Annotated in this window: 45 protein-coding genes, 1 tRNA gene and 1 pseudogene (1 of these 47 cut by a window edge); 26 read left to right on the forward strand and 21 right to left on the reverse strand. The window is 74.7% G+C overall.

All coding sequences use genetic code 11. The annotated features are described in order from the left end of the window. Positions 1-234: 234 nt before the first annotated feature. Entirely contained in the window at positions 235-1,575 is a 1,341-nt protein-coding gene (locus tag M0638_RS11940; protein ID WP_248667219.1) for a D-alanyl-D-alanine carboxypeptidase family protein, read from the reverse strand. 328 nt (positions 1,576-1,903) lie between these two features. On the opposite strand from M0638_RS11940, the gene M0638_RS11945 reads away from it, so the two are divergent. The 3 genes from M0638_RS11945 to clpA all read left to right on the forward strand — a co-directional run bounded on the left by M0638_RS11945 (position 1,904) and on the right by clpA (position 5,735). Further along, positions 1,904-2,455 (forward strand): phasin family protein, encoded by a 552-nt coding sequence (locus M0638_RS11945; protein ID WP_248667220.1) that lies wholly within the window; start codon positions 1,904-1,906, stop codon positions 2,453-2,455. 245 nt (positions 2,456-2,700) lie between these two features. Further along, the gene (gene clpS, locus M0638_RS11950) at positions 2,701-3,057 is read left to right on the forward strand and encodes an ATP-dependent Clp protease adapter ClpS (RefSeq protein ID WP_408903445.1); all 357 of its coding nucleotides are present in this window, start codon (positions 2,701-2,703) and stop codon (positions 3,055-3,057) included. A gap of 320 nt (positions 3,058-3,377) precedes the next feature. Further along, a complete protein-coding gene (gene clpA, locus M0638_RS11955; protein ID WP_248667221.1) occupies positions 3,378-5,735 on the forward strand; it encodes an ATP-dependent Clp protease ATP-binding subunit ClpA in 2,358 nt (785 codons plus the stop codon). 120 nt (positions 5,736-5,855) lie between these two features. Here the strand turns inward: clpA and M0638_RS11960 are convergent, their stop codons facing one another. The 3 genes from M0638_RS11960 to M0638_RS11970 form a co-directional block, all read right to left on the reverse strand. Beyond that, the gene (locus M0638_RS11960; RefSeq protein WP_248667222.1) at positions 5,856-6,380 is read right to left on the reverse strand and encodes a chromate transporter; all 525 of its coding nucleotides are present in this window, start codon (positions 6,378-6,380) and stop codon (positions 5,856-5,858) included. Continuing rightward, the gene (locus M0638_RS11965) at positions 6,380-6,952 is read right to left on the reverse strand and encodes a chromate transporter (protein WP_248667223.1); all 573 of its coding nucleotides are present in this window, start codon (positions 6,950-6,952) and stop codon (positions 6,380-6,382) included. Before M0638_RS11965 ends, M0638_RS11960 begins: the two co-directional genes overlap by 1 nt. Positions 6,953-7,103: 151 nt before the next feature. Further along, on the reverse strand, positions 7,104-7,814 hold the full coding sequence (locus M0638_RS11970; protein WP_248667224.1) for a metallophosphoesterase: 711 nt from the start codon (positions 7,812-7,814) through the stop codon (positions 7,104-7,106). 606 nt (positions 7,815-8,420) lie between these two features. Here M0638_RS11970 and M0638_RS11975 point away from each other — a divergent pair. Further along, positions 8,421-9,014, forward strand: coding sequence for a fasciclin domain-containing protein (locus tag M0638_RS11975; protein WP_248667225.1), 594 nt, complete (start codon positions 8,421-8,423; stop codon positions 9,012-9,014). 404 nt (positions 9,015-9,418) lie between these two features. Here M0638_RS11975 and pdeM read toward each other — a convergent pair whose 3' ends face one another. The 6 genes from pdeM to M0638_RS12005 all read right to left on the reverse strand — a co-directional run bounded on the left by pdeM (position 9,419) and on the right by M0638_RS12005 (position 16,488). Continuing rightward, positions 9,419-10,204 (reverse strand): ligase-associated DNA damage response endonuclease PdeM, encoded by a 786-nt coding sequence (gene pdeM, locus M0638_RS11980; RefSeq protein WP_248667226.1) that lies wholly within the window; start codon positions 10,202-10,204, stop codon positions 9,419-9,421. 67 nt (positions 10,205-10,271) lie between these two features. After that, a complete protein-coding gene (locus M0638_RS11985) occupies positions 10,272-12,839 on the reverse strand; it encodes a ligase-associated DNA damage response DEXH box helicase (protein WP_248667227.1) in 2,568 nt (855 codons plus the stop codon). Between the two features lie 92 nt (positions 12,840-12,931). Beyond that, a complete protein-coding gene (locus tag M0638_RS11990; protein WP_248667228.1) occupies positions 12,932-13,195 on the reverse strand; it encodes a hypothetical protein in 264 nt (87 codons plus the stop codon). Between the two features lie 217 nt (positions 13,196-13,412). Next, positions 13,413-14,402 carry a DNA/RNA non-specific endonuclease gene (locus M0638_RS11995; RefSeq protein WP_248667229.1) on the reverse strand — a complete coding sequence of 330 codons (990 nt, stop codon included), beginning with the start codon at positions 14,400-14,402 and terminating at the stop codon, positions 13,413-13,415. 438 nt (positions 14,403-14,840) lie between these two features. After that, entirely contained in the window at positions 14,841-15,344 is a 504-nt protein-coding gene (locus M0638_RS12000) for a hypothetical protein (RefSeq protein ID WP_248667230.1), read from the reverse strand. A gap of 517 nt (positions 15,345-15,861) precedes the next feature. Further along, complete coding sequence (locus M0638_RS12005) at positions 15,862-16,488, reverse strand: Tat pathway signal protein (RefSeq protein WP_248667231.1); 627 nt, start codon at positions 16,486-16,488, stop codon at positions 15,862-15,864. 271 nt (positions 16,489-16,759) lie between these two features. On the opposite strand from M0638_RS12005, the gene M0638_RS12010 reads away from it, so the two are divergent. The 10 genes from M0638_RS12010 (at position 16,760) to M0638_RS12055 (ending at position 29,182) form a co-directional block, all read left to right on the forward strand. Continuing rightward, positions 16,760-18,547, forward strand: coding sequence for a tetratricopeptide repeat protein (locus M0638_RS12010; protein WP_248667232.1), 1,788 nt, complete (start codon positions 16,760-16,762; stop codon positions 18,545-18,547). A gap of 92 nt (positions 18,548-18,639) precedes the next feature. Further along, the gene (locus tag M0638_RS12015) at positions 18,640-19,623 is read left to right on the forward strand and encodes a 4-(cytidine 5'-diphospho)-2-C-methyl-D-erythritol kinase (protein ID WP_408903451.1); all 984 of its coding nucleotides are present in this window, start codon (positions 18,640-18,642) and stop codon (positions 19,621-19,623) included. Between the two features lie 43 nt (positions 19,624-19,666). After that, positions 19,667-19,741: transfer RNA gene (locus M0638_RS12020), tRNA-Gln, on the forward strand. A gap of 468 nt (positions 19,742-20,209) precedes the next feature. Continuing rightward, on the forward strand, positions 20,210-21,427 hold the full coding sequence (gene phaZ / locus M0638_RS12025) for a polyhydroxyalkanoate depolymerase (protein WP_248667233.1): 1,218 nt from the start codon (positions 20,210-20,212) through the stop codon (positions 21,425-21,427). A 382-nt stretch (positions 21,428-21,809) separates the two neighbouring features. Then, positions 21,810-24,719: an isoleucine--tRNA ligase gene (gene ileS, locus M0638_RS12030; RefSeq protein WP_248667234.1), complete on the forward strand. Its 2,910-nt coding sequence runs from the start codon at positions 21,810-21,812 to the stop codon at positions 24,717-24,719. Then, positions 24,719-25,246: a signal peptidase II gene (gene lspA, locus M0638_RS12035; RefSeq protein WP_248667235.1), complete on the forward strand. Its 528-nt coding sequence runs from the start codon at positions 24,719-24,721 to the stop codon at positions 25,244-25,246. The genes ileS and lspA overlap by 1 nt, the downstream gene beginning before the upstream one ends. Beyond that, positions 25,243-25,839 carry a DUF3035 domain-containing protein gene (locus tag M0638_RS12040; protein ID WP_248667236.1) on the forward strand — a complete coding sequence of 199 codons (597 nt, stop codon included), beginning with the start codon at positions 25,243-25,245 and terminating at the stop codon, positions 25,837-25,839. Before lspA ends, M0638_RS12040 begins: the two co-directional genes overlap by 4 nt. A 59-nt stretch (positions 25,840-25,898) precedes the next feature. Beyond that, entirely contained in the window at positions 25,899-26,666 is a 768-nt protein-coding gene (locus tag M0638_RS12045; RefSeq protein ID WP_248667237.1) for a phosphoribosyltransferase, read from the forward strand. Between the two features lie 262 nt (positions 26,667-26,928). After that, positions 26,929-28,347: an FAD-dependent oxidoreductase gene (locus tag M0638_RS12050; protein WP_408903455.1), complete on the forward strand. Its 1,419-nt coding sequence runs from the start codon at positions 26,929-26,931 to the stop codon at positions 28,345-28,347. Positions 28,348-28,357: 10 nt separating this feature from the next. Further along, positions 28,358-29,182, forward strand: a complete 825-nt coding sequence (locus M0638_RS12055; RefSeq protein WP_248667238.1) for a YdcF family protein — start codon at positions 28,358-28,360, stop codon at positions 29,180-29,182. 101 nt (positions 29,183-29,283) lie between these two features. Here the strand turns inward: M0638_RS12055 and dxs are convergent, their stop codons facing one another. From dxs to M0638_RS12085, 6 genes and pseudogenes are all read right to left on the reverse strand, one after another. After that, positions 29,284-31,302, reverse strand: coding sequence for a 1-deoxy-D-xylulose-5-phosphate synthase (gene dxs / locus M0638_RS12060; RefSeq protein WP_248667239.1), 2,019 nt, complete (start codon positions 31,300-31,302; stop codon positions 29,284-29,286). After that, positions 31,302-32,228: a polyprenyl synthetase family protein gene (locus M0638_RS12065; RefSeq protein WP_248667240.1), complete on the reverse strand. Its 927-nt coding sequence runs from the start codon at positions 32,226-32,228 to the stop codon at positions 31,302-31,304. Before M0638_RS12065 ends, dxs begins: the two co-directional genes overlap by 1 nt. Positions 32,229-32,248: 20 nt before the next feature. Next, positions 32,249-32,479: pseudogene (locus tag M0638_RS12070) on the reverse strand (exodeoxyribonuclease VII small subunit); the annotation flags it as partial. 298 nt (positions 32,480-32,777) lie between these two features. Further along, a complete protein-coding gene (locus M0638_RS12075) occupies positions 32,778-33,713 on the reverse strand; it encodes a GAF domain-containing protein (protein WP_248667241.1) in 936 nt (311 codons plus the stop codon). A 212-nt stretch (positions 33,714-33,925) separates the two neighbouring features. Beyond that, positions 33,926-34,858, reverse strand: a complete 933-nt coding sequence (locus M0638_RS12080) for a histone deacetylase family protein (RefSeq protein ID WP_248667242.1) — start codon at positions 34,856-34,858, stop codon at positions 33,926-33,928. Further along, the gene (locus M0638_RS12085; protein WP_248667243.1) at positions 34,855-35,133 is read right to left on the reverse strand and encodes a sulfurtransferase TusA family protein; all 279 of its coding nucleotides are present in this window, start codon (positions 35,131-35,133) and stop codon (positions 34,855-34,857) included. The genes M0638_RS12080 and M0638_RS12085 overlap by 4 nt, the downstream gene beginning before the upstream one ends. A gap of 127 nt (positions 35,134-35,260) precedes the next feature. Here M0638_RS12085 and M0638_RS12090 point away from each other — a divergent pair, with 127 nt between their 5' ends. Then, on the forward strand, positions 35,261-36,151 hold the full coding sequence (locus M0638_RS12090) for an ROK family protein (RefSeq protein WP_248667244.1): 891 nt from the start codon (positions 35,261-35,263) through the stop codon (positions 36,149-36,151). Positions 36,152-36,452: 301 nt separating this feature from the next. On the opposite strand, the gene feoB is transcribed toward M0638_RS12090, so the two are convergent. Both feoB and M0638_RS12100 read right to left on the reverse strand, forming a co-directional pair. Next, positions 36,453-38,372, reverse strand: a complete 1,920-nt coding sequence (gene feoB / locus M0638_RS12095) for a ferrous iron transport protein B (protein ID WP_456316034.1) — start codon at positions 38,370-38,372, stop codon at positions 36,453-36,455. 67 nt (positions 38,373-38,439) lie between these two features. Further along, on the reverse strand, positions 38,440-38,925 hold the full coding sequence (locus M0638_RS12100) for a FeoA family protein (protein WP_248667246.1): 486 nt from the start codon (positions 38,923-38,925) through the stop codon (positions 38,440-38,442). A 178-nt stretch (positions 38,926-39,103) separates the two neighbouring features. Between M0638_RS12100 and cysE the strand changes: the two genes are divergently transcribed. Further along, complete coding sequence (gene cysE / locus M0638_RS12105) at positions 39,104-39,940, forward strand: serine O-acetyltransferase (protein ID WP_248667247.1); 837 nt, start codon at positions 39,104-39,106, stop codon at positions 39,938-39,940. Between the two features lie 203 nt (positions 39,941-40,143). Continuing rightward, on the forward strand, positions 40,144-40,503 hold the full coding sequence (locus tag M0638_RS12110) for a response regulator (protein WP_248667248.1): 360 nt from the start codon (positions 40,144-40,146) through the stop codon (positions 40,501-40,503). 172 nt (positions 40,504-40,675) lie between these two features. Here the strand turns inward: M0638_RS12110 and M0638_RS12115 are convergent, their stop codons facing one another. Next, entirely contained in the window at positions 40,676-41,023 is a 348-nt protein-coding gene (locus tag M0638_RS12115; protein ID WP_248667249.1) for a cupin domain-containing protein, read from the reverse strand. A 239-nt stretch (positions 41,024-41,262) separates the two neighbouring features. On the opposite strand from M0638_RS12115, the gene M0638_RS12120 reads away from it, so the two are divergent. From M0638_RS12120 to M0638_RS12160, 9 genes are all read left to right on the forward strand, one after another. After that, positions 41,263-43,227, forward strand: coding sequence for a type VI secretion system Vgr family protein (locus M0638_RS12120; protein WP_248667250.1), 1,965 nt, complete (start codon positions 41,263-41,265; stop codon positions 43,225-43,227). A 40-nt stretch (positions 43,228-43,267) separates the two neighbouring features. Further along, positions 43,268-43,894: a DUF6931 family protein gene (locus M0638_RS12125; protein ID WP_248667251.1), complete on the forward strand. Its 627-nt coding sequence runs from the start codon at positions 43,268-43,270 to the stop codon at positions 43,892-43,894. A 230-nt stretch (positions 43,895-44,124) separates the two neighbouring features. Beyond that, on the forward strand, positions 44,125-44,427 hold the full coding sequence (locus M0638_RS12130) for a PAAR domain-containing protein (RefSeq protein ID WP_248667252.1): 303 nt from the start codon (positions 44,125-44,127) through the stop codon (positions 44,425-44,427). Positions 44,428-44,435: 8 nt separating this feature from the next. Further along, positions 44,436-46,661, forward strand: a complete 2,226-nt coding sequence (tagH, locus tag M0638_RS12135) for a type VI secretion system-associated FHA domain protein TagH (protein WP_248667253.1) — start codon at positions 44,436-44,438, stop codon at positions 46,659-46,661. Between the two features lie 429 nt (positions 46,662-47,090). Next, positions 47,091-48,440 carry a type VI secretion system baseplate subunit TssK gene (gene tssK / locus M0638_RS12140; protein WP_248667254.1) on the forward strand — a complete coding sequence of 450 codons (1,350 nt, stop codon included), beginning with the start codon at positions 47,091-47,093 and terminating at the stop codon, positions 48,438-48,440. Then, positions 48,437-49,999: a type VI secretion system protein TssL, long form gene (gene tssL, locus M0638_RS12145; RefSeq protein ID WP_248667255.1), complete on the forward strand. Its 1,563-nt coding sequence runs from the start codon at positions 48,437-48,439 to the stop codon at positions 49,997-49,999. Before tssK ends, tssL begins: the two co-directional genes overlap by 4 nt. Next, complete coding sequence (tssM, locus tag M0638_RS12150; protein WP_248667256.1) at positions 49,999-53,532, forward strand: type VI secretion system membrane subunit TssM; 3,534 nt, start codon at positions 49,999-50,001, stop codon at positions 53,530-53,532. Before tssL ends, tssM begins: the two co-directional genes overlap by 1 nt. A 10-nt stretch (positions 53,533-53,542) precedes the next feature. Continuing rightward, positions 53,543-54,694 (forward strand): type VI secretion system-associated protein TagF, encoded by a 1,152-nt coding sequence (gene tagF, locus M0638_RS12155; protein WP_248667257.1) that lies wholly within the window; start codon positions 53,543-53,545, stop codon positions 54,692-54,694. Beyond that, positions 54,694-55,473, forward strand: a complete 780-nt coding sequence (locus M0638_RS12160) for a PP2C family protein-serine/threonine phosphatase (RefSeq protein ID WP_248667258.1) — start codon at positions 54,694-54,696, stop codon at positions 55,471-55,473. Before tagF ends, M0638_RS12160 begins: the two co-directional genes overlap by 1 nt. Before the next feature lie 285 nt (positions 55,474-55,758). Here M0638_RS12160 and M0638_RS12165 read toward each other — a convergent pair whose 3' ends face one another. Both M0638_RS12165 and tssH read right to left on the reverse strand, forming a co-directional pair. Further along, positions 55,759-56,238 (reverse strand): Hcp family type VI secretion system effector, encoded by a 480-nt coding sequence (locus M0638_RS12165; RefSeq protein ID WP_248667259.1) that lies wholly within the window; start codon positions 56,236-56,238, stop codon positions 55,759-55,761. A gap of 112 nt (positions 56,239-56,350) precedes the next feature. After that, positions 56,351-57,166, reverse strand: the final stretch of a protein-coding gene (gene tssH / locus M0638_RS12170) for a type VI secretion system ATPase TssH (protein ID WP_248667260.1). It continues 1,890 nt past the right edge of the window; 816 of the gene's 2,706 nt are visible here — the last part of the coding sequence; its start codon lies off the right edge, out of view; its stop codon occupies positions 56,351-56,353.

A 57,166-nucleotide genomic window follows, 5' to 3' on the forward strand; every position in this document is an offset into this window, starting at 1 on the left:
GGGGCATGCCCCAGCGGCCGGTGCCGAGGAGGAGAGCGACGCCCCGCGTGGTGACGCCGGCCCGGCGCCTGTCCGGGTGGCCGGCGGCGGCGGGACGGCGCGGGATCCTGCGTGCCGGGAGGGAAAGGCCGCCGGCGCGACGCGGCGCATCGTGCCAGGACCCCGATGCTCTCCGCCGCGCCCCTCGGACGAGGGCGGGGGACCTGCCCGCGCGGGCCGCGCCGGAGCGGGTGCTCAGCCGTTGGTGCGGCCGCGCGCGGGGCGGACGACCGGGGCCGGGGTGGCGGCGACCGGCCGCAGCACGGCACCGCGCGGCGCCACGGTGGCCCGTACCGGCACGGCGGCGGGCGCGGGGGCCGGCGCGCCGCGGCGGGCGGCGGGGGCGCTGCGCGGCTCGGGCGCCTCGGCCAGCTCGCGCCGGGCAAGCCGACCCTGCGGCGCCAGCCGGGCCTGCACCGTGCGCGTCTCCGGCCGCGAGGCGGCGCGGCCGCCGGTGGGGCGGTCCGTGTCCCCCTGCTCGATGCGGGCGAGCCGGCCGGCCTGGCGCCCGCGCGCCGCCGCCTGGCGGGCGTTCCTGGCGGCGAGGTGCGACGGTGCCGCCTCCTCGGCGGCGGCCGGGACCGGTCGCGCCTCGGCACGGGCCATGAACCGGGGCGCCGCCGCGCCGCGGCCGTAGCGCAGGCCGCGCGGCAGCGTCCCGGCCTGGGCGGCGGCCATGATCGAGGGAACCGGCGCGCGGGGCGCCACGCCCATGCGGTCGAAGCCCTGGTCGAGCAGCGCCATCATGTGCCGGTCGCGCTCGCGGCCGGTGGCGCCGCCGAACACCACCCCGATCAGCCGCACGCCGTCGCGCGCCGCCGAGGCGACGAGGTTGAAGCCGCTGTCGTTGACGAAGCCGGTCTTGAGGCCGTCCGCGCCCTCGTACTCCTGGAGCAGGCGGTTGTGGTTGAAGATGGTGCGGCCGCGCCAGCTGAAGCTGGCGACCGAGAAGTAGCCGTAGCGCTCCGGGAAGTCCGACAGCAGGCGGCGGGCGAGCACGGCCATGTCGCGCGCGGTGGAGACCTGCTCGTCGTCCGGCAGGCCGGAGGCGTTGCGGAACACGGTGCGGTTCATGCCGAGCGTGCGGGCGCGCAGCGTCATCATCTGGGCGAAGCGCGCCTCGGAGCCGCCGAGGCGCTCGCCCAGCGCCGCGGCGGCGTCGTTGGCGGACTTGGTGACCAGGGCGAGGATGGCCTCCTCGACGGAGATGGTCATGCCCGGCTGCAGGCCGAGCCGGGAGGGCGGCATCTCGGCCGCCTCCGCCGAGACCAGCAGCGGCGTCGAGAGGGTCAGGCGGCCGTCGCGCAGCGCCTCGAACGCCATGTAGAGCGTCATCATCTTGGTGAGCGAGGCGGGGTGGCGCAGCTCGTCCGGGCTGGTGGCCAGCAGGACGCTGCCGCTCTGCGCCTCGACCATGATGGATGCGTAGCGGTCGCTGCCGATCTGCGCCCGTGCGGGCGCCGCGGCGGCGAGGCCGAAGGCGAGCGTGACGAGCACGGCAAGGCCGTGCCGGCAGGCGGCTCTGATGTCGCTCATGCTAGGTCCCCCTGCGCCGCCCCCCAGCGGCACGCCGCAGGGTAGTGCGCGCGAGGTCGACCTGTCCACTGCAAGTGGCCGAACACCCCGCATTAACAGGGACTTAATGGCCATTTCTTGCTTCCGGCGAAAAGGTTCATGCTCTGTTCATGGCGGGGCGGGCCGTTTCCGCTGCCCGAACTGTCTCACGATTGGGTCATGCTGCGCTGCAAAAATTGCTTGCGCGCCCGGCTCGTCCCCCCTAGATCACCCTACATGCTGCGCCGCAGCAAAAAGGGGCATCGGGCACCTGGAACGGTGCGGGGCAGAGTGTGAGGAAATAAACGCTATGGCCATTCAGCCGGTTGAAGCCAAGAAGACCGCCGAGGACATCCGCGCCGCCGCCAGCGCCGCCGTGAACAATGCCAGCGCGACGGCCGCCGCCGGCCAGGAGTCGGTCCGCAAGTTCTTCAGCGAGTCGCAGAACCAGGCGCGCGTCGCCATGGAGAAGGGCAGCGCCCAGGCGAGCAAGGCCGCCGAGAAGATGTTCAGCGCCTATGGCGAGGTCGTCGAGTTCGGCCGCGGCAACGTCGAGGCGATGACGAAGTCGGCCCAGACCCTGGCCACCGGCATGCAGGACCTCGGCAAGCAGTACTTCGCCCTGGCCCAGAGCCTGACCGACCAGGGCGTCGAGAGCGCCAAGACCCTGGCCACCGTGCGCAGCCTCAAGGAGGCCGCCGACATCCAGAGCACCTACGCGCGCACCGCGATCGAGAAGGTCGTCTCCGAGTCCGCGAAGCTGCAGGAGAGCGCGTTCAAGCTGGCCGAGGCGGTCGCCGCCCCGCTGGCGCAGCGCGTGACGCTGGCCTTCGAGAAGATGTCCCGCCCGATGGCGGCCTGAGCCACACCGGCTCCGGACAGCGGCAGCGGCCGACCGGCCGCTGCCTGCGCCGCCGTGCGGCCGCTTTCCCGCACGGCATCGGCGCCGCGACGTGCCCGGCCCGCCGTGGCGGTTTTTTCCGCGACTCAGGGGCGTCCCCGGCGTGCCAACCCCTTTCCGTCGGGCCTCCGTGTCCGATATCCTGTCGATGAATGCCGGGGCGGCGCATCCTCGCGCCGCCGGACCCGCAGCCTCCAGGATACGATGTGAGCGAGCAGGACAAGAACCCCCCCGTGGGGCCGACGGACGGCAACGGCAAGGATGGCGGGCCCGCGACCGGCGTCGTGGTCAAGGCGCGGCCGCGCACCAAGAAGCCGGCCATGTACAAGGTCCTGATGCTGAACGACGACTACACGCCGATGGAATTCGTCGTCCACGTGCTGGAACGCTTCTTCCAGAAGTCGCGGGAGGAGGCGACGCGCATCATGCTGCACGTCCACCGCCGCGGCGTCGGCGTGTGCGGCGTCTACACCTACGAGGTCGCCGAGACCAAGGTGACGCAGGTGATGGACCTCGCGCGGCAGAACCAGCACCCGCTGCAGTGCACGATCGAGAAGGAATGACGGCGGCGGTGGTGCCGGGCCCTGCCGGGGCGGCGGGCGCCACGCCGCGCCTCGCCGCCCTGGGGGTGACGGAGGGGGTGACGGGCCTGGCCCGTCCCATCCGGAGGGCGGCGATGCCGGCCCCGGCCCACCGGCGAACGGTCGGGGCATGACGGCAGTCCCGGCCTCCGCCCGGCCCGGTTCCCCGCCCAGGCGGGAAACCGCCGGTTGCGTCGCCGGGGGGATCGCATCGCGGGGGAAGCGCCACCACATCGGTCATCATGACTGTCCCGCCGCGCCAGCCCGGCGCGCCCGGATCTCGAAGGGGAGCGTCACCGACCATGCTGTCCCGTAATCTCGAGCAGACGCTCCACCGCGCCCTCGGCCTCGCCAACGACCGCCGGCATGAGTACGCGACCCTGGAGCACCTCCTCCTCGCCCTCGCCGAGGATGCCGACGCCACCACCGTGCTGAAGGCGTGCGGCGTCGATCTCGACAAGCTCAAGCGCGACCTCGGGGAGTTCCTCGACAAGGACCTCGCGGGCCTCGTCACCGAGCGCGCCGGCGATCCCAAGCCCACCGCCGGCTTCCAGCGCGTGGTGCAGCGCGCCGCCATCCACGTCCAGTCCTCCGGCCGCGACGAGGTGTCCGGCGCCAACGTGCTCGTGGCGCTGTTCTCCGAGCGCGAGAGCCACGCCGTCTACTTCCTCCAGCTCCAGGACATGACCCGCCTCGACGCGGTGAACTTCATCAGCCACGGCATCGCCAAGGCCCCCGGCCGCTCCACCTCCCGCCCGGTCGCCGGCCAGCCGCCGAGCGGCGGCGGCGAGGAGCCGGAGAAGGAGGAGAAGCCGCGCGGCGGCCGCTCGCAGGACGCGCTCTCCAACTACTGCGTCAACCTCAACAAGAAGGCGCAGCAGGGCAAGATCGACCCGCTGATCGGGCGCGACCAGGAGATCGAGCGCACCATCCAGATCCTCTGCCGCCGCACCAAGAACAACCCGCTCTACGTGGGCGACCCGGGCGTCGGCAAGACCGCCATCGCCGAGGGGCTGGCCAAGCGCATCATCGAGGGCGACGTGCCCGAGGTGCTGCTCAAGTCCACCATCTTCGCCCTCGACATGGGCGCGCTGCTCGCCGGCACCCGCTACCGCGGCGACTTCGAGGAGCGCCTCAAGGCCGTCGTGACCGAGCTCGAGAACCACCCGGGCTCGATCCTGTTCATCGACGAGATCCACACGGTGATCGGCGCCGGCGCCACCTCGGGCGGGGCGATGGACGCCTCCAACCTGCTCAAGCCGGCGCTGGCCCAGGGCACGCTGCGCTGCATCGGCTCGACCACCTACAAGGAATACCGCAACTACTTCGAGAAGGACCGGGCGCTGGTCCGGCGCTTCCAGAAGATCGACGTCAACGAGCCCTCGATCGACGACGCGGTGAAGATCCTCACCGGGCTCAAGGCGAACTACGAGAAGCACCACAAGGTCCGGTACACGCCGGAGGCGATCAAGGCGGCGGTGGAGCTTTCCGCCAAGTACATCCACGACCGCAAGCTGCCGGACAAGGCGATCGACGTGATCGACGAGGTCGGCGCCTCCCGCATGCTGCTGCCCGAGGGCAAGCGGCGCAAGACGGTGACGCTGAAGGACGTGGAGGACATCGTCGCCAAGATCGCGCGCATCCCGCCAAAGTCGGTCTCGACCGACGACAAGGAGACGCTGCGCAACCTCGAGCGCGACCTCAAGGCCATGGTGTTCGGCCAGGACCGCGCCATCGAGGCGCTCTCGGCCGCGATCAAGCTCTCCCGCGCCGGCCTGCGCGACCCGGAGAAGCCGATCGGCAACTACCTGTTCTCGGGCCCGACCGGCGTCGGCAAGACCGAAGTGGCCAAGCAGCTCGCCAAGACGCTGGGCATCGAGCTGACCCGCTTCGACATGTCCGAGTACATGGAGCGGCACTCGGTCTCCCGCCTGATCGGCGCGCCGCCGGGCTATGTCGGCTTCGACCAGGGCGGCCTGCTGACCGACGCGATCGACCAGCACCCGCACACCGTGCTGCTGCTCGACGAGATCGAGAAGGCGCACCAGGACCTGTTCAACATCCTGCTGCAGGTGATGGACCACGGGAAGCTGACCGACCACAACGGCAAGACGGTGGATTTCCGCAACGTCATCCTCATCATGACGACCAATGCGGGTGCCGCCGACATGGCCAAGCCGACCATCGGCTTCGAGCGGCCGACGCGGGTGGGCGAGGACGAGGACGCGGTGAAGCGCCTGTTCACGCCGGAATTCCGCAACCGGCTCGACGCGGTGGTGCCCTTCGCCGGGCTGACGCAGGAGATCGTCGGCCAGGTGGTCGAGAAGTTCGTCATGCAGCTCGAGGCGCAGCTCGCCGACCGCAACGTGACGATCGAGCTCTCCTCGGCGGCCAAGGAATGGCTGGCCGAGAAGGGCTACGACCCGCTCTACGGCGCGCGGCCGCTGGCCCGCGTGATCCAGGAGCACATCAAGCGCCCGCTCGCCGAGGAGCTGCTGTTCGGCAAGCTGTCCAAGGGCGGCTCGGTGAAGGTCGGCCTCAAGGACGGGGCGCTGACCTTCGACATGGTCGAGGCGCCGGCGCCGGCGCTGCCCAGGCCCGAGGACGGGCCGGGCGACGATGGCGGCGAGAGCGAGCGCGAGCCGGAGGTCGCCGGCTGAGTGCCGGCGCCCGGCGGCGGGAACGCCGCCGGGCGTCCGGTCCATGTCGGATCCCATGCCGGAAGGGCCTCGCGGGGACATCCCGCGGGGCCCTTTCCCTGCCGGCCCCGCCGTGCCGCGTCAGCCGCCGATCCCGGCCAGGCCGAGCAGCGCGCCGGTGCCGAGCAGCCAGAGCGGGTGCAGCCGCGTCAGCGTCGCCACCGCCGCCACGGCGAGGGTGACGGCGGCGAGGCCGGGCGCGGAGTCGACCGAGGCCGCGATCAGCAGCGCGCTGGCCGCGACCAGACCCACCGTCACCGGTACCAGCCCGCGCTGCAGGGCGCGCCGCCAGGGGGCGGCGCGGAAGCGTTCCCACAGACCCGTCGCGATCCCGGTCAGGACCGCGCCCGGCAGGAAGATCCCGGCCGTCGCCATCAGCGCGCCGCCGAGCCCCGCGACACGCCAGCCGATCAGGGTGCAGACCATCATGTTCGGCCCCGGCGCCGCCTGGGCCAGGGCGAACAGCGCGGCGAACTCGCCGGCCGACATCCAGCCATGCACCTCGACCACGCGCCGCTGCATCTCGGGCAGGATGGTGTTGCCGCCGCCGAAGGCGAGCAGCGACAGCTCCCCGAACAGCAGCAGCAGGGTGAGCAGCGTGCCCATCACGCCTCCCGCCGCAGTACGAGGACGCTGAGCGGCACCAGCACCAGCAGCGTGGGCAGCAGCGGCAGGCGCAGCAGGGCGATCGCGAGGAAGCACAGCACCGCCAGCCCGGCCGAGCGGAGGTCGGTGCGCAGCGGCGCGGCGAGGCGCAGGGCCAGCGCCACCAGCAGCCCGGCGGCGGCGGCGGCGAGGCCGGCGAAGAGGTGGCGGACATGGGGGTCGCCGCCATAGCGGTCGTAGATGCCGCCCAGCAGCACCACGATGATGCAGGGGGCCGTGATCAGGCCGAGCAGCGCGGCGGCGGCGCCGGGCAGGCCGGCGAAGCGCGTGCCGAGGGCCACCGAGAGGTTGATCACGTTGCCGCCCGGCAGGAACTGGCAGAGGCCGAGCAGCTCGGTGAATTCCGTGTTGGTCATCCAGCGGCGGCGCTCGACGATCATGTCGCGCGCCAGCGGCAGCACGCCGCCGAAGCCCATCAGGCCGAGGAGGAAGAAGGCCCCGAACAGTCCGGCGATGCCGGGCGCGGCCGCCACGGTCGCGGTGGCGCCGGCGCGGCCGGCATCGTCGTGCATGGATCGCCCTCCCGATTCCCGCCGCCCCGTTCGGGACGCGGCGCGCCAAGGCAAGCGCGGTCGGGGGGTGGGTGTCCATCGGCGGCGCGGGGCCGGCCGCCGGCGCGCCGCCCGCCCGGCCCTGCGGCAAGGGGGGTACCGGCGGCCGGCATCAGGCGGGCAGGTCGATCCAGGACAGGTGCCCGCCCTTGCCGGCGCCGGTGTCGAGGAACATGGCCGTGCCGCCCTGCGCCCCCTGCTGCACGTAGGGGCGGCCGTCGTAGGAACGCTGGTCGTGGCCGCAGTAGACGGTGACGCCCTCCGGCACCGTGTCCACCCAGTCGAGCAGCCGCTCCGGGTAGCCGTCCTCCTGCATGCGCCGCGTCACCTGGCCGTAGAGGGCGCGGGTCACCAGCCCGTCCGGCTTGCGGGCGCCGGCATCGTCGGGCGCGGCGCGGTGCAGCATGGCGGGATGGAAGCCCCCGTGCACGAAGACCCGGTGGCGCTCCGCCAGCCAGGCCGGTGCGCGGGCGATCTCGGCCAGCGCCCGCGCCCGCAGCGCCTCCCCGTCCGGCGCCGCCTCGAGCTGCGAAAGGGTGCGCCCGAGCCCCGCCGCCGACACCGCCACGCGCTGCCCGCTGAGCACGCGGCGCAGCTTGTGGTCGTGGTTGCCCAGCAGGAAGCGCCCGTGGCCATCGTCGATCAGGCCGAACATCAGCCGCAGCACCGCGGGTGAATCGGGGCCGGAATCGGTCAGGTCGCCGAGCTGCAGCAGGAACAGCCGCGCCGCGCGCGCCCCGGCCACGGCGGCGGCGAAGCCGCGCGCATCGCCGTGCACGTCGGCCACCACCCGCAATCCTTCGAAGCCGGGCGGGACGATCATCCGGGCGGCCATCCGGTCTGCGCGACGGGACACGGGGCCGGCGGGCGGCGGGGCTGCGGCACCTGCCGGAACGTCGCTCCCCTGGTCGACGGCGCCATCGCCTGCCTTCCGGGATGGCCGGTCGCGTCCCGCGCGCGCTCGGCAGGGCGCCCCGCGGTCCGGCCTGGAGCGGATCGCCGTTGGGCGGGGACGTCCGGCGACATGGCTCCGCTCCGAAAGCGAGGCCCCGCGGCGGATGGCGGCCCCGGCCGGACCGCGGCTTGCCGTCGCGCGGGTACGGCGCATGCAGCGCCCGGACCCTGGCCCCGGTTCCGCCGGGGACCGGCGGCACGCCGTGCCCGGCGCAGGAAGATCCCGTGGGCGGGCCGCGGCCGCCAGCGCCGCCCGGCGAGTCGTGAGGGGCTCATACCGGTAATCTAGGAGCGGCCGCCGTCCCGGCGAGACCCCATGCGGGGTCCCGATCCGGCGAGCCGCCCGTCCGTCGGCACGGAAGCTCGGCTCGAAGCCGAACCGGAACCCGGATCCCGCGTTCGGAGCCGCACCCTGCATCGCCAAGGCCGACCGGTGCGGCGCGGCAAGCGCGGAAGCGGGACACAGGAGAAGTTCATGGCCATCACCCACCGGCAGAAGCTGCACCTGATGCTGGCCGGCGCGGCGCTGCTCGGCGTCGCCGGCATCGGCACCCCGGCGCAGGCGCAGATCCGCAACGTGATCGACACGCTGGCCGCCGACGGCCGCTTCGACCGTTTCATCGAGATCGTGCAGCGCGCCGGCTTCACCGACCAGTTGCGCGGCGTCGGCCCCATCACGCTGCTCGCGCCGACCAACACGGCCTTCAACACCGCGCCCTCCGGCGTGATCAGCGCGATGATGGAGCAGGGCTCGGGCGGCGTCGGCGGCGGCAGCCTGTCGGGCGGCAGCCCCGACCAGATCCGGCTGCGCGCCTTCGTGCAGTACTTCATGGTGCCCGCCGTGATGCCGGTGGGCGAGGGCACCACGCGCGTGCGCACCCTGAACGGCGCCGACATCGCCGTGACGCGCATGGGCGAGGTCGTCACCGTGGTGAACCCGGCGCCGGGCCAGCAGGTCTCGGGCTTCAGCGCCGCCGGCATCAACGCTACCGCGCCGGCCACGGTGGTGCAGACCATCCCGGCCAGCAACGGCGTGGTGGCGGTGATCGACCGCGTGATCTTCCCGTGAGCTGACGGGCGGACGGGGCTGCCCGTCCGTCCGGCGCTCCTCCCGCCGGCGGCACGGCGCCGCGCCGCCGGCCCCGACGCCCGGCAAGGGCCGTGCTTCCCTGCCGGGAGCGGCGGACAGGATCCGTCCTGGCGCAAGGCGCGTCCCGACCGGGGCGCGCCTTGTGCCACGGCGAAGCGCGGTCCGGCCGGGGCTGCGGTTCGCCGTGGCCCGTCTTCTTCGCCGTGGCCCGTCTTCTTCAGCGAGGCTGCACGCCGCCGGGCGTGTCCGCCGGCCGGCGATCCGCCACGGCGCATTTCCAGGCCGGGCGCACGCGCTCGGCGGCTCGGAAAACGCGCCGCATCAGGAAGCTGGAGCCGTTCCTGCCTGATGCCGTCAGGCAGGAAGGGCTGGCAGGAACGGCTCTATGGGCGCCGCGACGCCGCCGTGGCCCGGACCGCGGCCGGCAATCCGGCGGCGGCCGGCGGGCCGCCGGCGCCACCGAATTGCTGGAGCGGCACGGAATCCGGCACCAGGGCGCGCGGGCGCGGCAGCGCCGCCAGCGGCACGCTGTGCAGCCGCTCCCGCCCCAGCAGGAACAGCCGCGCGCCGCGCGGGAACAGCGCGGCGATGGCGGCGTCGCGCGCGTCCAGCCCGCCGGTCAGGCTGCCGAAGGCGGGCAGCAGCACGCGCTGCGGGCTGGCGACGAAGCAGGGGCGGCAGACCGGGCCGCCGCGCGTCGGTACCGTCGCCTTCGGGTGGAAATGCCCGGAAAGCTCGTGCCCGTCGCCGCCGCCCTGGTGGCGGAACACCAGCGGGCCCTCGGCGAAGTTCTCCGTGGCGGTGCCGGGCAGGTCGGGCGGCACGGGGTCGTGGTTGCCGAGCACCCAGACCGTCTCCATCCCGTCCAGCAGGCGCAGCAGCAGGGCGCGGTCGGGGCCGGGCAGGCGGGCATGGCCGTCGCGATCGTGGAAGCTGTCGCCGAGGGCGACCAGCCGCGCGGGCCGGTAGCGACGCAGGATCGGCGCGAGCCGCTCCAACGTGTCACGCGTGTCGTAGGGCGGCAGGAGCTGGCCGCGCGCAGCGTAGGCGCTGGCCTTTTCCAAATGCAGGTCGGCGACGACCAGCGTGCGCCGCGCCGGCCAGAACAGCGCCCCGGCGGGGTCGAGCATCAGCCGCTCGCCGCCGAGGTGGAAGGGGGCGGCGATCATGCGGGGCGCCTGGCGATTTTCATGCCGTCTCCCCCGGCGATATTCATGCTGTCTCCCCCGGCGATGCTCATGCGGGCCGCCTCGCGGCGAGGCCGCGCGGCACGGGGCGGGAGGTGCGGTCGCGGCGCGGGCGGCGGCGGGGCCGGTCCACCACGCCAGGGTTGATGCGCACGCCTTCCGTCACCTCCGCCAGCGTCTCGGAGAAGCGCTCCTCGCCATCCGTCACCTCGTCGATCATCGCGGCCGCCTCGGCCAGCAGCGCATCCTCGGCGCCGCCCGCGACCCAGGTGCGGCCCTCCTCGATCAGCGCCGGCACGGCGAGCGGCGAGACGCGGTCCAGGCGCCGGTGCCGGAGGCGCCCGCGCGCGCGGGCGAGCAGCGCCGCGATGCGGCGGACATCGGTGAGCCCGCCCGCCGCCTCGGCCCGCGTCGCGCGCAGCAGGATGTGGTCGGGCTCGTGGCGGCGCAGCACGTCGTAGATCAGGTCGGAATTGACGGTCATCTGGCGTCCGGATTTCTGCCCGGATCCCCCTTGGCCCGGGTGGTTCTTCTCGATCAGCCCGGCGATGGTGGCGATGTTGCGGAAGGTCCGGCGCAGCATGGAGGATTCCGCGATCCACTCCTCCAGCTCCTCGCCCAGCAGGTCCTCCTCGAACAGGTGGGCGACGTCGGTCGGCTCGAAGGCGGACCAGGCGGCGAGCACGTAGTCCGTGGCGAGGTAGCCGAGCGGGCCGAGCCCGTCGCGCTCCATGCGCCTGGTCACCAGCATCCCCAGCGTCTGGTGCGCGAGGCGGCCCTCGAAGCAGTAGGCGACGAGGAACCAGCGCCCGTCGCGCGGGAAGGTCTCGACCAGCAGCCCGTCCTTCTCCGGCAGGGCGGACTGGCGGCGTTGCAGGCGCAGCCACTCGCCGACCGGCGCCGGCAGGGCGCGCCACGCCTTCGGGTCCTGGATGATGGCGCGCACCCGCTCGGAAAGCCCGGTGGAGAGCGGCAGGCGGGAGCCGGCATAGGTCGGCACGCGCATCCCCGCATCGTCGCCGCGCCCGACCACGCAGGTCACGGCGTCGAGCGCCTCGAAGCGCAGCGCCTGGCCGCCGAACAGGAAATTGTCGCCCGGGTTCAGGGTGGAGACGAACCACTCCTCCACCTCGCCCAGCACCGGCCCGCCGCGCAGCCGCACCTTGATCATCGGGCTGTCCACGATGGTGCCGAGGTTCATCCGCGCCTGCCGTGCGGCGCGCGCGTCGCGGATGTGCATCATCCCCTCGGAATCGCGGAACAGCTTGCGGTAGCGCTCGTAGCTGCGCAGCGCGTAGCCGCCATCCTCGGCGAAGCGCAGCACGTCGTCGAAGTCGCGGCGGGAGAGATCGGCATAGGGCGCGGCGCGGCGCACCTCGTCGTACATCGCGTCCGGGTGGAAGGGGGCGTGGCAGGCCATGGCGAGCAGGTGCTGCGCCAGCACGTCGAGCCCGCCCGGGCGCGGCGGGTCGCCGTCCAGCTCGTGGTGCGCGACGGCCTGGATGGCGGCGGCGCACTCGATCACCTCGAAGCGGTTGGCCGGCACCAGCACGGCGCGGGAGGGCTCGTCCATGCGGTGGTTGGCGCGGCCGACCCGTTGCAGCAGCCGCGCGACGCCCTTCGGCGCACCGACCTGGATCACCTGGTCCACCGCGCCCCAGTCGATGCCGAGGTCGAGCGAGGCGGTGGCGACCACGGCGCGCAGCTTCCCGGCGGCCATCGCCGCCTCCACCTTGCGCCGCTGGGCGATCTCCAGGCTGCCATGGTGCATGGCGATGGGCAGCGCATCCTCGTTCAGCCGCCACAGCGCCTGGAAGCACAGCTCCGCCTGGGCGCGGGTGTTGACGAAGACGATGGTGGTGCGCGCCCCGGCGATGCGCCGGTACACCTCGGGCATCGAGGCGAGGCCCATATGGCCGCCCCAGGGCAGGTGGCCCTCCGGCAGTTGCAGGTCCAGCTCGGGCGGCGCGCCGGGCGGCGCCTCCACCAGCCGCACGTCGCCGGAATCGGCCCGCCCCTCGGCGGAGAGGTAGGCGAGCAGCGGCGCGCGGTGCGCGACGGTGGCGGAGAGACCGACGCGACGGGCGGCGGGCGCGAGGCGCGAGAGCCGCGCGAGGCCGAGGGCAAGCTGGTCGCCGCGCTTGGTACCGGCCAGGGCGTGGATCTCGTCCACCACGACGCGGCCGAGCCCGGCGAACAGCGTGTGCGCGTCGGCCGAGGCGAGCAGCACCTCCAGGCTCTCCGGCGTGGTGAGCAGGATCTGCGGCGGCGTCTCGCGCTGGCGGGCGCGGCGGTTCTGCGGCGTGTCGCCGGTGCGGGTCTCGATCCGCAGGCCGAGGCCCATCTCCTCCGAGGGGATGGTGAGGTTGCGCGCGATGTCCACCGCCAGCGCCTTGAGCGGCGAGACGTAGAGGGTGTGCAGCGTGTCGGCCGGGCGCTCGTGCAGGGCGATCAGGCTGGGCAGGAAGCCGGCCAGGGTCTTGCCGCCGCCGGTGGGCGCGATCAGCAGCGCCGACTGCCCCTCCCGCGCGGCGTCGAGCAGCGCGAGCTGGTGCGGGCGCGGCCGCCAGCCGCGCGCGGCGAACCAGCCGGCGAAAGGTTCCGGCAATGTTCCCATCGGTGGGGACTATATGGCCGGGGCGGCGCGGTTCGGGAAGCGGGGAAATACCCCGGCAGGAAGCCGGCGGCCGGCGATGCGGGCTCCGGACCCTACCCGAACGGGTTCGCCGTCCGGTCCTCCTTCGCCGCCTCCGCCGGCGGCGCCGGCACCGTCTCGGGCAAGTCCCTGGCCGCCTCCAGCGCCTTGACCACGGCCTCCAGCGCCCTAGCGAGGTCGCGCGCCGCCTGCAGCCCGGCCTTGTCGCGGGTCAGGTCCAGCGAACCGAACACCGAGACCCGGTCGGCATGGTTCTCCAGGCTCAGCCCGCCGATCGTGAGGGCGGACTGCTCGTCCTCGTAGGGCTTGAAGGTCATCCGCTCCTCCTGTTCCTCGACCCGCCGTCCGGCCGGGACCGCGTTCCGCTCCATCCCGTCGTCTTCCGAGCGGATTCACGCCGCCGGGCGTCGCCGCCCTCCGGCGATCCGCTCTAGAGCATTTTCAAGCTGAGCGTCCTCGCTCAGCGGCTCGGAAAATGCGAAAAATCAAAAGGCTAGAGCCGTTCCGGCCTGATCCAGTCAGGCTGGATCGGCTCTAGCGTCGCCCCAGGGCACGCAGCAGCAGCAGGATCGCCACCACGGCGAAGAGGGCCGCGACGATCAGCGTCAGGGTGGAGGTCTGCACCCGGGCCGGCGCGGGTCGCGCGGCGGGCGGGGCCGGCGCCGGGGTGGCGCGCGGGCGGGCCTCGGGCTGGCTGCTGGCGGTGGTGACGGCGCGCTCGCAGGCGCCCTCGATGTTGTGCGGGCGCGGCTCGGGCAGGGCGATCGCGGCGGCCTGCGCGGAATCCGGCAGCGACGGAAAGGCGGCGATGCCGGCGAGGTCGCGCAGCTCGGCCAGGGAGACGGCGCGCCAGTCGCGGCTGGCATCGTTGGGCGCGACATAGGCGGCGGCGCCGCGCCCTGGCAGGTAGACCGCCTTGAACAGATGGGTCGGCACCAGCACGCGGCCGTTCAGGCGACGCAGCGTGTCGCCGAGGAAGATCGGGCCGGTGACGACGAAGGCCTCGCCCTCGCGCATGACGAGGTCGCGCACCGCGCTCTCGATGCCCTCCCAGAGGCAGCGGTTGCTGGCCGGCGCCTGGGGAACCATGTTGGCCAGCGAGAAGCTCTCGGCCTGGGAGTCCCGGCTCGGCATGTCGCCGGCGGGGGCCAGGTGGCCGCGGTCGAAGCCGGAGCGGGCATAGTCCGAGAGTCGCGCGCGCTGGTCCGCCGGCAGCCGGTCCTCCTCGCGGAAGGCGTTCTCGCGCGAGACGCGCCGCGCCGCCTGGAGGCGGTCCCGCGTCAGGTGCTCGGCGGCGGCGAGGCCGGTGCGCGAGACGCCGCTGTGCAGCACCGCATAGGCCTCGAAGCACAGCTCTACCACGTCCCGCGCGAGCTGCGGCCGCACGATCCGCGGCGGCTCGCCGTCGGCGTAGTGCTCCGGGCAGGCGGTGGCGGCGGCGGCCGGCAGGGCGAGGAGCAGCGGGGCGAGGAGCAGCGGGGCGAGCAGGGCCGCGAGGCGCAGCAAGGCGCGAGGCAGGCGCATCGGCCGCCGCCCGCCGCCATGGTCGCCGTCCCCGCTCCGGCGGCTGTGCGGACCGTTCGGCTGGCCGTGATGCAAGCGTGGCTCCCTGCTCCTCCCGGCGGCGGTGCACCGGTCCGCCGCGGCGGACCGGCGATTCCGGCCGGCGGCGCAGGCTAGAGCAGATCCCGGCCGGGTGGAATCACCTGACCGGGTGAAGATGTTCGAAAAAACAAGGAGCTAGAGCATTTTCAAGCTGGGTGTACTCACCCGGCGGCCCGGAAAATGCGAAAAGCCGGAAGGCTGGCGCCGTTCCGGCCCGATACAGCCAGACCGGAACGGCGCCAGAGCGGCTCCGCAAGCCGTGGCGAACGGGATCCGCTCCGGCGCGGAACGGCCGCGCCGTGGGAGGACGAGGCCTGCGCGGGAGGGTCCCGCGTCGGCCGCACCCGTGCCGCGCCCTCAGCGCGGCTTCATCGGCAGGCCGCCACCCGGCTGCTGACCGTAGGAAGGCTGCTGGTACGGCGCCTGAGGCTGCGGCTGGTAGGAAGGCTGCTGCGGCTGGGCCGGCAGGGCGGTCGGGCTCGCGCGGCCGGCGCCGAGCGAGGCGTTGAGCCGGTTCAGGATGGGGTCCAGCTCCTCGCCGTTCACGCTGTGCTGGAACACCTGTACCATCTGGCGGCTGGTGATGCAGCGCACCAGCACGATGTCGCCGTTGCGGCCGGCGAACACCGCGTCCTCGTCGGGCGCGATCGGGTCGTTGATGTAGCCCATCTGGCGCATCGTGTCGGCGGCGATGGCGACGCAGCGGTCGCGCGGGAGGGAGGTGTTGAACCAGCCGGTGCCGGCGCTGCCCTGGTAGCCGCGCTGCTGTCCGTACTGCTGCCCCTGGGCCGCGGCCGGCACGATGCCGGCACCGGCGAGGGCGGCGGACAGGGCGGCGGCGAGGGCGAAGGAACGCGGCATGGCGGTTTCTCCGAAGCACCGGCGGGAAAGGCGGCCCGATGCCGCCCGCTCGATGAGCCTACACTGCGGCGCGCGCGGCCGGCCGGCGCTGAAGCGCTTCAGCGAGCGTTCGTGTTCCGGCGCAGGGGCGGATGGCGGCCGGCCAGGGCGGCACGGCGGCCATGGACCGGGCCCGGCCGCCGACCGCCGGGTGCCATCCTCGGGGAGCGGCCCCGATCGGGGACGGACGGGAGGCCGTTCCGGCGGGAGCGGCTCAACGGCGGGCGGCCCGATGGCAGGCGGCCCAATGGCGGAAGATCCGGCGGATGGCGGCCCGTCGCCGCCGGCCGGCAGGCGGGCATGGCCGGGCCCGCGGGCCCGGGCCAGGCGGGGGTGCGCGGGACTACAACACGGTGGGGCGGGCGGGCGCGCCCCCCCCCCCCCCGGGGGGGGGGGGGGCGCGCCCGCCCGCCCCACCGTGTTGTAGTCCCGCGCACCCCCGCCTGGCCCGGGCCCGCGGGCCCGGCCATGCCGGGGTTCAGCGGAAGTACATCACGTTGCGGCTGCAGGTCTCGACGCCACGCCGCTCGGTGGAGGCGCCGTTGGCGAACACCACGCGGATATCGGCGGTGCAGACCGGGCCGGTGGGCAGCGACACGGGGAAGGAGGTGCCGGGCGGCAGCGTGCTCGATCCCAGCCGGTCGGGACCCCAGTTCCGGTCCGAGGTGAGCGAGACGTAGAGCTCGCGGATCTCCTGCCCGGTGTTGTTGACGAACTGGAAGCTCGGGTTGCCGCCGCGCGCCACCGGGGGCGGGGCGTAGCCGCCGCCGGCGCCGTTCCAGACGATGCGGCTGAGGGTGCAGGTGTTGATCTGCCACTGCACCTCCTCGCGCCCGGTCTGGTACTGCACCTTGATGTCGAGGATGCAATCGCTGGTGTAGGGCACGAGCCAGATCTGGCCGCCCGGCGGCAGCACGCTCTGGCCGAGCATGTCCGGCCCCCAGCGGTTGCTGCGGGAAGGCGAGACATAGGCGCGCAGGATCGTCTCGCCGGTGTTGTTGACGAGATAGAAGCGGTTCTGCGCCTTCGCCTCCGGCGCCGAGAGCAGCGCCGCGACCAGCGCCAGGACCACGGCGAGGCCGCTCCTGATCGCCCATCTCCGCATGACGAGGTTCCTCCAGAATCGGACGCGTTACGGTACGGCCATGCAACAGCATGGACGCGGGCTGCGACAAGCCTTCCCCCCGCCCGCCGACGGGGCCGGCATCCGGCGGCGAGGCCCGGGGGCGGGTCGACCCCGCGCCGTGACGCGCCACGCGGCCGGATGCCGCTCCGCCTGGCCGGCATCCGACGTCACGGATAGACGACAATGCTTTCATGCGGATTGCCGCGCCGTCACGCCGCGCGGCGCCGGGAAATGCTCTAGGCTCGCCGCCATGATGCCCCTGCCGCCTTCCGTGTCGTCCCGGCCGCGCCGCCCGCGGGCGGCATCCTGCCGACCCGCCGCCCGTCCGCCGCGCCGCCTGGCCGCGCTCGCGGCGGCGCTGCTCTCGGTCGGCGCGGCGTGCGGCGCCCCGCCCGCGCGGGGCGAGGGGACGGTCCAGGGGAAGGAGCAGCCGGACGAGGTGGTGCTGGGCAGCGCCTTCGGCTCCTATCTCGCCGGTCGCTTCGCCGCGACCGAGACGGACACGCGCTACGCCGCCGACGCGCTGCTGGCGGCGCTGCGCGACGATCCGGAGCAGCCGGAGCTGCTGCAGCGCGCCTTCATGGCGACGGTGCTGGACGGCCGCCCGGAGGCGCAGACCCTGGCGCGGCGGCTGCCCGACAACCCCATCGCCATCCTGGTGCTCGGCGCCGGCGACGCCGAGGCCGGCCGCTGGGACCGCGCCGAGGCGCGCTTCCGCACCCTGCCGCGCCAGGGCGTGCTGCCGGTGCTCAACCCGCTGCTGATCGCCTGGTCGCAGCAGGGGCGCGGGCTGCCGGACCAGGCGCTGGCGACGCTGCGGCCGCAGGTCGAGGCGGGGCAGCTCCGGCCGCTCTACGCGCTGCACGCGGCGATGATCGCCGACCTCGCCGACCGGCCGCAGGAGGCGGCGCGGCTGATCCGCATCGCGGTCGGCGACGCGCGGCAGCCGCAGAACCTGCGCCTGGCGCAGATCGCGGCCGGCATCCTCGCCCGTGCCGGGCAGGCGGCGGAGGGGCAGGGCCTGCTCGACCGGCTCGGCGGTACCAGCGAGGAGCTGGCGCTGGCGGTGACCGGCGCGGGCGGCCGCGCCGCCCTGTCGGAACGCGCCGTCGGCAACGCCGCCCAGGGCATCGCCGAGGCGGAGCTGGCGCTGGCGGCGGCGCTGCGCGGGCAGGGCTCGCCGGACTTCGCGCTGGTGCTGACGCGGCTCGCGCTGCGCCTGCGCCCGGACTTCCCCGCGGCGCGGCTGCTGGCCGCCGAGATCCAGGCCGATGGCCGGCACGACGACGCCGCGCTGGCGCTGCTGGCCGAGGTGCCGGCCACGGACCCGCTGGCGCCGGTGGTGACGCTGCGCCGCGCCGTGCTGCTCGACCGGCTGGGGCGCGAGGACGAGGCGGTGGCGCTGCTGCGCCGCCTGGCGGAGGCGCGGCCCGAGGCGGTGCAGCCCTGGTCGCGCCTGGGCGACCTGCAGCGCAGCCACAGCCGCTGGCCGGAGGCCGTCGCCGCCTATGACGAGGCGCTGAAGCGGATCCCGACGCTGGGCGCCGGGGACTGGCCGCTGCTCTATGCCCGCGGCATCTCGCTGGAGCGCGCCGGGCAGTGGCCGCGCGCCGAGGCGGACCTGCAGCGGGCGCTGCAGCTCGCCCCGGAGCAGCCCTACCTGCTCAACTACCTCGGCTACACCTGGGTGGAGCAGGGCCGCAACCTGACCCAGGCCCGCGCCATGCTGCAGCGGGCGGTGGAGCTGCGGCCGCAGGACGGCAACATCGCCGACAGCCTCGGCTGGGCGCTGTTCCGCCTGGGCGACATCCCGGGCGCCATCACCTGGATGGAGAAGGCGGTGGAGCTGGAGCCGCGCAACAGCACCGTCAACGACCATCTGGGCGACGTGTACTGGGCCGCCGGCCGCCAGCGCGAGGCGCAGTTCCAGTGGCGCCGCGCCCTGACCCTGGACCCCGAGCCCGGCGAGGCACCGAAGATCGAGGCCAAGCTGCGCGACGGCCTGCCGAGCGGCCCGGCTTCCGCCGCGCTGCGCTGAGGCCGGCCGCCATGGAAGGGAAGGGGAGCCCGGCCGCGGGGCGGCCGGGCGGGGCGGCGCCCGGCCCAGCGGTGGATCGGGCGGCGGATCGCGTGGCGGATCGGGCACCGGGGCGGGTGTCGGAGCGGGCGCCGGCCAAGCTGAACCTGTTCCTGCACGTCACCGGCCGCCGCGCCGACGGCTACCACCTGCTCGACAGCCTCGCCGTGTTCGCCGGCGCCGCGGACCGGGTGGAGGCGGCGGCGGCGGACGGGCTGACGCTGTCGCTGGACGGGCCGGGGGCCGGGGCGCTGATGGCCGAGCCGGACAACCTCGTGCTGCGTGCCGCCCGCGCCCTGGCGGCGGCGGCGGGCGTGGCGCCGCGCGCGGCGCTGCGGCTGGAGAAGCACCTGCCGGTGGCCTCCGGCATCGGCGGCGGCTCGGCCGACGCGGCGGCGGCGCTGCGGGCGCTGAACCGGCTCTGGGGGCTGGGCTGGCCGGCCGTGCGGCTGCGCGAGGTGGCGGCCGGCCTCGGCGCCGATGTGCCGGTCTGCGTCGACTCCGTGCCGGTGCGGATGGGTGGCATCGGCGAGAAGCTGTCGGCCGCGCCCGCGCTGCCGGAATTCGGGCTGCTGCTGGTCAACCCGGGCGTGCCGCTGGCGACGCCCGCCGTGTTCCGGGCGCGTGGCGGCGGCTTCTCGCCCGAGCCGGCGCTGCCGGCGGCCTGGCCGGACGCGGCGACGATGGCGCGGGGCCTCGCCGCGTGCCGCAACGACCTGGAGCCGCCGGCGATCGCCCTCTGCCCCGCCGTGGCCGAGGTGCTGGCCGCGCTGCGCGGCCTGCCGGGCTGCCTGCTGGCGCGGATGAGCGGCTCCGGCGCCACCTGCTTCGGCCTCTTCGCCACGGGCGGCGAGGCGGCCGCGGCGGCGGCGGCATTGCCGCCGGGCTGGTGGCGCTGGGGCGGGGCGATGGCGGGGGGCCAGGGGAATGTCCGGGCGAATGTCCGGGCGGATGCCCCGGCCGTGGGCGCGACCGGCGCCGCCGGGAGCACGCCCGTTGTCAGGCAGGGGGTTGGCGGCGGGCCCACCTCGGCTTAATCAGGCTTCCCCGGCGTGCCGCCGCACCGCCGGGCCGCGCCGTTGGGGCGTCGCCAAGTGGTAAGGCAGCGGTTTTTGGTACCGCCATTCCCAGGTTCGAATCCTGGCGCCCCAACCAGCCCTTCCTCGTCGTTCGCATCCTGTCTCGGGCGCCGTCGGCCCGGCACCGCAGTCCCCGTCCGTGCGCCCTTGCGGAAAGGGTGTTCGGCGGCGGGCCTTCCTTCCGCGCGGCAAGGCCGCCCGCCGCGACCGGCCGGGATCCGGCATCGGCTCCGGCATCGGCTCCGACCGGCGCAGGTCGGGGAAGGGTCGGCCTCGCCGCGGCGCGAAGCCGTCGCGCAAGGTCCGGTCGGGACATGGCCGCGAGGTCAGGTCGTTTTCATCCGGGCCGATTTCCGGTCGAGGGACATCCGCCATGCAACCCGCCGGTGGCATGGCGTTGGCACTCCCGGACGTGGCGCCGCCCGGATGCGGACGTTTCCGGTCGGCCCCGGCTGTGGCGTCGTCACCCCCGGCGGGATCGTGCGGTCCGGCCCCGCCTTCCCGCGCCCGAACCCATGCGCTTTACGCGAAGGAACCAGCCAGCGTGATCTACCGGCTTTGCCAGACGCAGGAGGATTGGCTGTCGCAGGCCAGGGCCATGGCCCTGGGGGCGGAGAAGGCGTTGTCCCGACGGGATGACGGGCATTCCGGCCCGATGCCGATGGTCCCGCTCGCCGCGGCGCTGCGCCTCTGGGAGAGCGCCGGCACGACCCACGACAAGCCGGCCTTCGGCATCGACGAGGTCCGGTCGGACGGGCGCCCTCTCGCCGTGCGGGAGGAGGTGGCGATGGCCACGCCCTTCGGCACGCTGCTGCATCTCGGGAAGGACACGCCGAGCCCGGGGCCCCGCCTCCTCGTCGTCGCCCCGCTGTCCGGGCATTTCGCGACGCGGCTGCGCGCCACCGTGGCGACGCTGCTGCGCGATCACGACGTCTACGTCACGGACTGGACCGACGCGCGCGAGGTTCCAGTCGAGGCGGGCGCCTTCGGCCTCGACGACCTCGTCGCGCAGATCATCGCCTTCCTCGAGGCGCTCGGCCCGGACACGCATCTGCTCGCCGTCTCCCAGCCGGCCGTCGCGACCCTGGCCGCGGCGGCGCTGATGGCCGAGGACCGCAACCCGGCGCTGCCGCGCAGCCTGACCCTGATCGGCGGCCCGGTGGATCCGCGGATCGCGCCGACGCGGGATGAGATCCTGTCCAGGCTCCTCCCGCCCGAATGGTTCGAGCGGACCACGGTGGGCGTGGTGCCGGAACGCTTCGCGGGCGCCGGGCGCCGCGTGCATCCCGGCGCCCTGCAATGGTCCGGCGCCGTGCTGTCGGACCTGCGCCAGCACGTCTTCGCCCAGACGGCGCAATTCGCCAACCTGGTCACCGGCGACGCCGCCGCCGCCGACCGGCATCGGGACCGGTACGAGGAACTCCGCTCCGTGATGGACGTGCCGGCCGAGCTCTACCTCGACATGATCGCCCGCACCTTCCGCGAGCCCGAGCTGATGCTCGGCCGCATGCTCTGGCGCGGCCGGCCGGTCCGGATGGCGGCCCTTCGGGAAACGGCGCTGCTGGCCGTGGAAGGCGAAGGGGACAGGTCCTGCCCGGCGGGCCAGTGCAGCGCGGCGCTGGATCTCTGCGATTCGCTTCCCGCCGGCAGGAAGCGGCGCTGCCTGGTCGATGCCGAGCATGACGGCCTGTTCGAGGGAGCCGTCTGGGAGACGCAGGTCTATCCCGTCATCCGGCAGTTCGTCGGGTCCGCCGCCGCCTGAACGCGCGAGGCCGGCGAATGCGGGCGGGCCGGGAGGACGGGTTCACGCTGCCCCGCAGCCGTCCCGGCCGGCCGCCGCCATGGCCGGTCGCCGATCCGGCCGGCCGCCGCGCCGGCCCAGCCCCCGCGTGCCGGCACCGCAGCCCCGCACCGGCGCTGCTTGACGCGCTTCCGCCCCCCTCCCCATAGTCCGCCCATGCTGTTGCTGGTGCGGCCGACGCGAATTCCCGGCCCGGTCCTCGCCTGAGGGCCGGGATACCCTCGCACGCCCACCTTCCCGCGCGCGCCGCCTTGCCCTAGGCAGTGGCCCGCCCGGCCGCCGGCCCGCGTTGCTCCCCCTGCGTTGCCCCCGGCCGCCCCGACCGTTCCGCTCCAAGGCCCCCATGAACGACGCTCCCGAGACCGCCCCGGCCCGCGACTACCGCGGCACCGTGTTCCTGCCGCAGACCGCCTTCCCGATGAAGGGCGACCTGCCGAAGCGCGAGCCCGGCTGGCTGGAGCGCTGGCAGCGCCTCGGCCTGTGGCGGCGCCTGCGCGAGCAGTCCGCCGGCCGGCCGCAATTCGTGCTGCATGACGGCCCGCCCTACGCCAACGGCAACCTCCACATCGGCCACGCCCTGAACAAGATCCTGAAGGACGTGATCAACCGCGCGGCGCAGATGTCGGGGTACGATGCCGACTACGTGCCGGGCTGGGACTGCCACGGCCTGCCGATCGAGTGGAAGGTCGAGGAGGAGTACCGCAACCCGAAGGGCAAGTACCAGGGCGGCCGGGACAAGGACAGCGTGCCGGTGCTGGAGTTCCGCGCCGAGTGCCGCGCCTATGCCAGCCACTGGCTCGGCGTGCAGTCCGGGGAGTTCCAGCGCCTCGGCGTCGCCGGCGACTGGGCCGGGCGCTACGCCACCATGGACCTGCCCTCGGAGGCGGCGATCGCGGCCGAGATCGGCAAGTTCCTGATGAACGGCTCGCTGTACCGGGGCCTCAGGCCGGTGATGTGGAGCCCGGTCGAGAAGACGGCGCTGGCCGAGGCGGAGATCGAGTATCACGACCACGTCTCGCCTACCGTCTGGGTGCGCTTCCCGGTGCTCGCCGCCGGGGCGGCGGAGCTGGTCGGCGCCTCGGTGGTGATCTGGACCACCACGCCCTGGACCATCCCGGCCAACCGCGCCCTCGCCTACGGGCCGGAGATCGACTACGCGCTGGTGCATGTGGAGGGCGTGGCCGAGGGCTCGCATCTCCGCCCCGGCGAGACGCTGCTGGTCGCCCTCGCCCTGCTGCCGCAATTCGCCAAGGATGCCGGGCTCGGCGCGCACACGATCCGGCGCGTGCTGAAGGGCACGGAGCTGGCCGGCGCCGTCGCCGCGCACCCGCTGCGCGGCTGGCAGGCCGGCGAGGGCGCCTACGACTTCGACGCGCCGCTGCTGGAAGGCGACTTCGTCACCACCGAGGCCGGCACCGGCTTCGTCCACCTGGCGCCCGCGCATGGCGAGGACGACTTCGCCCTCTGCCGCGCCCATGGCGTGCCGGTGATCGAGATGGTGGCCGATGACGGCACCTACACGCGCCGCGCCGCCGGCTTCACCGGCATCCACGTCTTCAAGGCGCACGGCCCGGTCTACGCCGCGCTGGAGGCGATGGGGAACCTCGTGGCGAAGGGCGAGGTGACTCACGCCTACCCGCATTCCTGGCGCTCCAAGAAGCCGGTGATCTTCCGCGCCACGCCGCAATGGTTCATCGCGATGGACGACGCCAACGCGATCCGCGCGAAGGCGCTGGCGGCGATCGCGGCGACGCGCTTCGTGCCGGACCAGGGGCGCAACCGCATCGGCAGCATGGTGGCGGCGCGGCCGGACTGGTGCATCAGCCGCCAGCGCGCCTGGGGCGTGCCGATCCCGGTCTTCGTGGACCGGCGCACCGGCGAGCCGCTGCGCGACCAGGCGGTGATCGACCGCGTCTGCGCCGCCTTCCGCGAGGAGGGGGCGGATGCCTGGTACAAGGAGGGCGCGGCCGCGCGCTTCCTGAATGGCGATGCCGGCTCCACCGGCGGGGGGACCGACCGCGATCCCGCCGACTACGAGCAGGTGATGGACATCGTGGACGTGTGGTTCGAGAGTGGCTCGACCCACGCCTTCGTGCTGCCCGAGCACCGGCTGCACTTCCCGGCCGACCTTTACCTGGAAGGCTCCGACCAGCACCGCGGCTGGTTCCATTCCTCGCTGCTCGAATCCGTCGGCACCAACGGCGTGGCGCCGTTCAAGGCGGTGCTGACGCACGGCTTCGTGCTGGACGAGGGCGGCCGCAAGATGTCGAAGTCGCTCGGCAACGTCACCGCGCCGCAGGAGGTGATCGCGAAGTACGGCGCCGACATCCTGCGCCTGTGGGTGATGAACAGCGACACGGCGGACGACCTGCGCATCGGCCCCGAGATCCTGAAGCAGCAGGCCGAGCTGTACCGCCGCCTGCGCAACACGCTGCGCTGGCTGCTCGGCAACCTCGCCGGCTACGACGCGGCCGAGGCGCTTCCCTACGCCGAGCTGCCGGAGCTGGAGCGCTGGGTGCTGCACCGTCTCGCCCAGCTCGACGCCCGCCTCCGGGCGGCGGTGGAGAGCCACGACTGGACCGGCGTGTACCCCGAGCTGCACGCCTTCTGCTCGACGGATCTTTCCGCCTTCTACTTCGACGTGCGCAAGGACGCGCTCTACTGCGACGCGGCCGACAGCCCGCGCCGCCGCGCCGCGCGCACCGTGCTGGACGCGCTGCACCGCTGCCTGACCGCCTGGCTGGCGCCGGTGCTGGTGTTCACGGCCGAGGAGGCGTGGCTGGCGCGCTTCCCCTCGGAGACGGACAGCATCCACCTGCACGACTTCCCGGCCATCCCGGCCGAGTGGCGCGACGAGGCGCTGGCCGAGCGTTGGGAGCGGATCCGGTCGGTGCGCCGCGTCGTCACCGGCGCGCTGGAGAAGGCGCGGGCGGCGGGCGAGATCGGCGCCTCGCTGCAGGCGGCCCCCGTGCTGGCGCTGCCGGCCGCCGACGCCGCGCTGCTGCCGGCGGAGGGCTGGGCGGAGCTGTGCATCACCTCCGGCCTGACGCTCGCCGAGGCTGCGCCCGAAGGCGCCTACGCGCTGCCGGACGTGCCGGAGGTGGCGGTCGGCTTCGCCCGCGCGCCCGGCGAGAAGTGCGAACGCTGCTGGCGCGTGCTGACCGAGGTCGGCACTTCCGCCGCGCACCCGACCCTCTGCCGGCGCTGCGAGGCGGTGGTCGAGGCGCTTCCCGCCACCCCGGCGGCGGCCTGATGCGCGCCCCGCTCCCATTCGGCTTCCGGCGCGGCCTGCCGATCGCGCTGCTGATCCTGGTGGTGGACCAGATCAGCAAGTGGTGGGTGCTGGAGGTGCTGCGCCTGCCCGAGCGCGGCTCCGTGCCGCTGCTCGACCTGCCGCCCTTCGGGTTGGACCTGACCATGGTCTGGAACCGCGGCGTCACCTTCGGGCTGCTGAGCGGCAGCGGCGGCTGGCACCACGTGGTGCTGGCCCTGCTCGCCATCCTCATCGCCGCCTTCCTGCTGCGCTGGATGGCGCGGGCCGAGACCGGTCTCGTCGCCGTGGCGCTGGGCGGGGTGGTGGGGGGCGCCGCCGGCAACGCCATCGACCGGCTGCGCTTCGGCGCGGTGGTGGACTTCGTAGACGCCCACGTGACCTTCGGCGAGGGCACCTGGCACTGGTACGTGTTCAACCTGGCCGACGCGGCAATCGTCTGCGGCGTGGTCGCGCTGATCGCTGATGCCTTGTTCCGGACCAACCCCGGCGTTAGAGAAGGAACATGATTCCTCGCGCCCCTGCAACGATCTTCGCCAAGGTGCCCATCGGGGCGGCCCTCGGGGTGGCCCTCGGGCTGCTGGCCGGCTGCGGCCCGGAGACGCAGCGCGCCTTCGGCTTCACCCGGGACGCGCCGGACGAGTTCCAGGTGACGACCCGCGCGCCCCTCTCCATGCCGCCGGACCTCAACAACCTTCCCGTGCCCCGCCCCGGCGCCGCCCGCCCGCAGGAGATGACCCAGCGCGAGGCGGCCGAGGCGGCGCTGGTGCCCTCCACCGCCCTGGCCGGCCGCACCAACGCCCGCCCCGATGCCGCCGAGCAGGCGCTGGTCGCCCAGGCCGGCGCCGCGGCGCCGCGCGACATACGCCGGCGGGTGGACGAGGAGAGCCTGAGCCTCGACCGGCCGCCGCAGGACGTGGTGGACCGGCTGATGTTCTGGCGCGAGCCGCCGACCCCGGGCACGCCAGTCGATCCGACCCGCGAGGCCTCGCGGCTGCGCGAGAACGCGGCGCTCGGGCGCGAGGTGACCGAGGGCGATACCCCGGTCATCCAGCGCACGCGCCGGCCGATCTTCGACTTCGGCTGGCTCAACCCGTTCTGAGCGGCGTCGCCGGCGCCGACCCGGCCGGCCGCGGCATCCCGGACGCGACGCGAGGCGGCATGTCCGCCGGGACCGACCCGGCCATGGGCGAGGCGGCCGGGTTCTGGCAGGAATTCCTGCCTGCTGACCCCGGTCCTCCCCGGGGTCCCTGGACCGACCGCTACCCCGCCGCCATGCCGGATGGCAGCCGGCTGGTGCTGCCGCTGCGCGACTTCGGCGACCTCGCCGTCACCGGGCTGATCGCCAACCAGGCGAGCTTCGCCGTCTGCCGCCGCCTCGCCGGCTGGATGGCCGAGGCGGCGCGGCCGCTCGGTGCCGAGGCGGTGGTGGGGCTGCCCACGCTCGGCCACGTCTTCGGGCCGCTGGTCGCCGAGGCGCTCGGGCACCGCAACTGGGTGGCGCCGGGCTATTCGCGCAAGCGCTGGTACGACGAGGCGCTTTCCGTGCCCGTCGCCTCCTCCACCGCGCCGGGCGAGCGACGGATGTGGCTCGACCCGCGCCTGCTGCCCCGCCTCGCGGGACGGCGCGTGCTGCTGGTGGACGACGTGATCTCCACGGGCAGCTCGGCCCTGGCCGGGCTGGCGCTGCTGCGCCTGGCCGGCGTCGTGCCGGTCGGGCTCTGCGTGGCCATGGCGCAGGGGGATCGCTGGCTGGCGGGGTGGGACGCGGCGGTGCCGGTGGCCGCGGCCTACGCGACGCCGCTGTTCCGGCGCGAGGGCACGGCCTGGGTGCCCCGGCCCGAAAGCGTGCCGGTCGCGGTGACGCTGCCGGCCGGGCAGGGCGCCGCTCCACCGCCGGAGGAGAGGCCACCGGGCCAGTCCGCGTAGCCCGCCACCGCCGGCGTTCGCGCGGCCGGCCGGGCCGCCATGCGCGCGGGGGCAGGGAAGGGGCTCGAAGCGCCATCCGCCCTGCCCCGCGGCGAACCGCAGCCCGGTCGCGGCCGCGGTTCGACCGCGGGTCCTCGTCCTCGGGGCGGCGCCACGCCCTCGGGCATGCCGCCCACCGGCGATCCGCCTGGCCGTTGTTTTCACGCATTTTCCACGTCCCCGGGCAAGTATGCCCGGTCCGGAAATGCTCTATGCTGCTGGCATGGGTACGAGCGACGCCGGCGGCCGCCTGTTCTTCCAGTCCGAGATCCTCGATGCCGGCCGCGGCGCGCGCCGGCCGCCCACCGGGCGCACGATCCGCGAGCCGGCGCGCGACATTCCCGTGCATGCCGAGTGCGACGTGCTGGTGGTGGGCGGCGGCCCGGCCGGCACCGCCGCCGCCGTCGCCGCCGCGCGCCTCGGCGCCCGCACCTTGCTGCTGGAGCGGCACAACCACCTGGGCGGACTCTCCACCGGTGGCCTCGTGCTCTGGATCGACCGCATGACGGACTGGGAGGGCCGGCCCGTCATCCGCGGCTTCGCCGAGGAGCTGCTCTCGCGCCTGCCGCGCGGCGCGCTGGCCGGCCCGCCCCCCGCCGCCTGGGGCGCGCGCGACGCCGCGACGGCCGCCTGGTGGCAGCTCCGCACCGCCGCCTTCCACGGCGTGGTCACCAACTCCCCCACCTGCGACCCGGAATGGCTGAAGGCCACCTCGCTCGCCCTGCTGCTGGAGTCCGGCGCGCAGCCCCTCTTCCATGCCTGGGGCGCGGCCCCCGTGGTCGAGGACGGGGCCGTGCGCGGCGCCGCCTTCGAGAGCAAGCAGGGCCGGCGCGCCGTCCTGGCGCGCGTCACCGTGGACGCGACCGGCGACGGCGACCTGTTCGCCGCCGCCGGCGCCGAGTACGGCAGCGAGGTGGACGCGCGCGACATCCACGGCTGCATCAACACGTCCTGGCTGTTCGGCGGGGTGGACATGCCCCGCCACCTGCGCTGGCGCGCCGCAGCACCCGACGCCTTCGCCGACTTCCTCGCGCGCGGCCGCGCCGCCTGCGGCCTGCTCGACAAGGCCTTCGTCTCCTGGCGCGACGACGTGGCGCTGTTCATGGGCCCGCGCCTCGCCGGCTACTCCGCCCTCGACGTGGACGACCTGACCGAGGTGGAGATCCGCTCGCACCGGCTGATGCTGGACCATCTCGCCTTCTACCGGGCGAACGCGCCGGGCTTCGCCGACGCCTACCTCATGCTCTCGGCCCCGCAGATCGGCGTCCGCCACGGCCGCCGCCTGCGCGGCGTCTCGGCGGTGACGCGGGAATGCTGGGACGGGCGCGTCGCGCCGGACGAGATCGGCGTCTCGCCCTCCCTCTCGCCGAAATTCCCCGCCGTCTCGGTCCCCTACGGCGCGCTGGTGCCGGAGCGGCTGGACGGGCTGCTGGCGCCGGGGCGGCACCTATCCTGCGACGCCACCAGCCATTCCTTCCTGCGCGAGATCCCGCAGTGCTGGCTCACCGGCCAGGCGGCGGGCGTGGCGGCAGCGATCGCGGCGGACCGGGGCGTGCCGCCGCGCGCCGTGCCGGTCCCGGCGCTCCAGGCGGCGCTGGAAGGGCAGGGCGCGCATCTTCGGCGCGAGCCGGTCGCGGCCTGACGCGCCACGCATGAGCTTCGCCCTCTCCAAGCTGCTCTGGATGCTGCTGCAGCCGAGCAATTTCCTGCTGCTGGTGAGCTGGGCCGGACTCGCCCTGATCTGGCTGCGCCGGGAACGGCCCGGGGGGCGCCTCCGGGGATACCTCTGGGGGCGGCGGCTGCTGACCCTCGGCCTGGGCGGGCTGGCCTTCGTCATCCTGCTGCCGGTCGGGCCGCTGCTGCTGCTGACCCTGGAATCGCGCTTCCCCATCGTCGCGGCGCCGCCGGCGCGGGTGGACGGCATCATCGTGCTCGGCGGTGCCGTGGAGACGGAGCTGACGGCCGAATGGGGCCTGCCGAGCCTGAACGCCGCCGCCGAGCGCATGACGACCTTCGCCACCCTGGCGCGGCGCTACCCGGAGGCGCGGCTGGTCTTCACCGGCGGCAGCGGCCTGCTGCTGCCCGGCGCGGTGTCGGAGGCGCAGGTGGCGCGCGCCCTGTTCGACGGGCTGGGCATCGCGCCGGGCCGGGTGCTGTACGAGGACCGCTCCCGCAACACCCACGAGAACGCCGCCTTCTCGCGCGCGCTGGTGCGGCCGGCGCCGGGCGAGACCTGGATCCTGATCACCTCGGCCAGCCACATGCCGCGCTCGGTGGGGATCTTCCGGCGGCAGGGCTGGGCCGTGCTGCCCTGGCCGGTGGCGTTCAAGTCGGGCCGCCGGCTGGCCACGCTCTGGGATGGCGCCGCGCCCGGACGCCGCCTCGGCGACCTCGACTGGGCGGTGCACGAGTGGGTGGGGCTGATCGCGTACCGGCTGCTGGGGCGGACCGACGCGCTGTTCCCGGGGCCGGATTGAGACGACGATGCCGGCAGCCAGGAAGGGCGCCGCCCTCCTGGCGGATGGGGAACGGGGAAGGCGGAGCCTTCCCCGAAAAGGCGCCGGCAGCGGATGCCGGCTCAGGCGCTCGCCGAGAGTGCCCGCGCCTCGTCGGCGCCCAGCGCGGCCAGCGCCGCCGCCGCGATCTGCCGCGCGTTCAGCCCCGCCTGGTCGTACTGCACGCGCGGCGATTCATGGTCGATGAACCGGTCGGGCAGCACCATCGGCCGCACCTTCAGCCCGTGGTCGAGCAGCCCCTTCCAGGCGAGGTGCTGCAGCACCAGCGAGCCGAAGCCGCCGACCGAGCCCTCCTCGACCGTGATCAGCACCGCGTGCTCGCGCGCGAGGCGCTCGACCAGCGCCGTGTCGAGCGGCTTGGCGAAGCGGGCATCGGCGACCGTGGTGGAGAAGCCGCGCGCGCCCAGCTCGTCGGCCGCCTTCAGCGCCTCGTGCAGCCGCGCGCCGTAGGAGAGGATCGCGACCTTGCTCCCCTCGCGCAGCACGCGTCCCTTGCCGATCTCCAGCACGGTGCCGCGCCTCGGCACCTCGACGCCGAAGCCCTCGCCGCGCGGGAAGCGGAAGGCGGAGGGGCGGTCGTCGATCGCGGCGGCCGTCGCCACCATGTGCGCCAGCTCCGCCTCGTCGGCCGAGGCCATCAGCACCATCTCGGGGATGCAGCCGAGATAGGCGATGTCGTAGGCGCCGGCATGCGTCGCGCCGTCGGCGCCGACCAGCCCGGCGCGGTCCATGGCGAAGCGCACGGGCAGCTTCTGCAGCGCCACGTCGTGCACCACCTGGTCGTAGGCGCGCTGGAGGAAGGTGGAGTAGATCGCGACGAAGGGCTTCATCCCCTCGGTCGCCATGCCGGCGGCGAAGGTGACGGCGTGCTGCTCGGCGATGCCCACGTCGAAGGTGCGGCCGGGGAAGCGCTTGCCGAAGATGTCGAGCCCGGTGCCGGAGGGCATGGCGGCGGTCACCGCCACCACCCGCTCGTCCGCCTCGGCCTCGGCCACCAGCGCGTTGGCGAAGACCTTGGTGAAGCTCGGCGGTCCCGGCGGCGCCTTGACCTGCTCGCCGGTGACGACGTTGAACTTCACCACGCCGTGGTACTTGTCGGCGCTGGCCTCGGCCGGGGCGTAGCCCTTGCCCTTCTGCGTCACGACGTGCAGCAGCACCGGCGTCAGGTCGTCCGCGTCGCGCAGGTTGCGCAGCACGGGCAGCAGGTGGTCGAGGTCGTGCCCGTCGATCGGACCGACGTAGTAGAAGCCCAGCTCCTCGAACAGCGTGCCGCCGGTCAGCAGGCCGCGGGCATACTCGTCGGCCCGGCGCGCGGCGCGCTCGATCGGCCCCGGGAAGCGCCTGGCCATGCGCGCCATCAGGTCGCGCAGGTTGAGGAAGGGGCGAGAGGAGATCAGGCGGGAGAGGTAGTTCGACATGGCGCCGACGGGCGGCGCGATCGACATGTCGTTGTCGTTCAGCACGACGATCAGCCGCGCCTTGCTGGCGCCGGCGTTGTTCATCGCCTCGTAGGCCATGCCGGCGCTCATCGCGCCGTCGCCGATCACGGCGATGACGTGCTCGGCGTCGCGGCCCGCCTTCTCGCCCTTCAGCCGCCGCGCCACGGCCATGCCGAGGCCGGCCGAGATGGAGGTGGAGGAGTGGGCGGCGCCGAACGGGTCGTACTCGCTCTCGCTGCGGCGGGTGAAGCCGGAGAGGCCGCCGCCCTGGCGCAGGGTGCGGATGCGGTCGCGACGCCCGGTCAGGATCTTGTGCGGGTAGGCCTGGTGGCCGACGTCCCAGATCAGCCGGTCGTGCGGCGTGTCGAACACGGCATGCACCGCGACGGTCAGCTCCACCACGCCGAGCGAGGCGCCGAGATGCCCGCCGGTCTGGCTGACCGCGTGGATGGTCTCGGCGCGCAGCTCGTCGGCCACCTGCCGGAGCTGCTCGTTCGAGAGGTTGCGCAGGTCGGACGGGTATCGCACGCGGTCGAGCAGCGGCGTTGCCGGGCCGGCCTGCGCCTTCCCCGGCTGGGCGTTACCGGACTGGGAAACACCGGACTGGGAGGTGCCAAGCTGGGAATTGCCGCCCTGGGCCATCAGTGCCTCCGCTCGATCGTGTAGGCGGCAAGCGCGCACAGCAGCCCGGCGCGTTCCCCGAAGCCTTCCAGATGCAATTTCGCCTGTTCCACCAGCGCCTCGGCCTGGATGCGGGCGCGTTCGAGGCCGAGCAGCCCGACCAGAGTCGCCTTGCCGGCCTCGGCATCCTTGCCGGTCCGCTTGCCGGTTTCCCCCGCCGTGGCGGTGGCGTCAAGCAGATCGTCCGCGATCTGGAACGCCGCCCCCAGCTCGCGGCCATAGGCGGCCAGGGCGTGGCGCTGGCTGATCGGCGCCTTGCCGAGGATGGCGCCGGCCTCGGCGGAGAACTCGATCAGCTTGCCGGTCTTGAGCAATTGCAGCCGTCCGACCGAGGCCTCGGTGGCGGCGCCGGGCTCGGCCGCCTCGGCCAGCATGTCGAGCATCTGCCCGCCCACCATGCCGCGCGGCCCGGCGGCGAGGGAGAGGCAGCGGATCAGCTCGCAGCGCACCGCCGGGTCCGGGTGGGTGTCCTCGCCGGCCAGCACGGTGAAGGCGTGGGTCAGCAGCGCGTCCCCGGCCAGGATCGCGGTCGCCTCGTCGAAGGCCCGGTGGCAGGTCGGCTTGCCGCGGCGCAGGTCGTCGTCGTCCATCGCCGGCAGGTCGTCATGGACCAGCGAGTAGGCGTGCACCATCTCGATCGCGGCGGCGACGCGCAGCGCCGCCGAGCGGGAGACGGTGAACTGCCGCGCCCCCTCCAGCACCAGGAAGCCGCGCATCCGCTTGCCGCCGCCCATGGCGCCGTAGCGCATCGCCTCGTAGAGCCGCGCCTCGGCTCCCTCGGCCCGTGGCAGCAGCACGTCCAGCGCCTGCTCGATCGCCTCGGCGGCGGCGGACAGCGCGGCGGGCAGCGCCTCCGCCGGGAGGGCCGTGCCCGTCTTGTCCTGCATCCCAGTCCTCTCCCCGGCCGCTAGCCGGCATCCCTGAATTCGCGCAGGCCCGCCGGGGCGCCGTCCGGCCCCTCGACGATGGCCTGCACCCTGGCCTCGGCCTCGGCCAGCTTGTGCTCGCAGTGCCGCCGCAGCGCGGCACCGCGCTCGTAGGCGTCGATCGCCTCCTCCAGCCGTCCCTGCCCGCCCTCGAGCCGGCGGACGATCCCTTCGAGCTCGGCCAGGGCGGCCTCGAAGGAGAGGGAGCGGACCTCCTGCGCCGCGTCCGGAGCGGCCCCGCCGCCCGTCCCTTCCGGAGTCGTTCCCGGCTTCGTTCCCTGGGCCGCGCGGGCATCCGGCATGGCCGGCTCCGTGGTGGTGCTCTGCATCATGGGCTTGTAACACGTCGCGGTGGGCCGGGGCGAGGCCGGCCGTCCCGGCATCGACACGGCCGCGTGCCGCGCCGGGGACGGGCGGGCACCGGCACGGCCGCGCCGCAAGCCCCCCAGCGGGCGGCCCCGGGGCCGGGACATGGCGCCGCCGCGGCTGGCCGCCATGCCGGCCGCCGGCTCAGAAGCGCCAGACGACCACCGCCGACAGGCGGGCTTCGCGCAGGAAGGGAATGGCGACCGCGGCGCCCGATTCGGCCTGCCCCGGCGCCGTGTCCCCCGACCCGGCGCCCGTGGCGTGCGCCACCACCGGCGCGCAGGTGCTCCAGGCGCGCCCGACCAGCCCCTCGCCGCGCGGCACGCTGATCGACGGTCCTTCCTCCGCCTCGCTCCCCTCCGCCCCGCCGTCATCCACCTGCAGCACCAGCGAGGCGCGCGCCTCGTCCGGCAGCCAGATCTCGAAGCGGCGGGCGATCGGCGTCCCCTGCGCCGAGATGAAGGCCAGCACCCAGGTCAGGCCGGAGCCGTCGTCGGGATAGGGGAAGGCCATGCCCTTGTTGAGCCCGACCTTGACCGCCCCCTCCCAGCGCAGGAAGCCGTGCGCGCGGCCGAGATCGGCCATCGCCACCGGCAGCCCCGCCTGCCAGGCCAGCCCCGGCAGGCCGAAGCCGCGCATGAAGCGCGTGTTCTGCGACAGCCAGCCGAAGGCGTCGGCGGTGCCGTAGTAGCCGTCCACCAGGCTCATCTCGGTGTTCTCGCGGGCGTCGTTGCGCCACAGCTCGATGGCGCCGACATGCGCCTCGTCGTCGCCGCACAGGAACACCACCACCGCCAGCAGGATGTCGCCGGCCAGCACCGGCAGGGCGACGGCGCAGGTGAGCCCCGCCGCCTGCGCCGCCTCGCCGCGGAGGAAGTAGGAGGTCTGCAGGTCCTTCAGGATGATGGGATGCCGGGCCGCCCAGGCCCTTCCCGGCAGGCCCTCGCCGTAGGCGAAGCTGATGCGCTCGCTCGCCGCGCGGAACCCGCCGAGCGGTCCGTACAGCCCGTCGCCCAGCACCAGCCTGGTGCGGTCGGGACTCGGCAGCCAGATCTCGATCACGCGGATGAACGTCTGCATTCGCCCCGGCACCCCAGCTTCGTGCGATCCCGGAAGGTTCGCCGCCGGGGAGCGGCAGCGTCAAGCGGCGGGAAAGGCCCGCGGATGCCGCGGCCTCGCCGCCGTGCCGGCAGGCAGGCCGGTCGCCGCCGGCCGCCGGGAGCGGATGGCGGCGCCCCGGCGGGTGCTGCCGCCCCGCCCGCGGCCGCCCCGCCCGGGGAGATCCGGCCGGCTCAGCTCAGCATCAGCGCCCGCACATGCGCCGCCGTGCTGCTGGCCAGGGCGTTGAGGTCGTAGCCGCCCTCCAGCGTCGAGACCAGCCGCCCCCGCGCGTGGCGGTCGGCGATGCGGCAAAGCGCCTCGGTCAGCCAGGCGAAGTCGTCCTCGCGCACGCGGAGCTGGGCCAGCGGGTCCCGGGCATGCGCGTCGAAGCCCGCCGAGACCACCAGCAGCTCCGGCGCGAACGCCTCCAGCGCCGGCAGCAGCCGGTCGGCCCAGGCGGCGCGGAACTCGACGCCGGTGGCGCCGGGGGGCAGCGTCGCGTTGACGATGTTGCCCACCCCCGTCTCGTCCTCCAGCCCGGTGCCGGGATAGCAGGGGTACTGGTGCGAGGAGGCGTAGAACAGCGTCGGGTCGCGCTCGAAGATCGCCTGGGTGCCGTTGCCGTGATGGACGTCGAAATCCACCACCGCCACCCGGCCCAGCCCGTGCGCCGCCCGGGCGTGGCGCGCCGCGACGGCGGCGTTGGCGAACAGGCAGAAGCCCATGGCCTGCGCCGGCTCGGCATGGTGGCCGGGCGGGCGGACGGCGCAGAAGGCGCGCGGCGCCTCCCCCGCCATCACCGCGTCCACGGCCGCCACCCCGGCGCCGGCCGCGCGCAGCGCCGCCTCCACCGAGCCCGCCGACATCACCGTGTCGCCGTCGAGGTGGCGCAACGTCTCGCCCGGCGCCGGCCCCGCCGCCAGGATCGCCGCCACGTAGGGCGCGGGGTGGACGCGTTCGAGCTGCGCCGTGGTGGCGCGCGGCGCCTCCCGCCGGTCGAGGTGCATGAACTCCTCGGTCTCCAGCGCGCGCAGCACGGCGCGCAGGCGGTCCGGGCATTCCGGGTGATCGACCCCCGTCCGGTGGTCGAGGCAGGCCTGGTGGGTGAAGAGCAGCGTGTTCACGTCCCGGCCCCGCCGCCCGCCGCCCCGCCCGCCGCGCCGGAAGCCGTCTCGTCGCGCCGGCGGATCACGAAGCGGTACACCCCCTCGCTCTCGCCGAAGGAGACCAGCGCATGGCCCGTCTCGCGGCAGAAGGCGCGGAAATCCTTGGCGCTGGCCGGGTCGGTGGCGAGCACGGTGAGGCGGGAGCCGGGCGGCAGGTGGCGCAACGCCTTGTTGGCCTTCAGCACGGGCAGGGGACAGGTCAGGCCCTGCAGGTCGAGCAGAGTCTCGGACATCGGCGCCTCCAGGGGGCTCCTCCCGGGAGCCCTTCCGACCACGGATTGCATCATTCCGCGCCGGGGAGGGCAATATGAGGCGACGCAGCCCTTGCGGCAGGGCCGCCGCCCCCACCATCCTCCCGCCATGACCCTCCGACTCGGCATCGACCTCGGCGGCACCAAGACCGAGATCGTGGCGCTCGACCCCGCCGGCGGCGTCCGGCTGCGCCGGCGCGAACCCACCCCGCACGAGTACGACGCCGTGGTGCGCCTGATCGGCGACATGGCGGAGGCCACCGAGCGCGACCTGGAGGAGAAGGGCTCGCTCGGCATCGGCATCCCGGGCAGCCTGAGCCCGGTCACCGGCCTCGTGCGCAACGGCAACTCCACCTTCCTCAACGGCAGGCCCCTGCAGCAGGACCTGGAGGCGCGCCTCGGCCGGCCCGTGAGGATCAGCAACGACGCCAACTGCCTCGCCATGAGCGAGGCGGCGGACGGCGCCGGCCGCGGCTACGGCGTGGTCTTCGCCGTGATCTTCGGCACCGGCGTCGGCGGCGGCCTCGTGGTGAACGGGAAGATCGTCGAGGGGCTGAACAAGGTGGCCGCCGAGTGGGGCCACAACCCGCTGCCCTGGATGACCCCCGAGGAGTTCCCCGGCCGACGCTGCTGGTGCGGGCGCCTCGGCTGCAACGAGGTGTTCCTCTCCGGCCCCGCCCTGGCGCGCGACGCCGACGGCGAGGGCATGCGCGACGCCAGCGCCCTGCCCGAGCGCGCCGCGCACGGCGACCAGGTGGCGGTGGCGGCGCTGGAGCGGCACGCGGACCGCGCCGCGCGCGCCTTCGCCTCCGTCATCAACCTGCTGGACCCGGACGTGATCGTGCTGGGCGGCGGCGTCTCCAACATGACCCACCTCTACAAGCGCGTACCGGAGCTGTGGGGGAAGTACGTGTTCAGCGACACGGTGCGCACGCCTCTGGTGCAGGCGGCGCATGGCGACAGCTCCGGGGTGTTCGGGGCGGCGCGGCTCTGGGATTGAGGCGGGGCGGCCGGGACGGTTCCCGCCGCGCCGCGGGCTTTCGGGGGCGCGGGGCGGGGCTGCCCCGTGGCCCGGAAAATGCGGGAAAACAATGGCTGGAGCGGCCCCGGCCCGAGGCGGTCGGGTCGGGAACGGCTCAGCCTTCCGGTTCTTCGCATTTTCCGGGTCGCCGGGTGGGTACGCCCGGCTCGAAAATGCTCTGGAGCGGAACGCAGACCGGCTGGGACTGCGTGCCGCCCCACCCCATTGTTTTCCGAGCGGATTCACGCCTCCGGGCGTAGCCGCCCTCCAGCGATCCGCTCTAGCCGGCGCCCAGCGCCACCGCCGTGCGGTAGGTGACGAAGGCGGCGAGGTAGGCCAGCGCCAGCATGTAGCCGAAGGTCACCCACATCCAGGTGTAGCCACCCGTCTCGCGCCGGATCACGCCGAGCGTCGCCACGCATTGCGGCGCGAAGACGTACCAGGCGAGGAAGGCCAGCGCCGTGGCGAGGCTCCACTTGCCGGCCAGGGTCTGGCCGAGCTCGCTGGTCTCCTCCTCGGCGTTCGCCACCGCGTAGACCGTGCCGAGCGAGGCGACCGCCACCTCGCGCGCCGCCATGCCGGGGATCAGCGCCACGCCGATCTGCCAGTTGAAGCCGATCGGCGCGATCAGCGGCTCCACCGCGTGGCCGATGGTGGCGGCCAGGCTGTACTCGATGGCGGGCTCGGTCGCGTCCTCGGGCGCGGGCGGCACCGAGGAGAGGAACCAGATCAGCACCATCATCGAGAGGATGGTGGTGCCGGCGCGGCGCAGGAACGCCTTGGCCCGCTGCCACAGGCCGAGCAGCACGGAGCGCGCCGAGGGCAGCTTGTAGTCCGGCAGCTCCAGCATGAAGGGCTCGGCCGGGCGGCCGCGCCAGAGCAGGCGCCTGGCCAGGAAGGAGACGGTCAGCGCCGAGAGGATGCCCACCGCGTAGAGCCCGAACATCACGAGGCCCTGCAGCCCGACCCAGCCGCCCCAGACCGTCCGGTCCGGGATGAAGGCCGCGATGATCAGCGTGTAGACCGGGATGCGCGCCGAGCAGGTCATCAGCGGGGCGACCAGGATGGTGGTCAGCCGGTCGTGCCGGCTGTCGATCACCCGCGTCGACATGATGCCCGGTATGGCGCAGGCGAAGGAGGAGAGCAGCGGGATGAAGGCGCGCCCGTGCAGCCCCGCGCCGCCCATGATGCGGTCCATCAGGAAGGCGGCCCGCGCCATGTAGCCGAAATCCTCCAGCAGCAGGATGAACAGGAACAGGATCAGGATCTGCGGCAGGAAGACGAGCACCGAGCCCACGCCCGAGATCAGCCCGTCGCGCAGGAAGGAGCGCAGCAGCCCGGCCGCGCCGGAATCCGGCAGCAGGTCGCCGACCAGGTCCCCCAGCGACCTGAAGGCGCCGTCGATCAGCTCCATCGGCGCCTCGGCCCAGCTGAACACCGCCTGGAACATCAGGAACAGCAGGGCGAGCAGGATCAGCAGCCCGGCCACGGGGTGCAGCAGCACCGCGTCGATGCGGCTGGTCACGGTGTCCGGCCGCGCCGGCGGCGTCACCGCGGCGCGCAGGATGCGGTCCGCCTCGCGCTGCACGGCGCGGATGCCGGCGGCGTCGGGAGGCGTCCAGCCTTCGGCCCCGCCGGGGGAGGCCGAGGCGGATACCCGGGTGTCCGGCGACGGGGCGGCCGAGGCCGCCGGCAGCGCGCGGTCGAGCGCCTCCAGCAGCGCCCGCGTGCCGCCGCGGCGCACCGCCACGGTGGCGACCACCGGCATGCCGAGCTCGGCGGAGAGCCGGTCGAGGTCGATCGCGAAGCCGCGGTGACGGGCGATGTCGAACATGTTGAGCGCGAGCAGCATCGGCTGCCCGAGCCGCTTCAGCTCCAGCACCAGCCGCAGGCCGAGGCGCAGATTGGTGGCGTCGGCGACGCAGAGCAGCAGGTCCGGCGCCGGCTCGCCGCGCTGGCGGCCGAGCACCACGTCGCGCGTCACCACCTCGTCGGGCGAGCGGGCGCGCAGCGAGTAGGTGCCGGGCAGGTCGAGCAGGCGGATCGCGGTGCCGGCAGCGGTGTGGGCCGCCCCCTCCTTCCGCTCCACCGTGACACCCGGATAGTTCGCCACGTGCTGGCGGCTGCCGGTCAGCGCGTTGAACAGCGCCGTCTTGCCGCAATTCGGGTTGCCGACCAGCGCCACGCGCGGCGCGCGCAGGGTCGCTGCGAGATGGGGGGCGATCTCGTTCAACGGCGTTCTCCCGTGCCGCCGCGCGCCGTGGCGCTCAAGCGGGCCCGTCCTTGCCAGCGCTGCCCGGGCCAGCGGTGCCCGGGCCAGCACTGCCCGGGCCGGCACTGCCCGGCCGGTGGGCCGGCGGCTTCCCCGCCTCCCGCCGATCCGTCCCCCGTCCGCCGGCCTCCGCGCCGTCTGGCAGGGCCTCGACCAGCAGCGCCGCGGCCTCGCGCCGGCGCAGCGCGATCGTGGTGCCGGCGATGCGCAGCGCGATCGGGTCGCGCCCGAACAGGCCCTGGTGCAGCACCTCCACCGTCTCGCCCTCGGCGAAGCCCAGCTCCAGCAGCCGCCGCTCCAGCTCCTCCGGCTCGATCGCCGGGTTGCCGGCCAGCGCCCGCACGGCGTGGATGCGGCCGCGGAACCCGACCGCCGCCTCGGCGAGCGTCCGCAGGGCGGGCGGGGGCGCGGCCGCGCCGGCCGTGGGGCTGGCCGACGGCGCGTCGGAGACTGCCGCGGCCGGGGAGCGCGCGTCCCGCATGGTGTTGCTCCTCGATGGCGGCCCTGGGACGGCCGGGGTGCGAGGGAGATAGGCCACCTGCGAGGAATTCGCAATTCCGCCACCCGCGCCCGGGGCGCTTGGCTGCCGCTCGCCGCCCCCCCTTCCCGTGTCCGCCCCCCGGCCTTAATTCCGCCATCCCATGGAAGAGGCGTTCACGATGCGACAGAACCAGACGGTGCCGGAGCCCTGCCGCCATTCCGTCTCGCCCTGCCGCGAGGCCCTGTTCGCCGAGCTGCGCGGCCTGGCCCAGCGCGTCGCCGCCGCCGAGGACCTGCTCGCGCCCTATCTCCGGCGGGTGCTGATCGGCCGCGCCTGCTTCGAGGACGCGCTGGCGCACCTGCTGGCCGGCAAGCTGGCCGGCGCCGACATGCCGGAGGAGCGCCTGGTCCGCCTGGTGCACGAGGCGCTGACGGCCGAGCGCGGCATCGCCGCCGCCGCCGGCCGCGACCTCGATGCCGCCACCGACCGCAACCCGGCCGCCCCGGACCGGCTGACGCCCTTCCTGCACTTCAAGGGCTTCCACGCGCTGCAATGGCACCGCGTGAACCACTGGCTCTGGCACCGCGGCCGCGTCGACCTCGCCGCCCACTTCCAGAGCCGCGTCTCCGAGACCTTCGGCGTGGACATCCACCCGGCCGCGCGGGTCGGCGCGGGGGTGTTCATCGACCACGGCACCGCCGTGGTGGTGGGCGAGACCTCGGTGATCGGCGACGACGTCTCGATCCTGCAGGGCGTCACCCTGGGCGGCACCGGCAAGCAGGCCGGCGACCGCCACCCCAAGGTGCGCGAGGGCGTGCTGATCGGCGCCGGCGCGCACATCCTGGGCAACATCGAGATCGGGGCCGGCGCCAAGATCGGCGCGGGTTCCGTGGTGCTGCAGGACGTGCCACCCTTCCGCACGGCGGTGGGCGTGCCCGCGCGCCTGGTCGGCCTGCCGCACCTGCCGATGTCCGGCCTGCTGATGGATCATCGGCTGCCGGACGCGCCGGCCTGAGAACCGGCAGCCGCCCCGGGGCGGGGCGGAAGCCCGTTCCGGCCCGTCCGGGACGGCCCGCGGCCGCACGCGCACGATCTGTTGACGCCACCTTCGGGGCGCCGGGGCATTGCTGCATTACGATCCCGCGGCGTCGCGCGGAGGGGCGGGCCGGCCGCGCGCCGCGGCGTGCGGCCCCGACACGACTGGACAGGAGAGAGTTGATGGGCCGACTGGCAGATCGCCGGGTGTTGGTCGTGGAGGACGAGGCGCTCGTGGCCATGCTGGTCGAGGACGCGCTGCTGGAGGTGGGCTGCACGATCATGGGGCCCGCCACCACGGTGGCCGAGGCGCTCAAGCTGATCGAGAAGGGCCTGCCCGACGTGGCGGTGCTCGACCTCAACCTCGGCGGCGAGACCTCGACCCCCGTGGCGGATGCGCTGGCGGCGCGCGGCGTGCCCTTCATCGTGGCCACGGGCTACGGCGCGGCGGGGCTGCCGCCCGGCTACAAGGACGTGCCGGTGCTGGCCAAGCCCTACGACCCGGCGGAGCTGACCCGGGCGCTGGACGCGCTCTGCGCCTGAACGCCGGCGGCGCGTTCCGGGCCTGAACGCGCCGGTGGCGGGCGAGGCGCGGGCAGCGCGGAACGCGATCCGCGCCGCCGGCGTGCGCCACGGGCCGGTCCGCATGGGTGCGGGCCGATAGGACGCCCCGGCCTGGCGCGGGACCGCCCCGCCGGCCCCGGGCGGGGCGGCATCATCCTCCGTCCGCGGCGGGCCGCAGGTGCACGGCGAGCCAGAGCGTCTCCCGCGCCGGGTCGGTCCAGGCGACGCGGTGGCGGCAGCCGGCCGGCAGGATCGCGTAGTCGCCGGGATCGAGTCGGCGCTCGGAGCCGTCCGGGAAGCCGAGCGCCGCGCCGCCCGCGACCAGCAGCACGAATTCGTCGGTCGGCGCGTCGTACCAGAAGCCGGGCGGGCTGGCATGGGCGCGGGAGGCGATCCGCTCCACCACGGCGCCATCGCCCGCGAGCAGCGCCGAGGCCGCCTCGGACCCCGCCGCCGGGACGGGACCGTCGGCGAGCCGGCCGAAGCGCGGCGCGCTCATGTCCACCCAGCGGCCGTGCCGCGCCGTGCCGCCGGGCCGCCCGCCCGGGCCCCGAACCCCGCACTCCCCATCGCTCCGGCTCCCTTCCGTGCCCCGTCCCGTGTCCCCGGCCCATGCCCGCCGCCCCGATGCCTGCCGTGGGCATGCGGACCGGGAGGGCAATGATGACGTAAGCTCGCCCGCGTAGCATGCTCGCGACGCCGCCGCCTTCGCGCGGCATGCGTGGAGGAGGGTTGCGCATGGCGTCGGGCTCCGGAGGCGACACGCTGCTACAGGAGGAGCGGCTCCTCCGCGTCACCACGCCGCTCGGCCCCGACGTGCTGATCCTGCGCCGGCTGACGGTGCACGAGGCGATCTCGCGCCCCTTCCTGATCGAGGCGGAGCTGATCTCCGAGCGCGGCGACCTCAGGCCCACCGACCTGGTCGGCAAGACGGTCACGTGCAGCATCCACCGCCCGAGCCAGCCGCCGCGCCAGTTCCACGGGCTGGTGCGCAACTTCTCCAAGCTCGCCTGGTACGGGCGCGGCTACACGCTGTACCGGCTCCAGGCCATCCCGCGCTTCTGGCGCATGCTCCAGACGGCCGATTGCCGCATCTTCCAGAACCAGTCGGTGAAGGCGATCCTGCAGACGCTGTTCGGCGAGGGGCAGGTGGCGCCGGTCACCTTCGGCACGCTGCCGGAGACGCCGCGCACCTACTGCGTGCAGTACAACGAGACCGACCTCGACTTCGCCCAGCGCCTGCTCGACGAGATCGGCGGCGGCTACTGGTTCCAGCAGGAGGCGGGGAACCACAAGCTGATGGTCACCGGCGCCAACGCCGACTTCCCGCTGGTGCCGGGCGAGCCGGTGACGGTGCGCGCGGCCAATGCCGGCGACCAGGAATACATCGACGCGCTGACCGAGTGGCACCATCACGACGGCATGCGGCTCGGCAAGGCCGAGGCGCTCGACTACGACATGCTCAAGCCCTCGACGCCGCTGAAATCGGTCGCCACCACGATCATCCAGGGGCCGCACCAGCCGGTGGAGTGGGAGCAGTTCCTCTGGCCCGGTGGCCAGACCGTGCGCCCCGACATCGACCCGGCCAAGCTGGCGCTGGAGCAGCACGAGGAGCAGGCCGAGCAGGTGAGCGCCACGGGCCACGACCCGGCGGTGTTCGCGGGCGGCCGCCTCAAGGTGCGCGCGGCGGTGAACAGCACGAGCGTGACGAACTGGCTGATCACCGACGTGGTGCACGAGGCCTTCGAGGAGAGCCACATGGCGGGCGGCGGCGGCAGCGGCTACCGCTCGCGCCTGACCCTGATCCCGGCCGACCGCACCTTCCGCCACCCCGATCCGCGCCCGCGCCCGGTGATGCCCGGGCTGCAATGCGCGATCGTGACCGGCCCCGCGGGCGAGGAGATCCACACCGACGAGCACGGCCGGATCAAGATCCGCTTCCTGTGGGACCGCAAGGGCAAGCGGGACGACAACTCCTCCTGCTGGGTGCGCGTGGCGCAGGGCTGGGCGGGGCCGAACCGCGGGATGTGGTTCCTGCCGCGCGTCGGCGACGAGGTGCTGGTGGGCTTCGTCGAGGGCGACGCGGACCGGCCGGTCGTGCTCGGCTCGCTGCACAACGCCGAGGCGAAGACGCCCTTCGCCCTGCCGGCGAACAAGACGCAGAGCGGCCTCTACACGCGCTCCTACAGGAACGGCACCACCGCCAACGCCAACATCCTGCGCTTCGAGGACAAGAAGGGGCAGGAGGAGGTGTACCTGCACGCCGAGAAGGACGTGACGGTGGAGGTCGAGAACGACCGCAACGAGACGATCGACCGCGACCACACCGAGACGGTCAAGCGCCACCACACCCAGACCGTGACGCAGAACCGCACCAGCACGATCGAGCAGGGCGACGACAAGCTGACCATCAAGATGGGCAACCGCACCGAGGAGCTGTCGATGGGCAACGACAGCCTCACGCTCAAGATGGGCAACCTGACCATCAAGTGCGACCTCGGCAAGGTGGAGATCGAGGCGATGCAGTCGATCGAGCTGAAGGTGGGGCAGTCCTCGGTGAAGCTCGACCAGATGGGCGTCACCATCCAGGGCATGATGGTCAAGGCCGAGGCGCAGATCCAGCTCCAGACCAAGGGGCTGATGGCCCAGCACAACGCCGACGCGATGATGATCGTCAAGGGCGGCATCACGATGATCAACTGAGGGACGCGACGATGCGCGACCCCGTCACGGGGAGGCCGCGATGAGCGGCGCGATGCAGGGCGGGCGGCCGCCGGCCGGGGCCCCGGCCGGGCCTGGCAAGCTCGCCGTGCCCTTCCCGCCGCTGCGGCCGCGGCTGGAGCTGGACCAGGCGGCCGAGGCGATCGTCGGCGATGTCGGCGACGCCGCGACGGCGCTGGAGCGGCTGCTGGCCGGCAACCGGCTGGTGGAATCGGCACGGCTCTGCGCGCACGCGCTGCCCCGGCGCGAGGCGGTGTGGTGGGCCTGCATGTGCGCCCGCGGCGTGCCGGACCCCGCCCTGGCGCCGGCCGACCTCGCCGCGCTGGAGGCCGCCGAGGCCTGGGTGCGCCGCCCCGACGAGCCGGCGCGCCGCGCCGCGATGGCGGCGGCGCAGGCGACCGGCTTCCGCTCGCCCGAGGCCTGGGCGGCGGTCGGCGCCTTCTGGAGCGGCGGCAGCATGGCGCCGGAGGGCGCGCCCGCGGTGCCGCCGGCCGAGCACTTCACCGGCGCGGCCATCGCCGGCGCGGTGGTGATGGCCTCGGTGCGGGTGAAGCCGGAGCGGTCCGAGCAGCGCCTCGCGCGCTTCGTCGCCTCGGCGCGCGACATCGCCGCGGGCGGCGCCGGGCGCCTGCCGCCGGAGGCCGGGTGATGCCGGCGCCGATCGCCGCGCGGCGTCCGTCGCCCGGGGTCGTGCGGGATCGGTCGCGGGATGCCGCGCGGGATCCGGTTCGGGATGCCGCGCGGGATCCGGCGCGGCTTTCTGCGCGGCATGCGTGCGTGCCGCCGTGCGGATGCGCGCGGATGTCCAATGCGTCACAGACGGCACCGGGCCGGCCGGGCTATGCTCGCCGCCGGCCGCCCCGTCCCGGAGCCCACACCATGCCTGGCATGCCCGCCGCCCGAATCACCGACATGCATGTCTGCCCGATGGTGACGCCGGGCCTGCCGCCGATCCCGCATGTCGGCGGCCCGATCCTGCCGCCGGCGGCGGTCACGGTGCTCACCGGCGCGCTGCCGCAGGCGCGCGTCGGCGACATGTGCGTCTGCGTCGGGCCGCCCGACGTGATCGTGCTCGGCAGCTTCACCGTGCTGGTCTGCGGCCAGCCGGCGGCACGCATCGGCGACATGACGGCGCATGGCGGCACCATCGTGATGGGCCTGCCCACCGTGCTGATCGGCTGAGGCGGACGATGCATCTCACCCTCGCCGTGCTGCGCTGCCCCGACCACGCGGTGCCGGAGACGCGGCGCGTCGGCCTCTCCGACTTCTTCATCGGCCGCGGCGCCGACTGCCAGTGGGTGCTGCCGGACGCCGAGCGCGTGCTGAGCAAGCAGCACTGCGTGCTGGAGTTCCGCGGCGGCGGCTGGCAGGTGCGCGACCTCTCCACCAACGGCACCTTCCGCAACGGCCGCGACACGCCGATCGGCAAGGACCGCGCCGAGCCGATCGAGGATGGCGACCGGCTGCGCCTCGGCCCCTGGGAGATCGAGGCGCGGGTGGAGGCCCAGGCCCAGGCCGGGGCCCCCGGCGGCTTCCCCGGTGGCTTCCCTGGCGCCCTCCCTGGCGCCCTCCCTGGCGGCATGGCGGGGCCGGCGGCCGGCGGCCCGGTGCCGAACTGGGGCGCCCCCGCCTACAACCCGTCCTCGGGCGGCGGCTATGGCGGCGCGGGCTTCCCGGCGGCCGAGCCGATGCCGGGCGGCCATGCGGGGGGCGGCGGGCTGGCCGCCCTGCCGGGCGGCTTGCCGGCGGCCGATGCGCGCTTCCCGCCGCCGGAGCCGCCGCCGCTGCCCGGGGAGCGGCCCTATCCGCCGCCGCCGGCCGCGCCCTACCGGCCGCTCGGCCTGCCGGCCGGCGACCGCCCGGAGCCGCCGGCCTCGCTGGTGCCGCCCGAGCCGCGCTACGACATCCCGCCGCTGCCGGGGCTGGATGGCGGGCCGGGGCCGTTCGGTCCGCGCGGGTCCTGGGACGGTGCCCCGGGGGAGGGCCAGAGGGAAGGCCAGAGGGAGGGCTACAGGGAGAGCGCGCCGTCCGGCGGCGGCACCGGCGGATTCCCCGGCGACGGCCTGCCCGGCAGCCCGCTGCCCGGGCTGGAGACGCCCTTCTCGCGCCACGGCTCGGAGCCCGACCACATCCCGGCGCAGCAGCAGGCCTACCGGCCGCCGCCGGTGACGCCGGGCGGCGCCGCCGCCATGTCCGGCTGGGACGAGGAGTGGGACCTCAACTCGCTGCCCAGGCCGGGCGGGTCGGCCGGCGCCGAGCCCTGGGGGGCACCGCCCGGCACGGGCCAGGGAACGGCCGGCGTGCCGCTCCCTCGCCCGGAGGGGCGGCCAGAGGGAAGGCCAGAGGGAAGGCCAGAGGGAAGGCCAGAGGGGGCGGCCGCCGGTGCCGCCGAACAGGGCATGACGCCCGGCGCCGCACCGGCCGCGACGCCGCCATGGCCGGCACCCGGCTACGGCACGCCCGATCCGGCCGCCGGCGGCGTCGCCCCGCTGCCCGGCCTCGGCCGGACGGCGGAGACGCCGGGTGGCCCGCCCCGGGGTCAGCCGGCATCTCCCTACCCGGCGCGGCAAGGTACGGCGCCGGGCTTCGCGGCCGAGGCCGCGCCCTTCCACGAGGCCGCGTTCCCCGCCTCGGGTGCCCCGCCGGGATCGTTCCCAGGGGCGTCCCAGGGGGTGTCCCAGGGGGCACCACTGGGAGCGTCCCTGCGGCCGCCAGCGGGGCCGTTCCAGGGACCGGCGCAGGGGAGCGCGCCGACGGGCTGGCCCGGTGCCCCGGCCGGGGGCGCGCCGATGCCGGTCGCCGGCCATCCGGGAGCGCCGGCGGGGTCGTCCGCCGCCATGGCCCAGCCTCCGGCCGTGCCGGATGCCGCGCTGGCCGCCTTCCTGGCCGGCGCGGGGATGAACCCGGCCATGCTGCCCGGTGCCGATCCGCTGTCGGCGCTGCACGCCGCCGGCATCGCGCTGCGCGCCGCGATCACCGGCATCCGCCACCTGCTGATCGCCCGCGCCGACGTGAAGCGGGAGTTCCGCATCGAGCAGACCATGCTGCGCGCCGCCGGCAACAACCCGGTGAAATTCGCGGCCACCGACGAACAGGCGCTGGCGGCGCTGCTCGCCTCCGCGAACGGCGCCCGCGCCGTGGCGGAGACGGTGAGCGACCTGACGGCGCACCAGGTGGCGACGGTGGCCGCCACCCAGGCGGCGGCGCGCGCCCTGCTGGACCGGCTGGCCCCCACCGCCGTGGAGGCGGAGGACCGGGGCGGCGGCCTGTTCAGCGGCCGGAACGCGCGGCTGTGGGAGCTCTACGTGCGGCTGCACGGCCAGCTCGCCGCGCAGTTCGACGACGATTTCGACAGCGCCTTCGGCAAGGAGTTCGCTCGTGCCTACGAGCGCGCCGCGCGGCGCGACGGCGGATAGGGCGGCCGCCGGCCACGCGCCGCGCCTTGCGGCGCGCGCCGCGGCGCATCCCGCTCCCGCCGGTGTTTTCACGCTTTTCCCGGGTCGCCCGGCGAGGATGCCCGGCCCGGGGATGCTCTGGTGTCCTGCTCCTTCCGTTCGCTGCGCTCGCAGCGAACGGAAGGGATCGGCAGGCCACTGAAAAAGGCTGGTGCCCCGGCTCCGAAGTCCGAACGGCTTCGGAGCCGGGGCACCAGGGCCGTGCCAGGCCGGCCGTGGCGGCCGGAACGGCCCTGGCCTTTGATCCGACGCATTTTCCGAGCCGCCGGGCGAACAAGCTCGGCTTGGAAATGCTCTAATGTTTCGCTCCCGTCCGGTGGTCGGGATGCGGGTTCCGACGGCGCAGGGCCGGTCCGACCAGGGGGCCGGACGAGGAGTGGCGGCAGGCCGATGGTGTGGCACGACAAGGTCGTCTGGGGCGAGGGCATGTTCCTGCGCGCCCAGCACTTCCAGCAGCAGGACCGGCACTTCGAGCACCTGCTCCAGGCGCGCGCCGCGCCGCTGCGGCCGCACCCCTGGGGCATCACCGAGCTGACGCTCGACCGCGACCTGCTGGCCGCCGGCAAGTTCGCCGTGGCGAGCTGCGCCGGCGTGCTGGAGGACGGCACGCCCTTCGCCATCCCCGGCGACGCCGACCAGCCCACGCCGCTCGACCTGCCGGAGGGGACGCGCAACCAGATCGTCTACCTCGCCCTGCCGCTGCGCCAGCCGGGCACGCCCGAGATCGCCTTCGGCCAGGGCGCGGCCACCGGCGCCGAGGCGAGCGGGGCACGGCACGTGCTGCGCTCCCTCGATGCGTTCGACACCCATTCCGACGGCTCCGAGTCGGCGCGGCTGGAGGTGGCGCGGCCGCGCCTGCGCTACATGCTGGAGCGCGAGGAGCGCGCCGGCTTCACCTGCCTCGGCCTCGCCCGGATCATGGAGGTGCAGGCGGACCGGCGGGTGGCGGTGGACGAGGGCTACATGCCGAGCTGCCTGCGGGTCGCCGCCGCCACGCCGCTGGCGACGGCGCTCTCGACGCTGACCGGCACGATCGGGCAGCGGGCCGAGGCGTTGGCCGGGCGGCTCTCGCAGCCCGAGTCGCGCGGCGTCGCGGACGTGTCGGACTTCGTGCTGCTCGCCGCGCTGAACCGCTGGCGGCCGCTGCTCTCGCACTGGGCCGATGCCGGCAACCTGCACCCGGAGACGCTCTACGCCGGCCTGGTCTCGCTGGCCGGCGAGCTGTGCACCTTCCTCGACGACACGCGCCGCGCGCCCACCTACCCGGCCTACCGGCACGAGGACCTGCAGCGCAGCTTCGCGCCGGTGCTGGCGGACCTGCGGCGCACCCTGCTCAACGCGGGGCGCGAGAACGCCGTCGCGATCCCGCTGCGCGACTGGCGCAACAACGTCCGCGTCGGCCAGCTCGAGGACCGCACGCTGCTGCGCAACGCCGTGTTCGTGCTGGCCGTGCGCGCCGACACGCCCTCCGAGCATCTGCGCCGGCTGTTCCCGAGCCACGTCAAGATCGGCGCCGTGGAGTTCATCCGCGAGCTGGTGACGGTGGCGCTGCCCGGCATCGCCGTCAGGCCGCTGCCGGTGGCGCCGCGCCAGATCCCGTTCCACGCCGGCGCCACCTACTTCGAGCTCGATCGCGGCAGCCCGCACTGGCAGCAGATGCAGCAGTCGGCGGGCTTCGCCGTGCACGTCTCCGGCGAGTACCCGAACCTCACCATGGAGCTGTGGGCGATCCGCGGATGAGCGACAATCCCTTCGCCGAGCCTGAGGATGCCGACCGCACCGTGGTGCGCGGTCCCGGCGGGCCGCGGCCCGGAGGAGCCCAGGGCGGCGCGCCGGGCGGCTACCCGCCGGCGGGGCCGGACCCCTTCGCCATGCCGATGGGCGGCTATCCGGCCCAGGGCTATCCCGCCTCCGGCTACCCGGGCCCGGGCCCGGGGCCGGGCGCGCCGGGTTATCCGGGCCAGGGCCATCCGCCGGGCGGGGCGCAGCCCGGCTACCCGATGCCGGGCCAGGGCCAAGGGCAGGGATACGGCCAGGGCGCGCCGGAGCCGGCGCCGCGCCTCGCCAGCGAGGCCGAGGCGCTGCCCAAGGTGGGCATCGGCCCGCTCGCCGCCGCCGCCGCGCCGCTGCTCGACCTGCTGGCGCGCCTCGCCAACACCGGCGTCGCCCGCGCGCCGGATCCGCACGAGCTGCGCGAGCGCGCGCTCAGGGCGCTGCGCGCCTTCGAGGTGGATGCCGACGCCGCCGGCGTGCCCGCCGAGCAGATCCGCCCGGCGCACTACACGCTCTGCGCGGCGCTCGACGACGTGGTGCTGGCGGCGCCCTGGGGCGCGTCCAGCGGCTGGTCGGCGCACTCGCTGGTCGCCACCTGCCACAACCAGACCCATGCCGGCGAACGCTGGTTCGACATGCTCGCCCACATGCAGCGCGAGCCGGCACGCTACGCCCAGGCGCTGGAAGTGGCCTATCTGGTGCTGGCGCTGGGCTTCCAGGGCCAGTACCGGCTGGCGCCGCGCGGCGCCGCCGAGCTCGACCGCATCCGCGAGTCGCTCTACCAGCTCCTGCAGAAGCTGCGCGGCGGCTTCGAGCGGGAACTGTCGCCGCACTGGCGCGGCGTCGACGCGCCGCATCGCGGCCCGAGCCGCGCCGTGCCCGCCTGGGCCGCCGCGATCGTGGCGGTGGCGCTGCTCGGCCTCGGCTACGCCTTCCTCTCGCAGCGGGTGAACGATGGCGCCGACGGGCTGTTCGAGCGCCTCGCCGCGCTGCCCCCCGCGCGGCCGCCGACGATCGACCGCACGCCGGTGGTGCTGCCCGTCGCCCCGCCGCCGCGCCCGGCCGAGCCGCCGGCGCCGCCGCCCGACCCGACCGTGTCGGTGCGCCGCTTCCTCCAGCCCGAGATCGACGAGGGGCTGGTGACGGTGTTCGGCGATGCCGGCCGCCTCGTCGTGCGCATCCGCAACCGCGGCATGTTCGCCTCCGGCTCGGCCACGGTGGAGGACCGCTTCCAGGGCATCCTGCAGCGCATCGGCCAGGCGCTGCGCGACGAGCCCGGCCGCGTGCTGGTGATCGGCCACACCGACAGCCAGCCGATCCGCTCGATGCGCTTCCCCTCCAACTTCCACCTCTCCACCGCCCGCGCGCAGGCCGCCATGACCCTGATCGCCAACGCCACCGGCGACGCCTCCCGCTTCGCCTCCGAGGGACGCGCCGACGCCGAGCCGATCGGCGACAACGCGACGGCGGAGGGGCGCGAGCAGAACCGGCGCGTCGACGTCATCGTGATCCGGAGCGCGCCCTGATGGAGGCCGTGCTCTACGCGCTGGTGACGATCCCGGCGCTGGCCGGCTTCGCCTCGCTGCTGCTGCTGCTGCCGGTGATCTGGCTGTTCGCGCCGCTGGTCGGCTTCGGCGACTTCCGCCCCTTCGAGAGCGAGTGGGCGCGGGCGATCCTCTGCGCCATCCCGATCCTGATCTACTTCGGCCTGGTGGTCTGGCAGTCGCGGGTCTGGACGCGGCGCGACAAGGCGCTGGTCGCGGCCGCCGCCGCGCCCGATCCCGGGCCGAGCCAGGCGGACGAGGCCGCCGCCGAGCAGGAAGCCGAGCTGCGCGAGAAGCTGACCGAGGCGCTGGCCAGGCTGCGCAAGGCGGGCGGCGGGCGGCGCTTCCTCTACGAGCTGCCCTGGTACGTGCTGATCGGCCCGCCCGCCTCGGGCAAGACCACGGCGCTGGAGAATTCCGGCCTCGAATTCCCGCTCGCCGAGGGCGCCAAGCTCAAGGGCGTGGGCGGCACCCGCTTCTGCGACTGGTGGCTCTCCGACCGGGCCGTGCTGATCGACACGGCCGGGCGCTACACCACCCAGGACAGCGACGCGGCGGCCGACAGGGCGGGCTGGGAGCGCTTCCTCGACCTGCTGCGCCGCAACCGGCCGCGCCAGCCGCTGAACGGCGTCATCATCGCCTTCCCGGCCGACGAGCTGAGCCGGCTCGACAATGCCGGGCGCGACGCGCACGCCCGCACCATCCGCCGCCGAATCCGCGAGCTGGAGGAAAGGCTCGGCCAGCGCCTGCCGATCTACTTCATGCTGAGCAAGGCCGACCTGCTCTCCGGCTTCGTCGAGTTCTTCGACGACCTCGACAAGGATGCGCGGCAGCAGGTCTGGGGCGTCACCTTCCCGCCGGCGGCCGGGCCGGAGGGGACGGTCGGGAAATTCGCGTCCGAATTCGCGCTGCTGCTCAAGCGCCTGCAGGACCGGCTGCTGGAGCGGCTGCAGAACGAGCGCGGGCCGCAGCAGCGGGCGCTGATCGCCGGCTTCCCGGCGCAGTTCGCCTCGATCGAGGCGCCGCTGACGGGGCTGCTCAACACCACCTTCGCCGGCACCAGGCTCGACCCGGCGCCGATGCTGCGCGGCGTCTACTTCACCTCCGGCACGCAGGAGGGCGCGCCGCTCGACCGGCTGACCGGCGCCCTCTCGCGTGCCTTCGGGCTCGACCCGCGCCGCGCCGCGCAGGCGGGCGGGCAGCGGGCGCGCGCCTACTTCATCGGCCGGCTGCTGCGCGAGGTGGTGTTCAACGAGGCGCGGCTGGCCGCGCGCGACCGCGGTGCCGAGAAGCGGCGCCGCCTCGTCTCGGCCGTCGCCTGGGGCCTTGCCGCGCTCGTCGTGCTCGGCGCCGGCGCCTGGGGCTGGAGCGTCTACAGCGCCGAGGCGCGGCGCAACGCGGCGCTCGCCGAGCAGATCGGCAAGGCCGAGGCGGCGGCGAACGGCCTGCCGCTCGACCGCGTCTCGGACCCCGACTTCGCGGCCGTGCTGCCCTATCTCGACGCGGCGCGCGACCTGCCGCCGGCGGCGCGGCGCGATGGCGGCGGTCTCGAATCCGGGCTCGGGCTCGACCAGGGCGGCAAGCTGGCGCAGGGCGGCAACCTCGCCTATCGCCGCGCCCTCGACCGCACGCTGCTGCCGCGCCTGCTGGCGCGGCTGGAGACGCGGATGCGCGGCAGCTTCCAGGATTCCAACGCGCTCTACGCGATGACGCGCGTCTACCTGATGCTCGGCCGCAAGGGCCCGCTCGACACGGCGATGATCCGCGACTGGTTCGTCGAGGACTGGGCGCGCGCCTATCCGGGGGCGGTGAACGACCAGACCCGCGCCGCGCTGGCCGCGCATCTCGACGCGCTGCTGGCCACCGACTTCACCGCCTACCCGCTGGACGATTCGCTGGTGGAATCGGCGCGCGTGGTGTTCTCGCGCCTGCCGCTGGCCGAGCGCGTCTACGCGCGGCTGAAGCCGTTGGGCCAGGGGATGCCGGGCTGGCGGCCGGCGACGGCGCTGGGCGCGGCGGGGCAGCGCTTCTTCGCCTCGGCGCGCGGCCGGCCGCTGACCGAGGAGTCGGTGCCGGCCCTCTACACGGTGGAGGGCCTCTACCGCGTGCTGCTGCCGCAGCTCGGCCGCGCCGTGCGCGCCGCCGCCTCGGAGCGCTGGGTGCTGGGTTCGGCCACCCCGGCGGCCGACGCCGCCGCCGGCAACCAGGACGACGCGCTGCGGCTGGAGCAGGCGGTGCTCGCGCTCTACGCCGCCGACTACGTGCGGTACTGGCAGGCGGCGCTGGACGACCTCGTGCTGGTGCCCTTCCGCAGCCTGCAGGAATCGGCCGAGGGGCTGAACCTGCTCGGCGCGCGCAATTCGCCGATCCGCGACCTCGCGCGCGGCATGGCGCGGCAGCTCTCGCCCGGCACCCCGCCCGACGCGCCCGCCGCCGCCCCGGCGGCGCCCGCCCAGGCCCAGGCGCCCGGCCAGCCGGCGGCGGCCGACCCGAACGCGGCGCTGCGCGAAGCCGCCGCCCCGGTGGCGCGCGTGGTGGAGGAGCGTTTCCGCGCCTTCCGCGAGGCCGCCGGCGAGCCGCTGGACGGCGCGCTCGCCATCGTCAACGACCTCTACGTGGCGGTGGCGCGGCTCGCCTCGGCGCCGCCCGGCACGGTGCTGCCGCCCGCGCCCGGGCTCGATCCCGGCCAGCGCCTGCTGGCCGAGGCGGCGCGCCAGCCGGACCCGATCGGCAAGTGGCTGCGCGGCCTCGTCGAGGTCACCAACGGCCAGCGCGCCGGCGGCGCCCGCGCCATGATCGCCGCGGCGGCGCGCGGCGGCGGGGGTGGTGGCGGTGGCGGCGGTGGGGGAGGCGGGGGCGGCGCGCTGCTGCCGACCTGCCGGTTGGTGGAGGGGCGCTTCCCCTTCAGCCGCGGCTCCATGCAGGACATGCCGGTGGACGATTTCGGCCGGCTGTTCGGCCCGGGCGGCATGTTCGACCAGTTCTTCGCCCAGTACCTCGCCCCCTACGCCGACCGCACCCAGGCGCGCTGGCGCCCGGTGGCGGCGGCGGGGCTGGCGCCGCCCGTGGCCCAGGCCGATCTCGACCAGTTCCAGCGCGCCGAGCAGATCCGCCAGGCCTTCTATCCGGGGGGCGGTGGGCTCGGCCTGCGCTTCGAGCTGCTGCCGCAGACCATCAACGCCGACAGCGCGACGCTGGAGGCGGAAGGGGTGCAGAACAGCATCACCCAGGACGCGCCGCGCCGGCCGATCCCGCTGGGCTGGCCCTCGCGCGGCAACGTGACGCTGACCTTCGACCCGCCCAGCTCGGCCGGGCCGCTCGCCTATGATGGCCCCTGGGCGGCGATGCGCCTCATCATGCGCGCCAACCCCGCCCGCACCGCGCCGGACCGGATGCGCGTGCCGGTGGTGCAGGGCGACCGCAGCGCCGTGTTCGAGCTGCGCACCGGCAGCACCGTGCATCCCTTCGGGCTGGCGGCGCTGCAGGATTTCCGCTGCCCCACCCTGGCGCCCTGAGGAGCCGGCGATGACGGCCGGTTCGGGCGGCGGGGGCTGGGCGCGGCTGCGGCGGCTGGTGCGGCCCCAGGCGCCGCCGCCAGCCATGCCGGCATCGTCCGGGCCGTCGGCCCCGGCGGCCATGATGGCGGGGCCGGCGAGCGGGCTGTACGGCAAGATGCCGTCCCACGGGGATTTCGTGCGCCGTGGCCTGCCGCGCAGCTTCGTCGATCCCTGGGATGGCTGCATGCAGGCGGGGATGCTGGCATCGGGGGCCGCGCTGGGCGGAATCTGGGCCTGGCTCTGGGACACGGCGCCTCCCTGGTGCTTCCTGCTGCCAGCCGGTGCCTGCGGCCCGCAGCCGGCGGCCGGCGTGCTGCTGTTCAGCCGCGACGCGGGCGGGCGGCGCTTCCCCCTCGCCCTGGCCGCCACCCTGCCGCCCGGGGGCGACGCGCCGGCGGCGGGCTGGTTCGGCGCCCTGCTGCGGCTGGGCGAGGCCGCGCGGGCCGGGGCGATGGACGCGACGGCGCTCGCCGCCGCCCTGCCGGCCGCGCCCTGGCACGACCCGCCGGGCCTCGGCGCCGAGGCGCCCGGCTTCGGCTGGTGGCGGCCGGGCGGCGAATGGAGCGGCCTTGGCGGCGTGCTGCCCCGGCCGGACCGCTTCGCCGCGCTGCTGCCGGCGCCGCCCGGGCCGGGTGGCGAGGCCTGGACCGCGAGCGGCGGGATGGCGGTCGGGGCGCCATCGGCGCGTCCCGCCTACCCCGACGCGCCATCGGCGCGTCCGACTGGCCCCGACGCGCCTGTGGCGCGTCCAGCTGGTCCCGACGCGCCTGCGGCGGGTTTGGCCGGCCCCGATGCGGCTGGAGCGCCCCCGTCGGGCATCGAACCGCCCGTGCCGCCCCTGCCCGGCCTCGGGACGCCGCCGTCCCCCTTGCCGGGCATCGGGGCATCGGTGCCGCTGCCCGGCCTCCGGGAGACGCCCGGGACGGAGCGCGAGACGGCTGCCGTGCCGGGGGCGGGCGTGGCTGCCGACGGCGCGGATGCGCCGGCCGGCGATGCCGAGCGGGGGGCGGCGATCCTTGCCGCCATCGCCGGTCGCGACAGCCCGGCGGGGACCGCCGGGCCGGGGACGGAATCGCGGATGCCGGCCAACGGCACCGCCGACAAGGGGGAGGGGGGATGATGTCGGACCTCCTGATGGAGTCGTCCGCCATGACGCACCCGGGATCGGTGCGATCAAGGAACGAGGATGCTCTGCTCGCCTGCGACGTGGCCGGGTTCTGGGTCGTCGCCGACGGGGCGGGCGGGCATGGCGCGGGCGATGTCGCCTCGGCCGCCATCGTGGCGGCGCTGGCCGACATCCCGCCCGGACTCGGCGCCGCCGCGCTGCTGGCGCAGGTCCGGCTGCGCCTCTCGACGGTGCATGCCGACCTGCAGCGGCAGGCGGCGCCGGGCGGGCTGATCGCCTCGACCGTGGTGGTGATGCTGGCGCGCGACGGGCACTACGCCTGCCTCTGGGCCGGCGACAGCCGCGCCTACCGGCTGCGGCATGGCGCGCTGTGCCGCGTGACGCGCGACCACAGCCTGGTGCAGGAACTGGTGGACCAGGGCACGCTGACCGAGGCGGAGGCGGAGCGGCACCCGCACGCCAACGTCATCACCCGCGCCGTGGGCGGCGACGGGCCGCTGGAGCTGGACAAGGTGGCGGACCGGCTCGCGCCCGGCGACTGCTACCTGCTTTGCAGCGACGGGCTGTTCAAGGCGCTGCCGGAGGCCGAGATCGCCACGCTGCTGGCGGGCGAGGCCACGGCCGCGGCGCTGATCGAGGCGGCGCTGGCGCGCACCGCGCGCGACAACGTCACCGCCGTGGTGATCCGCTGCGCGGCGGATGACGACATGACCATGCGCCTGCCGCCGGCCGGTGCCGAGGCCGGTGCCGAGACGGGCGAGGCACCGGGCTGATCCGACCGGCCGCATCCCGGGCTTCTCCCGTTCTCCCCTACCGGTCCGCCGCCGCGGTCCGGGGCGCGGCCGCCCCGGCTGCCCCTTGTCCCTGCCGCGTGACGCCGGGCGTTGCCGTTCGCGCCGCGAAGGGAACGGCCCGACCTTCGATCCGGCGCGCTTCCCGGGCCGCCGGGTGCGTCCCACCCGGCGTGGGAAGTGCCCGGCGTGGGAAGTGCCCGGTGATGCCGGGGCGGAGCCCCGGACGGCCCCGCCCGGGCGGCCCGACGCACGCCGTGGCGGCGATCAGGCGCCCTTGGCGGCGCGCAGGTCGTAGCTGATGACGCCGCCGGCGGCGGTCAGCTTGTCCTTCACCTCGATGTTCTTGGTCTCGAACTTGGCGAAGTTGATGCTGATGCTCTCGCTCGGGCGGTCGCCGCCGGAGCTGAGGGAGTAGCCGCTCACCGCGCACTGCTCGAACTTGTAGACGAGGTAGGCCTCGGCCTTGCCGCCCTGGGTGCGGACGAAGTGCAGCTCGACCTTCTTGTCCAGCGGGCCCTTCAGCGCCTGCTGGATCAGCAGCGAGGAAGAGCGGTCGAAGGTCTTGGTGACGACCAGCTCCGAGATCGAGGGGATGCTCGCCTCGCGCACGCCCTCGCCGCGGCCGTGCGTCGAGGAGATGCCGCGGCCGACGCCGAGCTGCGCCGAGTGCACCTCGATGAACTTCTCGAAGCCGTTCGACGTCACGTCGCCGTCGATGCCTTCGTACTTGAGGTAGATGGTCATAACGCGATCCCTCCTAGCCTGCCCGCGCCACGCCGGCGCGTCCGGTGATCATTGTGGAGCCGGTCCGGCGCCGGATGCATGAAGCGCTTCACAGCTTTCGGTCCGGTATCGTTCAGCCGAGTTCGTAGCGGAAGCCGCCATCCTCGTTCAGGCCGACCCTGACCGCGCCGATCTCCCCGCCCTCCGCCAGCCGCGCCAGGATGCCGGCGGAAAGCTCGGGCAGCAGGGTGCGGCCGAGGATGGTCTCGATGTTGCGCGCCCCCGATTCGACCTCGTGGCAGCGCGCGACGATGCTGTCGGCCACGGCACCGTCCACCTCGAACCGCACGCCGTAGCTCTCGTCCACGCGGCGGCCGATGCGGGCGAGCTGCAGGTCCACGATCCGGCGCAGGATGTGGTCCGGCAGCGGGTAGTAGGTGACGACGTTGCAACGTCCCAGAAAGGCCGGCTTGAACGACTTGAGCAGGTCCGGGCGCAGCGCCTCGGTGAGCTGCTCGGGCTCCGGCGCCGTCTCGGGGTCGGCGCAGAGCCTGGCGATGGTGTCGGTGCCGGCGTTCGACGTCATGATGATGACGGTGTTGCGGAAGTCGATGTCGCGCCCCTCGCCGTCCTTCATCTGGCCCTTGTCGAACACCTGGTAGAACACGTCCTGCACGCCGGGATGGGCCTTCTCCATCTCGTCGAGCAGCACGACCGAATAGGGGCGGCGGCGCACCGCCTCGGTCAGCACGCCGCCCTCGCCATAGCCCACGTAGCCAGGGGGCGAGCCCATCAGGAGCGAGACCTTATGCTCCTCCTTGAACTCGCTCATGTTGATGACGGTGAGGTTCTGCTCGCCGCCGTAGAGCAGGTCGGCCACGGCGAGCGCCGTCTCGGTCTTGCCGACGCCCGAGGTGCCGACCATCAGGAACACGCCGATCGGCTTGCG

It is taken from the genome of Roseomonas acroporae (assembly GCF_023223525.1).
In the GTDB taxonomy this organism is placed as follows: Bacteria; Pseudomonadota; Alphaproteobacteria; order Acetobacterales; family Acetobacteraceae; genus Roseomonas_E; species Roseomonas_E acroporae.

Excerpts from the sequence above, each read along its gene's own strand:
- M0638_RS11940 (WP_248667219.1), bottom strand. The coding sequence starts at position 1,575 with ATGAGCGACATCAGAGCCGCCTGCCGGCACGGCCTTGCCGTGCTCGTC.
- M0638_RS11945 (WP_248667220.1), top strand. The coding sequence starts at position 1,904 with ATGGCCATTCAGCCGGTTGAAGCCAAGAAGACCGCCGAGGACATCCGC.
- clpA (WP_248667221.1), top strand. The coding sequence starts at position 3,378 with ATGCTGTCCCGTAATCTCGAGCAGACGCTCCACCGCGCCCTCGGCCTC.
- M0638_RS11960 (WP_248667222.1), bottom strand. The coding sequence starts at position 6,380 with ATGGGCACGCTGCTCACCCTGCTGCTGCTGTTCGGGGAGCTGTCGCTG.
- M0638_RS11965 (WP_248667223.1), bottom strand. The coding sequence starts at position 6,952 with ATGCACGACGATGCCGGCCGCGCCGGCGCCACCGCGACCGTGGCGGCC.
- M0638_RS11970 (WP_248667224.1), bottom strand. The coding sequence starts at position 7,814 with ATGATCGTCCCGCCCGGCTTCGAAGGATTGCGGGTGGTGGCCGACGTG.
- M0638_RS11975 (WP_248667225.1), top strand. The coding sequence starts at position 8,421 with ATGGCCATCACCCACCGGCAGAAGCTGCACCTGATGCTGGCCGGCGCG.
- pdeM (WP_248667226.1), bottom strand. The coding sequence starts at position 10,204 with ATGATCGCCGCCCCCTTCCACCTCGGCGGCGAGCGGCTGATGCTCGAC.
- M0638_RS11985 (WP_248667227.1), bottom strand. The coding sequence starts at position 12,839 with ATGGGAACATTGCCGGAACCTTTCGCCGGCTGGTTCGCCGCGCGCGGC.
- M0638_RS11990 (WP_248667228.1), bottom strand. The coding sequence starts at position 13,195 with ATGACCTTCAAGCCCTACGAGGACGAGCAGTCCGCCCTCACGATCGGC.
- M0638_RS11995 (WP_248667229.1), bottom strand. The coding sequence starts at position 14,402 with ATGCGCCTGCCTCGCGCCTTGCTGCGCCTCGCGGCCCTGCTCGCCCCG.
- M0638_RS12000 (WP_248667230.1), bottom strand. The coding sequence starts at position 15,344 with ATGCCGCGTTCCTTCGCCCTCGCCGCCGCCCTGTCCGCCGCCCTCGCC.
- M0638_RS12005 (WP_248667231.1), bottom strand. The coding sequence starts at position 16,488 with ATGCGGAGATGGGCGATCAGGAGCGGCCTCGCCGTGGTCCTGGCGCTG.
- M0638_RS12010 (WP_248667232.1), top strand. The coding sequence starts at position 16,760 with ATGATGCCCCTGCCGCCTTCCGTGTCGTCCCGGCCGCGCCGCCCGCGG.
- ileS (WP_248667234.1), top strand. The coding sequence starts at position 21,810 with ATGAACGACGCTCCCGAGACCGCCCCGGCCCGCGACTACCGCGGCACC.
- lspA (WP_248667235.1), top strand. The coding sequence starts at position 24,719 with ATGCGCGCCCCGCTCCCATTCGGCTTCCGGCGCGGCCTGCCGATCGCG.
- M0638_RS12040 (WP_248667236.1), top strand. The coding sequence starts at position 25,243 with ATGATTCCTCGCGCCCCTGCAACGATCTTCGCCAAGGTGCCCATCGGG.
- M0638_RS12045 (WP_248667237.1), top strand. The coding sequence starts at position 25,899 with ATGTCCGCCGGGACCGACCCGGCCATGGGCGAGGCGGCCGGGTTCTGG.
- M0638_RS12050 (WP_408903455.1), top strand. The coding sequence starts at position 26,929 with ATGGGTACGAGCGACGCCGGCGGCCGCCTGTTCTTCCAGTCCGAGATC.
- M0638_RS12055 (WP_248667238.1), top strand. The coding sequence starts at position 28,358 with ATGAGCTTCGCCCTCTCCAAGCTGCTCTGGATGCTGCTGCAGCCGAGC.
- dxs (WP_248667239.1), bottom strand. The coding sequence starts at position 31,302 with ATGGCCCAGGGCGGCAATTCCCAGCTTGGCACCTCCCAGTCCGGTGTT.
- M0638_RS12065 (WP_248667240.1), bottom strand. The coding sequence starts at position 32,228 with ATGCAGGACAAGACGGGCACGGCCCTCCCGGCGGAGGCGCTGCCCGCC.
- M0638_RS12075 (WP_248667241.1), bottom strand. The coding sequence starts at position 33,713 with ATGCAGACGTTCATCCGCGTGATCGAGATCTGGCTGCCGAGTCCCGAC.
- M0638_RS12085 (WP_248667243.1), bottom strand. The coding sequence starts at position 35,133 with ATGTCCGAGACTCTGCTCGACCTGCAGGGCCTGACCTGTCCCCTGCCC.
- M0638_RS12090 (WP_248667244.1), top strand. The coding sequence starts at position 35,261 with ATGACCCTCCGACTCGGCATCGACCTCGGCGGCACCAAGACCGAGATC.
- M0638_RS12100 (WP_248667246.1), bottom strand. The coding sequence starts at position 38,925 with ATGCGGGACGCGCGCTCCCCGGCCGCGGCAGTCTCCGACGCGCCGTCG.
- cysE (WP_248667247.1), top strand. The coding sequence starts at position 39,104 with ATGCGACAGAACCAGACGGTGCCGGAGCCCTGCCGCCATTCCGTCTCG.
- M0638_RS12110 (WP_248667248.1), top strand. The coding sequence starts at position 40,144 with ATGGGCCGACTGGCAGATCGCCGGGTGTTGGTCGTGGAGGACGAGGCG.
- M0638_RS12115 (WP_248667249.1), bottom strand. The coding sequence starts at position 41,023 with ATGAGCGCGCCGCGCTTCGGCCGGCTCGCCGACGGTCCCGTCCCGGCG.
- M0638_RS12120 (WP_248667250.1), top strand. The coding sequence starts at position 41,263 with ATGGCGTCGGGCTCCGGAGGCGACACGCTGCTACAGGAGGAGCGGCTC.
- M0638_RS12125 (WP_248667251.1), top strand. The coding sequence starts at position 43,268 with ATGAGCGGCGCGATGCAGGGCGGGCGGCCGCCGGCCGGGGCCCCGGCC.
- M0638_RS12130 (WP_248667252.1), top strand. The coding sequence starts at position 44,125 with ATGCCTGGCATGCCCGCCGCCCGAATCACCGACATGCATGTCTGCCCG.
- tagH (WP_248667253.1), top strand. The coding sequence starts at position 44,436 with ATGCATCTCACCCTCGCCGTGCTGCGCTGCCCCGACCACGCGGTGCCG.
- tssK (WP_248667254.1), top strand. The coding sequence starts at position 47,091 with ATGGTGTGGCACGACAAGGTCGTCTGGGGCGAGGGCATGTTCCTGCGC.
- tssL (WP_248667255.1), top strand. The coding sequence starts at position 48,437 with ATGAGCGACAATCCCTTCGCCGAGCCTGAGGATGCCGACCGCACCGTG.
- tssM (WP_248667256.1), top strand. The coding sequence starts at position 49,999 with ATGGAGGCCGTGCTCTACGCGCTGGTGACGATCCCGGCGCTGGCCGGC.
- tagF (WP_248667257.1), top strand. The coding sequence starts at position 53,543 with ATGACGGCCGGTTCGGGCGGCGGGGGCTGGGCGCGGCTGCGGCGGCTG.
- M0638_RS12160 (WP_248667258.1), top strand. The coding sequence starts at position 54,694 with ATGTCGGACCTCCTGATGGAGTCGTCCGCCATGACGCACCCGGGATCG.
- M0638_RS12165 (WP_248667259.1), bottom strand. The coding sequence starts at position 56,238 with ATGACCATCTACCTCAAGTACGAAGGCATCGACGGCGACGTGACGTCG.